The sequence below is a fragment of the Thalassovita aquimarina genome (assembly GCF_018219815.1).
GTDB lineage: Bacteria > Pseudomonadota > Alphaproteobacteria > Rhodobacterales > Rhodobacteraceae > Thalassobius > Thalassobius aquimarinus.
The window spans coordinates 220,854-275,755 of the sequence record NZ_JADMKU010000005.1 but is presented as its reverse complement, the minus strand read 5'-3'; the positions used below and the strand labels follow the sequence as shown (position 1 = coordinate 275,755).

The window sequence follows — 54,902 nt, the reverse complement described above, 5'->3', positions numbered from 1 at the left end:
CAAGGCCAAACCGAAAATCGCGCCGAATTACCTGTCGACCGAGGGGGACCGCAAGGTTGCCGCCGCCTCGATCCGGTTGGCGCGGCGGGTGATGGAACAGTCGCCGATGGCGAAATACGCGCCCGAGGAAATGAAGCCGGGGGTGAGCGCCGTCAGCGACGAAGACCTGGCCCGGGCGGCCGGCGATATCGGCACCACGATCTTCCACCCCTCGGGCACCGTCCACATGGGGGCGGATGACGCCGCGCCACTGGATGCGCGGCTGCGCCTGCGCGGGGTGGCCGGCCTGCGCGTGGTCGATTGTTCGGTGATGCCGACGATCACCAGCGGCAACACCAATTCACCAACCATCATGATCGCGGAGAAAGCCAGCGACATGATCCTGCAAGATGCACGGGGATGATGCCATGACGTTGATCGCGATCGCCTATTTCACCGGCAACGGACACACCCGGCGCCTTGCCGAAGTGATCGCCGGGGCCGCCACCGAGGCCGGCTGCACGACAAGCCTGGTTGATGTGGAGAAGATGACGGCGGTGGAATGGCAGGAACTGGATGATGCCGATGCGATCCTGTTCGGCACGCCCACTTACATGGGCAGCGCTGCAACCGAGTTCAAACGCTTCATGGACGACACCAGCGATCGCTGGTCCGATCAGGTCTGGACCGACAAGATCGCCGCCGGTTTCACCGTGGCGACCTTTCTGGGCGGAGACAAGCTCAGCACGCTGATCCAGTTGTCGGTCTTTGCCGCCCAGCACGGCATGGTCTGGATCGGCCAGGATCAGATCGGCGCGCCGGTCCACAAGGACAAGCCCGGGATCAACGAAGGCGGTGCCTGGCTTGGCCTTGCGGCCACGAGTTCGCGCGACAAGTCGATGATGGTGCAGCCGGGTGATCTGGAAACCGCCCGGCTTTTCGGCCGGCGCATCGCACGAGCGGTGCGGCGGTGGAGCGCTTGATCAGCGGGAGTAGCGCCCGCGCCAATCGGGTGGATTTGAAATTGGCTGGCCCCTAGAAATGACAAACCCCCGAGGCGGGGCCGCGGGGGTCGTCTGAACTTGTATGTTCGAGCTTTCGAGAAGGGCCTTACAGCAGACCTTCACGCTGTGCTTTCTTGCGTGCCAGCTTGCGGGCACGGCGGATCGCTTCAGCTTTCTCGCGCGCTTTCTTGACGGACGGCTTTTCGAAATGTTGTTTGAGCTTCATTTCGCGGAAGACGCCTTCACGCTGCAGCTTTTTCTTCAGGGCACGAAGCGCCTGATCGACGTTGTTGTCGCGAACACTAACCTGCATGTGGTTTTCACCACCTTTCTAAGTTGAGTTGCATGGAGTTGCAGGAACTGGTCCTATAGCAAGGCTTGCACTAATTGTCTACACCGAAGCCATCGGGAAAGGAGTGCCCATGACCGCGCCTGATTTGAAGGATCGTTTGCTGGATGCCGCATTGATCCACGTGGCCTTTGACGGCTGGACAGAGGACACGTTTCGCGCCGCGGCCGAGGATGCCGGGGTGGATCTTGCGGTGGCGCGCGCCGTCTGCCCGCGCGGAGCGGTCGATCTTGCCGTGGCCTTCCACAAACGCGGCGACGCGCAGATGGTGGCGCGGCTGCAAGACACCGATCTGGGCGATATGCGCTTTCGCGACCGGATCGCGGCGGCGGTGCGGTTCCGGTTGGAAGCGGTCGAGGACAAGGAAGCGGTGCGCCGTGGCATGACGCTGTTTTCCATGCCGCAGCACGCCCCGGACGGAATGCGATTGATCTGGGAAACCGCGGGGCTGATCTGGGACAGCCTGGGGGACACTGCGGATGATGTGAATTGGTACACGAAGCGCGCCACGCTTGGCGCGGTATACGGGTCTACGGTGTTGTATTGGCTGGGCGACGAAACCCCGGATCATCAGGCGACGTGGGATTTTCTGGACCGGCGAATCGACGACGTGATGCAATTCGAGAAAGCCAAGGCCAGCGTGCGCGACAACAAGCTGCTGAGCGGACTGTTTGCCGGGCCGTTGGCCGTGCTCAATCAGATCAAGGCCCCGGGTTCGGCGCGGCAGGACATGCCGGGCCGGTGGCGGAACGAGCAGTAAGGAGAGAACAAGATGACCGAAATGATGCGCGCGGTGGAAATCACCGAACCGGGCGGGCCGGAGGTGCTGAAGCTTTGCGATCGCCCGGTGCCCCAAGCCCAGCCGGGGCAGGTGGTGATCAAGGTGGCCTATGCCGGGGTGAACCGGCCCGACGCCTTGCAGCGGGCCGGCAAATACGCGCCGCCGCCGACCGCCAGCGATCTGCCGGGGCTGGAAGCCTCGGGCGAAATCGTTGCCCTGGGCGAGGGGGTGAGCAACTGGAAGATCGGCGATCAGGTTTGCGCGCTGTTGCCCGGCGGCGGTTATGCCGAATACGTGGCGACACCCGCGGCGCATTGCCTGCCGGTGCCCAAGGGCATGGGAATGAAGGAAGCCGCCTGCCTTTGCGAAACCTACTACACCGTCTGGTCCAACGTGTTTCAGCGCGGCGGGCTGAAGGCGGGTGAACGGTTTCTGATCCATGGCGGGTCGTCCGGGATCGGCACCACGGCGATCCAGCTGGCACGCGAATTCGGTGCGCGTGTTTTCGTTACCGTAGGCAGCCAGGACAAGGCCGCGGCCTGCGCCCGGCTCGGCGCGGAGCGCACCATCATCTACAATGACGAGGATTTCGTCGATGTGATGCGCGGCGAAGGCGGTGCCGATTTGATCCTCGACATGGTGGGTGGGCTTTATATCCCGCGCAATATCCGTGCGCTGGCCGATGACGGGCGTTTGGTGCAGATCGCGTTTCTGCAGGGGCCGAAAGTGGAAGTGAATTTCGCCCAGGTCATGACCCGGCGCCTGACCATCACCGGGTCGACCCTGCGGCCGCAAAGCGACCTTGCCAAGGCGAAGATCGCCGAAAGCCTTTTGCAGAATGTCTGGCCGCTTCTCGATGCGGGCAAAATCGGCCCGGTCATGGATAGCGAATTCGATCTGGCCGAGGCCGCTGCGGCACATGCGCGAATGGAAAGCAGCGGGCACATCGGGAAAATCGTTCTCAAGGTCAGCTGATTCGAAGGGGGCGCACCGAATTGTGTGCGCCTCCGATGAGACGCCGAATTCCTATTGCGAACCGCCGCTGATTTAAGCGCCGGAATAAAATACTATTCTGAGGCGACTTTAATGTGCGAGTTAATAAAATATATCGGTTTTCCTATTCTCATCACTAGTGTGTTTGTGTGTTGTCAGTCTATTGAGGATAATATCCAATTTGATGGGAGTAGCTATGTCTGATCTGAAGAATATCAGCGTGGATGAACTATCTGCGTATTCGATTTCGGAATTGAAAACTCTGGAAAAGAAAGTGGCGAAAGCAATTGCCACTTACTATGAGCGCAAGAAAAAGGCGGCTCTGGCCGAGTTGGAAGCGAAAGCCAAGGAATTGGGTTTTTCTCTGGCCGAATTGACCGCCGCCAAGGGCAAGGGTGTACGGCCCGCCAGCGTCGCGAAATACCGCAATCCCGATGATCCCGATCAGACCTGGACCGGAAAGGGCCGTCGCCCGGCATGGTTCGTGACCGCCATCGAGGCGGGCAAGAAGCCTGAAGACCTGGAAATCTGACCCGTCAGCGGATCGGGTCCAGCAGCGCGTTTTTCAGGCTGCAATCCCGACTGACATCGCGGCCGCAGGGCACCGGGACAAGCGACTTGGACAGGCAAAGGCGGGCTTCCTGAATGCGGCCGTCTTTGCAGGTGATGGTCAGCATGTTCGCTTCCAGTCCCGGATTGGCCTTCAGGAATGCCTGTTCCACCACTGCCGCCGGCAATGTCACCGGCCGGTCGAGTTTTCGAAAAACCGGCGGCCGGACCACGCTGTCAAAGGCGCGCCGCGCCAGGTCGTAATAGGCCGAAGCCGACAGGCCCGAACAGCTGCCGTGCTTTTTCCACTGGTACCAGGCCAGACCGGAACTGCCCATGATATCGGCCATTTCATTGCTCATCCGCCGGGTCGGATGCGGTTCCACCGTGGGGCAAAAGGACGGCCATCCGCGATGGTATTGCGGCCAAAGCCCGTGCAGCACCCAACCGTAGTCTTCGCTTTCATCGCATTGCGGCGAGCGTCGCGCGTCGCCTTCCAGCGCGCACCAGCTCGGCGACCAGCTGAGCGAAAGCACATAGTAGTCGAAGTCACCGGACCGTTCGCCTTCGGACATGGCGGCGCCGGCGAACAGTGCGAAAACGAGGCTTACAAGGCGGATACGCATTCACTCTTCCCTTATCGGTCGTCAAGCACTATATAGGCGGCAAGTTCCCCAACAAGGTAACCCGTCCCAGACCAAGGGACAGCCTGTTTCAGGCGACGGGGAAGTTTTGAGTTAAGGAGACATGCTATGGCCAAACCGATCATGGCGAGGGCGACCGCCGTCTGGCTGATTGATAACACCACCATCAGTTTCAAGCAGATTGCCGATTTCGTCGGCATGCACGAATTGGAAATACAGGGCATCGCCGATGGCGACGTGGCCACGGGCGTCAAGGGCTTTGACCCGATCGCCAACAACCAGCTGACCCAGGACGAGATCGACAAGGCGGAAAAGGACCCGCTTTACAAGTTGAAGCTCAAGTTCAACGCGGCTGCCGTGGGCGAGGAAAAACGCCGCGGCCCGCGCTATACGCCGCTGTCCAAGCGGCAGGACCGCCCGGCGTCGATCCTGTGGCTGGTGAAGTTCCACCCGGAACTGTCCGACGGCCAGATTTCGAAACTGGTAGGCACCACCAAGCCGACGATCCAGGCGATCCGCGAACGGACCCACTGGAACATCGCCAACATCCAGCCGGTTGATCCGGTCGCCCTGGGCCTGTGCAAGCAGTCCGAACTGGATGCCGCCGTGCAGAAGGCCGTGGCCAAGCGCGAAGCCGAAGGCGGAGTGATGAGCGACGACGAACGCCGCAAGCTGGTCAGCACCGAACAGTCGCTGGCGATGGAAGACGAAGCGCCGAAGATCCCCTCGGCCATCGAGGGTCTGGAAACCTTCAGCCTCAAGGACGACGAGGACGAGAAGGAAGAAGAAATCATCGACGCCGACAGCTTCTTCAACCTGCCCGGCAGCAAGGATGACGAAGACGAACAGCCCTGAACGCTGTCAAAGTCGTGAAATAGGAAAGCCCGGGCCGTTGTGCCCGGGCTTTTTGCGTTTCATGGGCTGAACCGCTTCGCCATTCGAGTATTTTGGCGCGCAAGAAACGGCGGGGGTTCCCATTTCCCCTCCGCTTGCGCAGTCTCGGGCGCGGTGAAACGGGAAAGGGACGGGCATGACCATCGCAGTTGTCGGGCGGGGATTGATCGGAAACGCGGCGGCGCGCCACTTGGCGAAACAGGGGCAGGACGTGATCCTGATCGGCCCGTCCGAACCGGTGGACTGGCAAAGCCACCAGGGCGTATTCGCCAGCCACTACGACGAAGGCCGCATCACCCGTTCGCTCGACCCGTCGCCGTTCTGGAGCCGTGCCAGCCGCGAAAGCATCGCCCGCTACGCCGAGATCGAAGCGGAAAGCGGCGGGCGGCTGTTTCATGAAACCGGGCTGATCATGGCCGGGCCCGAAGGCTCCGGCCCGATTTCGGACGTGGCGACAGGCGCCGCGCGGGACGGGATCGCCTGTGAGCCCTATCGCGGGCAGGACCTGGCGGGGCGGTTCCCCTATTTCGCCTTCCCCGATGGCACACTGGCGCTGTTCGAGCAGCGCGGGGCGGGGCATATCAATCCGCGCGCGCTGGCGCGGGCGCAGGGGATCGCCGCTGAAAAAGCCGGGGCGCGGATCGTCGAGGCGGTGGTGACCGGGCTGGACGAGACGCCCTCGGGCGTTGTCCTGCGGACATCGCAGGGCGAGGTCGCGTCGGATCAGGTTCTGGTCGCCGCCGGGGGCTTCAGCAACATGGTGTTGCCCGAGCCGCTGGACCTGCGGGTCTATGCCCGCACCGTGCTGCTGCTGGAAGTGGATGCGGAGGAACAGGCGCGGCTGACCGGGATGCCGCCACTGATCTGGCTGGGGCCTGATGGCGAAGATCCCTATCTGCTGCCGCCGATCCGCTATCCCGACGGCAAGGTCTACCTGAAAATCGGCGGTGATCCGCAGGACAGGCTGTTGGACGGAGATGCCGATATCCGGGCCTGGTTCCGGGCCGGGGGCGATGCGCAGGTCGGGGCGTTTCTGGAAGACAGCATAAGGGCGCGGATGCCAGGGCTGCGCAGCTTGTCGACCCGGATCGCGCCCTGCGTGACGAGCTACAGCCGGGACGGCCGGGCGCTGATCCGGCGGCAAAGCGCGAGAATCTCGGTGGCGACGGCGGGCTGTGGCAAGGGCGCCAAATGCTCCGATGAACTGGGCCGACTGGGGGCGGATGTTGCTTTGAGGCGTGATTTGCCGGACTGGGCGGTTCGGGGTTGATTTGATCGAAACCCGGTCCCGGCACAGGGATGGCGCGGTTCTTCGCCCTTATTTTTCTTTGAATACGGTATCTTGGCGGGGCCGGGGCAGCGGTGCCCTACCTGCGTATTCCGGCCCATTTTGATCATAAAAAGGCGATGGAAACCGGGTCGAAAATATTTTTCCGCCGCCCGAAAAATTATCTTGATCGGTGCCGGGCAAGGCCCTAAATGCCCGTTCCAAGACGCCAACGCACGCGCCTCTGGCCTGGCCGCGGTCCTAACCCGGGCCTGTGTTTACGTAGCGACGGTAACGTCTCCCTTGGAAGTGAGCGGTCATATATGGCCGGGTCTATTGGAGATGACCATGAACGCCTACGTAGCACCTTTCGCGTGCGGCGATGCCGTACGTTCCGACACCCGTATCGAAACCTTCATCCGTTCGGCCGCGTTCGACCGGCCGACGCTGGTTCTGGACCGCGAAGCCGTGGCGCAGCAATATCGCGCGCTGAAGTCCGGCCTGGGCCGGGCCGATATCCATTACGCGGTCAAGGCAAACCCGGCGCGTGAGGTTCTGGAGGTTCTGCTGAGCGAGGGATCGCATTTCGACGCTGCTTCGCGTGGTGAAATCGAACTGTGCCTGAGCCTTGGTGCGCATCCCGAAACCATTTCCTTCGGCAATACCGTGAAACGCGCCTCGGATATCGCTTTCGCGCATCAGGCCGGCATCACCCTGTTCGCCGCCGATGCCGAAGAAGAGCTGGAAAAGATCGCCGAAAACGCGCCCGGCGCGCAGGTCTATATCCGCCTGCTGGTGGGTGCGACCGGCGCCGATTGGCCGCTGAGCCGCAAATTCGGCTGCGCGCCGGAAATGGCCGAGGCGCTGATGGCTCGGGCGATGGAACTGGGGCTGACCCCGGTCGGCCTGTCCTTCCACGTCGGCAGCCAGACCCGCGAGGCGGGGATGTGGCGCGACACGCTGGATCAGGTTGCCGCCGTCTGGGTACAGGCGCGGGCGAACGGTTTCCCACTGACGCTGATCAATATCGGCGGCGGTTTCCCGGCCTTTTACGGCGACGCGATCGAGCCGGTGTCGGTTTACACGGCGAAGGTGATGGACATGGTCGAAGCGCGGTTCGAAGGCGCCGAGCGCGTGATGGCCGAACCGGGCCGGGGCATGGTGGCCGAGGCGGGTATGATCGCGGCCGAGGTTCTGCTGGTGTCGAAGAAATCCGACGATGACCTGCACCGCTGGGTCTATCTGGATATCGGCAAGTTTTCGGGTTTGGCCGAAACCATGGACGAAGCGATCCGTTACCAGTTCGTGACCGACCGCGATCACGAAGACCATGCGCCCTGCATTCTGGCCGGGCCGTCCTGCGACAGCGCCGACGTTCTGTATGAAAACCGCCCGGTGCAACTGCCCGTTGGGCTGCGTGCCGGCGATCGGGTGATGATCCGCAGCTGCGGCGCCTATACGTCGAGCTATTCCTCGGTCGGGTTCAATGGCTTTCCGCCGCTCGACGTGGTGGTGATCTGATCCGGGGCCCTTGCCCGCGATGAAAATTCGTCAGGGCAAGGGCTGTCTTCTATTGCACTTTGTCGTTCGGTCTGCTCTCAATGAGGGCAATTATTTTCGTCTGACATTGCTTTAGTTGTATGATCGAACGCTTTGCCGCCATTGCGGATATTCATGGAAATGCCGACGCACTAAGCGCCGTTCTGGCCGATATCGACATGCTGGGCGTGTCCGAAATAATCGGTCTTGGTGATTATTTCAGCGGCCCGCTTGATGCCGAAGGCACGGCGCGCATTCTGTCCGACCGCCCGATGCGCGCCATTCGCGGAAATCACGACAGGTACCTGATCTCGGAAGCGCCGGGAAATATGGGCGTGTCGGACCGGATCGCCTTTGATCAGCTTCCCGATTCGGCGATGCATTGGCTCGAAGGGATGTCGCCGTTCCTGTCGCTTGGCGAGGATCTGCTGGCCTGTCACGGTACGCCTTATGACGACAACGACTTTTGGGCGGAAACGATGGATCAGGATGGCCGCGTGACCCTGAAGGAACAGGATCAGATCGAAGATATTGCCGATAATCTGCCGCACAAACTGTTTCTGTGCGGTCACTCGCACCTGCCGCGGGTGACGCAGATGAGCTGCGGGCGCCTGCTGGTCAATCCAGGCAGCGTCGGCTGCCCGGACTACAAAGACGGCATTCCGCTGCCGGACAAGGTGAAAGCGGGGGGCGCGCACGCTTCCTATGCGGTGCTGGAACACGGCGGGGACGGCTGGCGGGTCGATCTGCGGCTGGTGCCTTATGACAGCACGCGCATGGCGTCGCTGGCGCGCGGGCACGGTCGCGAAGACCGGACCAGCGCTGTCGAACGGGGGCTGGCCTGACGGATCAGATCTGTTTGCGCGCGTTCAGTGCCGCGGTGATCGTACCCTCGTCGAGGTAGTCCAATTCTCCCCCAATCGGAACGCCCTGCGCCAGCGAGGTCAGCTGCACCCGGCCTTCGAGCTGGTCGGCGATGTAATGCGCGGTGGTCTGACCGTCGACGGTGGCGTTGAGCGCCAGGATCACTTCGCTGATCCCTTCCGAGGCGACCCGGTCGATCAGTTTCGGAATGCGCAATTGGTCCGGGCCGACGGAATCGAGCGCCGACAGGGTGCCGCCCAGCACGTGGTAACGCCCCTTGAACACGCCGGCGCGTTCCATCGCCCAGAGGTCGGCGACGTCCTCCACCACGCACAGGATGCCGATGGCGCGCTTTTCGCTGGCGCAGATGTCGCAGATATCCGAGGTGCCGATATTGCCGCAATTGAGGCATTCGCGCGCCGAGACGGCGACCGATTGCATCAGGTCGGCCAGCGGTGTCAGCAACAGCGCCCGCTTGCGGATCATGTGCAGCACCGCGCGTCGCGCCGAACGGGGCCCAAGCCCGGGCAGCTTGGCCATCATTTCGATCAGCGCGTCGATATCTTGGGAGGAGTGTTCGCTCATACCCGCAATCTAGTGTGGTTGAGCGGCTTTGGGTAGGGGGTGAAGTGCCGGAGGCCGCATCTGTGCGCGGCCTCCGGCGGGCGTCATCTTGAAACGGAACAAGCCGATCAGAACGGCAGTTTCATGTCCGCCGGCAGGCCCATGCCTTCGGTCAGCTTAGACATTTCTTCCTGCGCCTTGTCGCTGGCTTTCTGCTGGGCGTCCTTGATCGCGGCGAGGATCAGGTCCTCGACCACTTCCTTTTCGTCGGGGTTGAAGATCGACGGGTCGATGTCCAGCCCGGTCAGCACGCCCTTGGCGGTGGCGGTCGCCTTGACCAGGCCCGCGCCGGATTCGCCGGTCACGGTCATGGTTTCCAGCTGTTCTTGCATTTCGGCCATCTTGCCCTGCATTTCCTGGGCTTTCTTCATCATCTTGGCCATGTCGCCAAGACCGCCGAGACCTTTCAGCATGGGGATTCTCCTGTCTGTCGCTGTTGCGTTCTAGATATGTTTCGTGCCGCACTGCGGCAAGGGATCGGGCTAGTCTTCCTCGAACGGATCCCATTCGTCCTCGACTTCCTGCAGCGCGTCGGCCTGCGCCTTGGCGGCCAGTTCTTCCTGGGTGCGGATCTTGGTGATCTTCGCCTGGGGGAAGGCCGTCAGCACCGCCTGTACCATCGGGTGGGCTTCGGCCTCGGCGCGCAGGGCGTTTTCCTTGGCGTTGCGCTTCTCGTCGATGGTTTCGCCGCCGCCTTCGTTGACCACGGTGACGGCCCAGCGGTTGCCGGTCCAGCGCTGCAAGGCGCTGCCCAGCCGTTGCGCCAGGTCGCGCGGGGCGTCTGGCGTTGGGACGAATTCGATCCGGCCGGGTTGATAGGCGGCAAGCCGCAGCCCGGTTTCCACCTGCACAAGCAGTTGCATATCGCGATGAGTGCGGATCAGTTCGACCACGTGTTCGAAGGTGGGATAGCGCGCCAGCGCCTGTTCGGCATCCTGCGCCAGCGCCGCCTGAGGGCCGCCCTGTTGCGATGCGCCGCCGCCGCCCGTCGGGGCCGACGCGTAAGCCGAGGCTCCGCCACCACCCGCCGCTGGCGCGCCCTGCATGGCGATGCCGCCGCCGGGGCCTGGTGGGGGCGGCGGCGTGTCCTGCAGCTTGCGCACCAGTTCTTCCGGGCTCGGCAGGTCGGCCACATGGGTCAGCCGGATGATCGCCATTTCGGCGGCCATCATCGCGTTGGGGGCGCTGGCAACTTCGTCCAGCGCCTTCAGCAGCATCTGCCACATCCGGGTCATTACCCGCATCGGCAGCGCCTCGGCCATGGCCTGTCCGCGGGCGCGTTCATCGGGGCTGACGGTGGGATCGTCGACCGCTTCGGGGGTGATTTTCACCACCGATATCCAATGGGTGATTTCCGCCAGGTCGCGCAGCACCGCCATCGGGTCGGCGCCGTCGGCATATTGCGCACTGATTTCGGCCAGCGCGCCGCCCGCGTCGCCCTTCATGATCAGGGCGTAAAGGTCCAGCACCCGGCCGCGGTCGGCCAGCCCCAGCATGGCACGGACCTGATCGGCACTGGTTTCCCCGGCGCCGTGGCTGATCGCCTGGTCCAGCAGCGAAGTGGCGTCGCGCGCCGATCCTTCGGCGGCCCGCGTGATCAGCGCCAGCGCGTCGTCGCTGATCTGCGCCTGTTCCGCGTCGGCGATCCGGCGCAGCATGGCGATCATCACCTCGGGCTCGATCCGGCGCAGGTCGAAGCGCTGGCAGCGCGACAGAACCGTCACCGGGACCTTGCGGATTTCGGTGGTGGCGAAGATGAATTTCACATGGGCGGGGGGTTCTTCCAGCGTCTTCAGCAGCGCGTTGAACGCGCTGGTCGACAGCATATGAACCTCGTCGATGATGTAGATCTTGTAGCGCGCCGACGCCGCGCGGTAATGCACGCTTTCGATGATTTCGCGGATGTCGCCGACGCCGGTGCGCGATGCGGCGTCCATTTCCATCACGTCGACATGGCGGCCTTCCATGATCGCGCGGCAATGTTCGCATTCGCCGCAGGGTTCGATCGTCGGCCCGCCATTGCCGTCCGGCCCGATGCAGTTCATTCCCTTGGCGATGATCCGCGCGGTGGTGGTTTTGCCGGTGCCGCGGATGCCGGTCATGATGAAGGCCTGGGCGATGCGGTTGGCTTCGAACGCGTTGCGGAGCGTGCGCACCATCGCATCCTGCCCGACCAGGTCGGCAAAGGTTTCAGGGCGGTATTTGCGTGCCAGAACCTGGTAGCCTTGGGTCGGTGTGTCGCTCATGATCTGCCTTCGGATTCGGATACCCGGCCAAGGTAAGACCTGAGGCGCGGCCCGTCCACCGGATAGGTGCGGGTAGGCCCTCTGCGCGCGGGCCATGCGCATTCGTGCCGGGGTTTGGCTGTCAAAAGTAGCAATGTGCGATCTTTGTCCCGGGCGCGATACGGGTTTGATGGGATCGGTGCGATTTTCATGTGCAGCTGTGAAACCTGCGGTTAAGCTGCGGCGGCATAGGTTAATGAGATATATTACACGGGATTTCAATCATGAGGGTGATTGAAGGGCGCGGCGCGAGCTAGCGTTGCGGCTTCGGCGGGGCGAAAGGCCGCTGTCGGGCAGAGGGAAAGGCGGGAATATGTCCAATCTGGTTCTGAACGCGCTTACGGTGGGGAACGGGATATTGGCGATCTGTCCGATGCCGGGGCGCGGCGGCGGCTATGCGGAGGATCTGGAACTCCTGCGCGAATGGACGCCATCGCTTGTAATTACGCTGGCCACGCTGGCCGAGCTGGTGGCGGAAGGCGCGGACCGTTTAGGCACCGACATGATCGAATCCGGCTGTCGGTGGGCGCATCTGCCGGTGCCCGATTTCGGTGTCCCGGACGGCGATTTTGAACAGCATTGGCCCGATATCAGCCGTGCCGCGCTGGCGGCGCTGAACGGGGGCGGTCGCGTGGTGATCCACTGCATGGGCGGGTGCGGCCGGTCCGGCATGGTGGCGTTGCGCTTGATGATCGAGGCCGGCGAAGTGCCGCGGGCGGCGCTGCGCCGGTTACGCGCGGCGCGGCCCTGCGCGGTTGAAACTCAGGCGCAGCTGGACTGGGCGGTCACTCCCATTCCATCTGGCTGAACATTTCCTGCGCATTGCGCTTGGCCAGAGTTTCGAAATTGTCCAGGTAGGCAAAGGCCGACTGATCGACATCGACCGCAGTGATGATATCGCCGCCGTTTTCGATATGCGCGCCGATCATTTCGCGCAGGTTGGCGAGGTAGTCGCGGGTGTCACGGGTGGCGGTGGCAAGGTCGGTCACCGGCCCGTGACCAGGCACCACGTGGGCGGGTTGCAGCGCTGCCATCGCATCGAAGGCGTCGAGCCAGGTGGCACCGGTGGAAAATTCCATGACACCCAAAATCCGGCCGACATAGACGATATCGCCGGTGAACACGGTCTCAGTCGCCGGGTGCCAGACGAATGTGTCGCCCGGTGTGTGGGCCGCCACCGGGTGGGAGAGTTGCAGCGTCACGCCGCCGAGGGTCAGTTCGTAGCTGTCCTCGAACGTGATGTCGGCATAGGCCGGGGTGGTGCCTTGCAGCATATCCGCCCCGATCAGGGCCGTCAGGATGGTCTGCTGCATCGAGGCGCGGTTCTGCTGATCCGCGACCGCATCGGCGGAGGCGACGATGCTGGCGCCCTGTTCCTTCCAGTAGCTGTTGCCGATCCAGCGGTGGTCCTGCCCGCCGGTATTGATGACATATCGCACCGGCTGTTCGGTCAGCCCCTTGATTAGTTCGTGCAGCATCTGCGCGCCCTTGTAACTGCCGCCCGCATCGATCAGCACCGCGCCGTCGTCGGTGACGATCAGCCCGTGGGTGGAATTGTTGCCGAGGTTTTCTGGATTGCGCTGCACGGTGGGGCCGACCAGCGCATAGGTGCCCGGTGCGATGGGGGTGACCTGCATCACCTGTTCGGCCTGTGCGGCGTTGGCGACAAATGCGAACAGGCAGGCAAAAAGGGCAAAGAAACGGGACATCGGCGCGGTCCTCCTCATCCAGCGACAATCGCGGCAGAATAGGCCCCGTGCCGCACGACCGGCAATGATACTATTTGCCGCTCTTGTCGCGGGATTTGCCCTTGAACCGCTGATGGGCGGCCAATTGCGCTTTGTGCTGGCGGGTGATTTCACGCGCGCGGCGGCGGGTCTGGCCGATGGTTTCCGAATTCAGCTGATCCTCGGCGCGCAGCTTGCGCCAGCGGTCCACCCGGTCCTCGGAAAGATCGCCCGCTTCCATCGCGGCCAGAACCGCGCAGCCCGGTTCGCTGACATGGGCGCAGTCGCGGAACTTGCATTGCGTGGCCAGTTCCGTGATGTCGTCGAAAAGTTCGTCGATGCCGCCCGCGACGTCATGCAGCCCCAGTTCGCGCATCCCCGGCATATCGATCACCATGCCGCCGCCGCTTGCGAAATGAAGCGATCTCGCCGTGGTCGTATGGCGGCCCTTGGCGTCGTCTGCGCGGATGTCCGCGGTGGCCTGTTCCGAGCCTGTCAGCGCGTTGATCAGGGTTGATTTTCCCACCCCGGAGGAGCCGACGAACGCCACGGTCTTGCCCGGGCCGCACCAGCGACGCAGCCGGTCGGATTGTTCCTTGTCCTTGGCGTTGATCAGCAGGACCGCGTCGAACTTGTCGGAAATGTCCCGCGCCTGTTGCAGGTAGGACTGCGGGTCTTCGGCGGTGTCGGCCTTGGTCAGCACCAGAACCGGCGACACGCCCGCATCCAGCGCCAGCACCACGTAGCGTTCGATCCGCGCCGGATTGAAATCCTCGTTGCACGATGTGGTGATGAACAGCGTATCGATATTGGCCGCCAGAAGCTGTGTCCTGGCCTCGATCCCCGCGGCCCGGCGGGCGAGCTTGGAGGTGCGGTCGAGAATGGTTTCGATGACATCGGTATCGGGATTGACAGTGACCCAATCGCCCACCGCCACATCCCCTGCGCTGAGCGTCGGCGGATAGGTCAGCCGCACCGCACCGCGCGGGCCAAGGCCGGTGGCCTTGCTGCGCTGTACGGCGGCGATCCGCATGACGCGGTCCGGCGTTACGCCCATCGTCTCCAGCTGGTCGGCGAAGAAGGGGGACCAACCCAGGTCGTTCAGCGAGATGTGTGTCACGCGCTCTCCGGTTTGCGAGGACAGAAGGTCTTGGCGCGCAAGCATGCAAGTTTTCGAACACCGGACAAGGGCCGATATCGCTTCGTGCGGTTTTTATCCGCGGCCTGTGGGGGATAGGTGAGAGGTTGGACAACGACCCAAGCGGGGCTCGTTACGGCTGCTTCCTTCCGGATCTGACCGGGTTGGCGAGGCGCCTGCCCGCGCCAACCTCTCAACGGCGTATATAGGTTTGTGGCGGCGGGAATGCAAGCGCGCGTCGTGCTTGTCAGAAGTCCAGCCGGACCAGGGCGAAACCATCGTCGCCGGTATGCTCGAAACTGACCTTGCGGCGCGGCACATCCGGCAGGCGGTCCACTGCACGCGGCGAGGTCTTGAAACGTGCACTGGTGTTTTCCAGCTCGCGGAACCGCCAGACGGGTTTGGGCGTGATATCAATGCTGTCCCTGCGGCGGATGTAGTCGGCCAGGATATCGCGCACCGGCACGTCGGGCGTCAGGACCATTTCCTCGGTCGGCACCTGCACGAAACCGCCACCGCCACTGGCGCGGAAACCGTTGGTGGCGACGATGAATTCCTGATCTGGTTCAATGGGGGCGCCGCGCCAGGTGGCGGAAGTGATGCGATGGCTTTCGGTGCAAAGCAATGTCCCTTCAGACGAGTATCGCGCCGGTTGTGACGGATCGATTTCGTAATCCAGCCCGACCATGTGGTCGAAATCGTAACAGGGGAATTGCGGATCGTGCAGCGCCTGCCCGTGCAGCCCGGGCGTGATGCGGTGAAACAGCGAAACCGAGCGTTCCAGCCATTCCATGACCTCGCGCCCGGTCAGCCGCACCGCGCAGGCCACGTTGGGAAAAAGGTAAAGGTCGGACAGGCTGCGCAGCGTCAGCGGCCCGGCCGGAATGTCGGTGTAGTGATTCGGCCCGGCGCGGCCGCCGGCCTTGAACGACGCTGTCGCAGCCAGGACCGGAAGTCCGGCATGGGCGGTCCCGTCGAGCGCCCGCGACACGTAATCGGCCTGTGCCCGGGCGACCAACTGTACCGTGGCATCATCCGCCACCAGTGCGAAAAAGGAATGCAGCGGGCTTTGCGTCCTGCCCACCGGGGTTTGCATGTAGTCGAGCGTCGCCCTGTGATGGTGACGCACCGCATGCAGGATTTCCGGGGCTTCGCTGATCGGGGCTTGGGCGCCGTTTCGATGCGCCTTCCCGGCAACCGGGCGCAATTCGGTCTTGTGCCGGCTGGTGAACCACCTGCCGCCGTCATCCTGGGCGAGAACAAGGTCCAGAACGCCCAGGTGGCTGCCCCAGAAACCGGGCATCATCACCGGTTTGCCGTTGATCGTGCCCTTGTTCACGTCGATACCCGGAGTGCCGTAGAAGCTGCTGTCGGGGAATAGCCGGTGCTGATGGCCGCACAGGATCACGTCTATCCCGTCGATGCGCGACAGCGGGACGACCGCATTTTCCTTCAGTTGTCGTTCGTCGCCAAGCGCGATGCCCGAATGCGCCAGCGCGATGATCAGATCGGCGCCTTCCGCCTGCATCTTCGGGATGTAATCCTGGGCGGTTTCCACGATGTCGCGGAAATGGACCTTGCCTTCGACAAGATGTCGGTCCCAGACTGCTGTTTGCGGCGGCAGGAAGCCGATCAACCCAAGTCGGATCGTCCTTTCCGCCCCGGCCGCGCCGCGCAGTCTCTTTTCCACGATCCGGTAGGGATGCAGGATCGTCCGGTCGGCGCTGGGCCGGTTTCCCAATTCCCGGGCGGCATTCGCCAGTACCAGCGGAAAACGGGCGCTGATGATGGTGTCGAGCAGAAAATCCATGCCATAGCTGAATTCGTGATTGCCGAGCGTGGCGCCGTCATATTGCAGCGCATTCATCGCGGCGATGGCTGGGTGCAGCCGGGTTTCTCCTGCGTCCTGGTAGGCAATCTGGTCCCCCAGCAGGTTGCCCTGCAGGAAATCCCCGGTGTCGAACAACAGTGAATTCGCGGTCTCGGCCCGTGCCGTTTTGATCAAGGTCGCGGTGCGCGACAGGCCGGATTTGTGGGTCGGGCTTTCCGAAAAGTAGTCATAAGCCAGCAGATGCATGTGCACATCGGTGGTCTGCAGTATCCTGAGCTGCGTTTCGTCAGCCTGAAGCAGCAGGCTGCCGGATGGGCGATATCGATGCACCTTGACCCTCGGTACTAAGAAAAGACGCTGTCGGAGGCATGAACGAATTTCGCTTTAAGCTAAATTTGGAGACTAGTTGAGTCAATCTAGGGTTAATGGTGTTTTCCCTTGATGTTGCTGTTTCCAAAAGGGTCGTTGGCAAGATAAGAAAGTTGCGTCAGATATGGGCGCCTCAACCGCCTCGGGGAGGGGCGTGGCAAAAGGAAGGCTGGAATGAAGAACGCCGAAACGGTGACTTTCGGGGGATCGGCCCTGGATCGCGCCGCGGAAATCCGCGGCGACGCGGCCGTGCTGGCCGCGGCCATGGCGGCGCCGGAAGCCGTGTCGATCGTGCTGTGGCGCGGCAAGCCGCTGATCTCGCGCGATGCCGCGCGGCGCCCGGCGCTGACCCGGGTGCCGATGGATCATCCGGTCCTGCAAGAAACCCGCGTCGGGCCGATTTTTCTGGGGCGCGAAGATAGCGGCCCGGTCTTTGCCCATGATATTTCGGCTTGGACCCCGGAAGTGTTCGACGACACTGCGCTGAATAGCTTCCTCGATCGTAGCGAACAGCATCATCCCAGCCTCAACGCCTCCGATACCTTCGCGGAACTGCGCGCCGTCATGGCACAGCTTTCGCCGCGGGATGCCGAATTGGCGGCGACGGCGCGGGCGCTGTTCGGCTGGCATCGCAGCCACCGGTTCTGTTCGCAATGCGGTCAGGAAAGCGGGATGGCGATGGCCGGCTGGCAACGCGATTGCCCGGCTTGCGGCGGCCATCATTTCCCGCGCACCGATCCGGTGGTGATCATGCTGATCACCCGCGGCAATTCGGTGCTGATGGGGCGGTCGCACGGCTGGCCCGAGGGCATGTATTCGCTGTTGGCCGGCTTTGTCGAACCGGGCGAAACGATCGAAGCGGCGGTGCGGCGCGAAACCTGGGAAGAGGCCGGCATCCGCGTCGGGGCGGTGGATTACCTGGCCAGCCAGCCATGGCCGTTCCCGGCCTCACTGATGATCGGCTGCAAGGGAGTGGCGTTGTCCGAGGCCGTGACCATCGACCCCAAGGAAATCGATGATGCCCGCTGGTTCACACGAGAAGAGATCATGTTGTCCTTCTCCGGCGGGCATCCCGAGTTGAAACCGGCCAGGCAGGGGGCAATCGCGCACTTTCTGTTGCGAAACTGGCTTGCAGATCGAGTGGATTGAGACAAAATGCCGGCTAACGTGAAAACCGAAGATAGGTGGACAGGCAAGACATGGAATTGGTGAGCAAGGAAGATATCGACGCTCCGATCAAGCAGGTTTTCAAGATGCTGACGGATTTCGGATTCTTCGAACGCGCCGCTTTGCGGCGCGGGGCGGAAGTTCAGCGCGTTGATGGCCGTCAGGATGTCGGGCGGGGCATGGCCTGGATTATCAGTGTCGTGCTGCGCGGCAAGCTGCGCAATATCCGCCTGACGCTGACCGAATACGACGCGCCCAACAGCATGACCTTTACCGGCGGTGAAAAGGGCATGGACGGGATGTTGAAGGTGGATTTGGTCGCCCTGTCGCGGAAGCGTACGCGGATGACGGTCAAGATCGAGCTTTCGGCGACGACCCTGCCCGCGCGCTTGCTTCTGCAATCCTTGAAACTTGGCCGGAACAAGATGCAGTCGCGTTTCAACGTGCGGCTTGCCGAATTCGCGGCCGAGCTGGAAGAGCGTTTCAGCGGAACGGCGGCCTAGCGCGCCCGTTCGTGTTCGAACCTTTGTAGCGCGATCTGTTCATTGCGTTCGCTTCTCTGCTGATCGAACAGCTTGGAGCGGACGTAATCCAGATGCGCTTCGACAGCGGCGCGGGCGCCTTCCGGATCGCGGGCCTGCAGCGCGCTGTTGATGGCGCGGTGCTGATCCAGCAAGGTGTCGCGCGTGGTGCGCTGCTTGAACATCATCTGCCGGTTGTAGAACACCCCTTCGCGCAGCAGCTGATACATCGATCGCATCATGTGCAGCATGATGACGTTGTGGCTGGCTTCGATGATCGACAGGTGGAAATCGGCATCGAGATGCGCCTCGTCCTCGGGGTTGCGCTTCTTGTGGGCGGCTTCCATCTTGTCGAAAACGGCCTGGATCACCCGCAGGTCGGTATCCGAACCCAGCCTTGCGGCCCGTTCGGCGGCCAGCCCTTCCATGTCGCGGCGGAACGAAATGTAATCGAAAACCGCTTCGTCGTGGCTGGCGAACAGCTTCACCAGGGCCTCCGAAAACGCGGATCCCAGCACTTCGGCGACATAGATGCCGGATCCCGCGCGCGAGGTCAGCAGCCCACGGTCCTGCAGATCGGAAATCGCTTCGCGCAGCGAAGGCCGCGACACGCCAAGCCGTTCGGACAATTCGCGTTCCGAAGGCAACCGTTCGCCGGGCCGCAATATGCCCTGAAGGATCAGAAGCTCAATCTGCTTGGTCACCGCATCGGACAGTTTTTCAGGTTGGACTTTTTTAAACGGCATGGTGTTCCAATTGGTTGATTGGTCAAATCATATGACCGCATTCTGCATGAGGCAAGCGTGGCCGTGACCTGTCGCTTGCCCGTTGCGCACCTGTGTGGCGATCAGAATTCGACGCCGATCTGCGCCTTGATCCCGGACCGGAAAGGATGCTTGACCAATTCCATCTCGGTGACCAGGTCGGCGATTTCGATAAGTTCTTCCTTGGCGTTGCGCCCGGTCAGAACCACATGGGTCATCGGCGGCTTTTCCTCGCTCAGGAAACGCACCACCTCGTTTATGTCGATATAGTCATAGCGCAGCGCGATGTTGATTTCGTCGAGCAATACCATCTTGTTCGACGGATCGCGGATCAGGTCCTTGGCCTTCTCCCAGGCCGCCTGCGCCATTTCCACGTCGCGGTCGCGGTCCTGGGTTTCCCAGGTGAAACCTTCGCCCATCGTGTAGAATTCGCAGATATCGCCGAACCTGGACAGAATCAGGTCACGTTCGCCGGTGCTCATGCCGCCCTTGATGAACTGCACCACGGCGCATTTCATGTCGTGGGCGATACAGCGGAAGATCATCCCGAAGGCGGCCGAACTTTTGCCCTTGCCCTTGCCGGTATGGACAATGATCAGACCCTTCTCATCGGTCTTGGTGGCCATGATCTTGTCGCGGGCGACTTTTTTCTTGGCCATTTTCATCGCGTGGCGGTCGCTGTCGGTGCTCATTTCCGGTTTGTCCTGTCCTGTGGGTCCGACAACAGATAATTGTCCTTGGCGGAATAGGAAAGGGCGGCCTGCGACGGGCCGCCCTTTCTTTGTCTGCCGAACTGGGGAGGATTATTCGGCAGGTACAACCGCGGTTGCGTCTGTCTTGCCGAAATGCTGCCGGTTCAGGCGCAGCTCAAGGGCGATCATCAGGCCCTGTGCGATCAGGGCGATGGCGGTCACGGCCCAGTAGGCGACCGAGTACTTGTCGACGATGCCGGAGGCCACCAGCCCCTTGTTGGCGAAGAACTGCAGCATGACCGACAGCGCGACACCGGGGCAGACCAGAGCATAGGACCCGGACGAGGTTTTCGACCCGAAAACGAAGTCGGTGAAATACCCCTGACGGCGCAGCACCAGCAAGCCCAGCAGAAGGAACACCACCTAGGCGGTCAGCAGGCGCGCCAGGAACAGCATGGTTTCGCCCGCTGTGACAGGGGTTTCAAAACCGACATGCAGGCCGTGCCGCGTCACAAACCGGAGGGGGCTTTTACCCTGCGTTCGGGGCGACCGTCTTGGTAAAGGTCAGGCTGGTCGGGCGGTCATATCCGGCATGCGCGGTGGCGCCGGTCTGCATGAACCCAAGTTTCCCGAAGGTGACATGGTTTTCGGTCAGCTCCACCCGGGTTTGCAGGGTGATGCTTGGCAGGGCCAGCCGCCGCGCCCGGGTTTCGGCCTGTTCGATCAGCCTGCGCGCCAATCCCTGCCCACGGCGGTCCGCGTCCACCGCCAGCTTGCCCAGGTAAAGCGTGTCCGGTTTCGGGATCAGGATCATGCAGGCGACGGGGCGGCCCGCGTCCTCGATCACCCAAAGCTCCTTGTCTCGGGCTTCCTGTTCCAGCGTCGCGGCCGTCATTCGGTCAAGCGAACTGGGCGGATCGATCCGTCCCTCCATATAGGCGAAGCTATTCACCAGCAGCGCGTGGATGGCGCTGAAATCGTAGGGCGGGCGGACACGTTTCAACGGTTTCAGCCCCCCAGCAGGCTTTCGATTCCCGCGCGGGCGGAATTGGATTTTGGCACCCACAGCCCCCGGTCGATCGCTTCCTGCAGCCGTTCGGCAATCTCGCGCAGCGCCGGTGCGTTGTGGTCCGCGATGAAATCCCTGGTGCCATCGTCTTCCAGGAAAGCCGCATGGACCAGGTCGAAATGGTGGTTCTTCACCGCCCCGGTGGTGGCGGCGAAGGCGAACAGGTAATCGACCGTCGCGGCGATCTCGAAAGCGCCCTTGTAGCCGTGCCGTTTCACCCCCTCGATCCATTTCGGGTTCACCACGCGCGACCGCAAGACCCGGCCGATTTCTTCGTCCAGCGTACGGATGACGGGCCGTTCGGGGCGGGAATGGTCGTTGTGATAGATAGGGCGATCCTGCCCCTGAAGGGTGCTGACCGCCGCCGCGGCACCACCTTCGAACTGGTAGTAATCGTCGCTGTCCAGCAGGTCGTGTTCGCGGTTGTCCTGATTCTGCACGATGGCCTCGGCCTGTTTGAGCCGCTGTTCGAAACCATCGCGGTCGCGCGCGCCCTCGGTTCCCGCGCCATAGGCATAGCCGCCCCATTCCAGGTAGGCTTCGGCCAGGTCGGCCTTGTCGTTCCAGATACGTTCGTCGATCAGCGCCTGCAGACCCGCCCCGTAAGCGCCGGGTTTCGACCCGAAGACACGGGCCTGCCCCTCGCCCGCGCGGGCACGAGCGGCGGCGGGATTCTGATCCGCGGACTCATTCAGCGCCATCACCGCGCGCGCGGCGCTGTCCACCAGCGCGATCAGTTGCGGAAAGGCGTCGCGGAAGAAGCCCGAAATGCGCAGGGTCACGTCGACGCGGGGGCGCCCCAGCACACCGGCGGGCAGGATATCGAACCCGGTGACGCGACGGTTGGCGCTGTCCCATTTCGGTTTCACCCCCATCAGCGCCAAGGCCTGGGCGATATCGTCGCCCCCGGTGCGCATGTTGGCGGTGCCCCAGGCGGTCAGCAGCATCGCGCGCGGCCAGTCGCCGTGGGTTTGCAGGTGTTTTTCGATGAGCAGGTTCGCCGATTTCCACCCCAGGGCCCAGGCGGTGGGCGTCGGCACGGCGCGGCTGTCGACGCTGTAGAAATTGCGCCCCGTCGGCAGGGTGTCGAGCCGCCCGCGGGTCGGCGCGCCGGAGGGGCCGGGGGCAACGAAACGACCGTCGAGGGCGGTCAGGAAACCGTTCCCTTCATTCGGGCCGCAGGCCGCGACGGTCGGGCGGATGGCGGTGGCGATATGATTCAGAACGGTGGTGCTTGCCGGACCGGTCCGGGCCGTTTCGCCCTCAACCGCTTGGATCGCCAGCAACTCCAGCCGTTCCACCGTGTCGCCGGCGCTGCGCCAGGGATCGCCGCTCAGATCTTGCAGGATCTGCGGTTTGGGGCCGGCCCATGGCGCGGCCATGTCGCAATCGAGCGGATCGAAACCGAGCGCCAGATCCTGCGCCAGCGCCCGGATCAGCGAGGCGTTTTCACCCGCTCCGTCCCCGCGCGGCACGCGGGCTAAAGCGATCGCCAGGTCGCGTTCCTGAACACCGGCCGGGGACTGGCCGAAGATATGCAGGCCATCCCTGATCTGCGCCTCTTTCAATTCGCACAGGTAGGCGTCGAGCTTGGCGAGATCGGTTTCCTCGTCTTCGCCCTTCATCCCGACATCCTGATCCAGACCCGTGGCGGCGCTGAGCGACAGGATTTCTCGGCGCAGGTGATCGATCCGGCGCGGGTCGACCCCGGCGGCTTCGTAATATTCGTCCACAAGCGCCTCGAGGTCCTTCAGGTCGCCGTAGGTCTCGGCGCGGGTCAGCGGTGGCGTCAGGTGATCGACGATCACCGCCTGCGCCCGGCGCTTGGCCTGGGTGCCCTCGCCGGGATCGTTGACGATGAAGGGATAGACGTGGGGCGTGGGGCCGAACACGGCCTCGGGCCAGCAGGTCTGCGACAGGGCCAGCGCCTTGCCGGGCAGCCATTCCAGATTGCCGTGCTTGCCCATGTGGACGATGGCATCGGCCCTGAACTGGTGCCGCAGCCAGAAATAGAAGGCCAGGTAGTGATGGGGCGGGACCAGGTCGGGCGAATGGTAGGTATCGGTCGGGTCGATGTTGTAGCCGCGCGCCGGCTGGATACCGACGACGACATTGCCGAATTGCAGCACCGACAGGCTGAAGCGGCCGCAATCGAACTCGCCGGGGGTGAAGAACGGATCGGCCTCGGGCGCGCCCCAGCGGGTTTCGATCGCCTCGCGCAATTCCCAAGGCAACTGGCCATAATCGATCTGGTAATCGGCCAAGCTCATCTCAACCCCGCCGCGCCGTTCGGCCCGGTTGGTCAGCCAGTTGGTGGGGCCTGCCATGATCGCCTGCATAAGCGCGTCGCTGTCGGCGGGCGCGCGTTCGACCCGGTAACCGCTTTCAGCCAGCAGATTCAGCACATGCACCGTGGCGGCGGGCGTGTCGAGGCCAACCCCATTAGCCAGCCGGCCGTCCTTGTTGGGATAGTTCGCCAGCACCAGCGCGACCTTGCGGCCCGACGCGGGCGTCTGGCGCAGCTTCGCCCAGTTGGCGGCGAGCCTTGCGGTGAAATCGATCCGGTCGCCCTGCGCGCGGTAGGTCGCGATCGGGCATTCGGTGGCCTCGTCGAAATAGGCTTCGTCCTTGAAGCTGATCGCACGGGCCAGAACGCGGCCGTCCACTTCGGGCAGCGCCACGTTCATCGCGATATCGCGGGCGGACAGGCCGGTCAGGCCGCTGGCCCAGGTTTCTTCGGTCGATCCGGCCAGCACGATCTGGAATACGGGGGCGGCGTTGGCGGCGGACATCACCAGCGGGTTGGCAGGCCCCTGATCGCCGTCATGGGGGCTGCCCACGGCGAAGGCGGTGGCGTTCAGGATGACCGAGGGCGGCGCGGCGGTGAACAGGCTTTCCAGCGTGGCGACCGACACCGGATCTTTCAGCGAGGCGACGAAGATCGGCAGCGGGTTCAGGCCCTGCCGCAGCAGCGATTTCACCAGCCGGTTGATCGGGTTCAGCCCCGCCCCCTGCACCAGCGCGCGGTAAAAAATCGCCGGCACCACGGGCGCGCCGTCGGTCCACGCGGCCCGTGCCGCAGTCAGGTCGGCGACTCCAGCGCCGGGCCAGTAGACCCCGGCTCGCAGCAGCGGCTTGGCGGCCTCGGGGGCGTCGCCTGCGGGGCGCCCTGCCAGCATCCATTGGCAATAAGACAAGAAGTTCAGGCTGTTTTCCGGCCCGCCCTCGACCAGATAGGACCACAGCGCGTCGTAATCTTCTGCCGCGACGGTGGACAGGCCGCGCAGGTCGGCATCGGGTTTGTCGTCACCGGGCAGGGCGACGAAGGGCATGCCCACCTCGGCCAACCGGGCGGCATATTGTTCGAAGCCGTATTTCCAATATCCCGCGCCGCCCAGGATGCGCGCTACCACCAGCCGCGATTTCGTGGCGCAATTGTCCAGATGCAGGTCGACTGACATCGGGTGTTGCAGATGGGTCAGGTTGGCCAGCCGCAGCGAAGGAGCGTTTGCCATATCCGAGCGGGCCTGCGACAGCGCCGCCAGTTCCGTGTCGGCAGCTGAAATGAACACCAGATCGGCGGGCGTCTGGCCCAGATCGACGGGTTCCTTCCCGTCGTCTATCGAGCCGGGGGTCGCGGCGAGAAGATGCATCGGAAGACCTTTGCTTGTATCTTGGGGCGCGTTACGGCAAGAGCCACGCAGCCAGCGGAAGGGAATGAGCCATGGATTATAGCAGAATGGGCGGGGTGAAACCCACGTACGGTAAGAACAAGCCGCGCCATGAAGACGTCAAGCGGACCGGCGGGGTCGACCGCAACGACAAGGCCACCCTGCTGGAGCGGATGAAGAAGGCGGCGGCCGACAAGGCCGACAAGGCCAGCGACAAGGGCTGAGCTCACAGCTTCTTTTCCATGAAGATGCTGCTGGCGGCTTCGGGGTAGCCGCCGAACGGGCCGCAGCGGGTGAAGCCATGCCGTTCGTAAAGCCGGTGCGCCGCATGCAGAACGTTGCCGGTTTCCAGCTTCAGCCAGGGCAGGTTGCGGGCGCGCGCCTCGTCTTCGATCTGGCGCATCAAGGCATCGGCCACGCCTTTGCCGCGCGCCTCTTCCGCGACGAACATCGATTTGACCTCGCCATAGCCGTCCTGCGCGGCAAGCGCCCCGGTGCCCAGCACCGTGTCGCCCTTCCGCGCGGTGAAGAAGGCGATGTTCGGGGCGCACAGACCGTCGATCGAAAGGAAGAAATTGTCCTCGGGCGGAAACAGCGACCGCATCAGCGCATGGGACTGCTGCAGCAGCGCGGTCGCCTGCGGAGCATGCGGGTCGCCCTGTTCCACGATGATCATGCCTGCAGTGCCTTTTCGATGGCGGCGCGGTCAAGGCCGGATTGGCCGATCACAACCAGCCGGGTTTCGCGCGGGCTGGTGCCGAACGGCTGGTCGAAATAGCTGTCGACCCGCGGCCCCACCGCCTGCAGCGTCAGGCGCATCGGCTTGCCCTGAACGGCGGCGAAGCCTTTCAGTCGCAGGATGTCGTGATCGCGGATGATCCCGGCGACCTGATCGGCGAAACCTTTGGGATCGGCGATTTCGTCGCGGGTGACCACGAAGCTTTCGAAATCGTCGTGATCGTGGTCGTGGTGATGGTCGTGATCGTCGTCATGATCGTCGTGATCATGATGGTGGTGATGGTGGTTTTCGTGGCGGGCGGACATGTCGTCTTCGGCCCCCACGCCCTGACCCAGCAGAACGTCCACCGGCAAAGCGCCCATGGTCGATTTCACCACCTGCACCCCGTCGCGGCTTTCGTCGCGCAACCGTCTGGTCAGCGCCTCGGCCTCTTCCTCGCTCAGCAGGTCGGATTTGTTCACCACGATCATGTCGGCGCAGGTGACCTGGTCGTGGAACAGTTCCGACAGCGGCGTTTCGTGATCGAGGTTTTCGTCCAGCTTGCGCTGTGCATCCACGGCGGCGATGTCATGGGCGAACTGGCCTTCGACGACGGCCTTGCCATCGACCACGGTCACCACGCCATCGACGGTCACGCGGGTGCTGATTTCGGGCCAGTTGAAAGCGCGGACCAGTGGTTGCGGCAGGGCCAGCCCCGAGGTTTCGATCACGATGTGATCGGGGGCCTGATCGCGGTCCAGCAGCTTTTGCAGCGTGGGGATGAAATCCTCGGCCACCGTGCAGCAGATGCAGCCATTGGACAGTTCCATGATATCGTCTTCGCTGCAGGTTTCGTCGCCGCAGCCTTTCAGGATATCGCCATCGACGCCAAGGTCGCCGAATTCGTTGATGATCAGGGCGATCCGCTTGCCTTCGGCATTGGCCAGCATGTGGCGGATCAGGGTGGTCTTGCCGGCGCCGAGGAAACCGGTCACCACGGTTGCGGGTATCTTGGCAAACATCTTAGTCTCCGTTATCTGACGGGAAATTTAACCCAAATGGGTGAAGAAGGAAGGCAATGGCCGATGTTCTGACGATCTGCGCGGGGTGCCGCGCTACCGACAAGCCGGCGCGGGGGGCTGAACTGGCAGAACGTCTGCGTGCCGTGATCGGGCCAGAAACCGAGGTTCGGGTGAGCGATTGCATGAATGTCTGCAGCCAGCCCATCACGGTTTCGATTCGCGCGACCGGCAAAGCGGCATACCTGTTCGCCGGGGTTGATCCGGATACGCAGGCCGACGAACTGATTGCCTTGGCGCAGCTATACGCCAAGGCTGAGGGCGGGATCATCGATGATGCCCGCCCCCTTGGACAGCTCAGGTTTTGCCTGTTGGGGCGCATCCCAGGCTAGTCGCGCTTGGTATAGAGCGTGGCCGCGATCAGCCCCAACAGCACCCAGGACGCTGCAGCCACGCCCAGCGAACGTGTCGCGAAATGCGCCGCAAGTTCGGGTGCCGCCACGCCGAAATAGGTGTCAAGCCGGGGCGCACCGATCAGATGCGGCAAAGCGATAAGAACAACGCCGATGGTAATCGCGACTGGCCCGCGCCCAAAGGCGAACAGGGCCAGCGCAATTATCGTGGCGCCGACGCAGCTGATCCACCATGCCTGACGCGCGGTGAGCTCGGCGGCGATGCTGCCCGGAAGTTCCGGGGGCAGTCCGAAGGATGGAGCAAGATTGATCGCGACAAAGCCCGCCAATCCCCAGATGAGACCGATACGAGGGGAAAGGCGATGGCCTGAACGTTCCGCCAGAGCAAATCCCGCGACCATGATAAAGGCGAAACCGGTATAGCTGACCAGGTTCATGCCCAAGGTCCCGAAATGGCGGCCGATTTCACCCCAGACGGGGGGATGTCCGGCGTCAGAAGACGGGCTTCCGTTTGCGCTGAAATGGATGCGCGCTCCGGTTTCGTACAATTCCCCTTCCAGCAGAAGGGGAACCGTGAAGGTAAATTGAAGCAGGGCCGCAAGAAACCCTGCGGCCACTCCAGCGATCAACGCGCTGGTCAAAAGATGCCGTGTCATGGAACTGAAGGCAGGATGCGATCAGTGACAGGGAAATGCGATGGCATGACGCGAATCGTGGGATACGTCGTGCATCACCTGCGCGTGGCTGAAGCCCGCCGCGAAAATCAGGCCCACTCCGATAAAACCGGCCAGAGCAATGCCCAGGATATCGCTGTCGGTGCGAATGTTCGCAAAGGTCTTAATCATGTCTAGTCTCCTCTTCCGTCATCCCCGACGGCTTGGGTTGATATCACGCATGGCAGGTCTCCTGGCTGACGGGTCTACACGTTCACCACCTTCCCGGGCTTGTACCCAGTGGCCTTTGGCAAACGCTCACCGCTGACAGTCGCGGGGGCGGCTGTGGCTGCAGGCCCCGGTTTGGGTCACCTGTTCCACATTCCCTTTTCATCCCGGTGCTTTGCACCTGTGAATAGGAACCATACCCGAACCTTCTCGCCCGTACCGCGCGCTCCGGTCAAGTTCGTTTTGCGTAGTCTGGGGGCGAAAAACGACGAAAGTACGCCCCCAATATCGCCAAGGGTTCGCAATATCTTGTGGATAACTGACCCGTTTGTGCCAGATAGAGGGTGTTTTTATTGACTCGATGACCTTCGGGGCCACAGGATCAAGGTCACCTCGGAATCAGTGGACAGGCACACATTGCTTTTTACCAAGCTCAGACTCACCGGCTTCAAAAGCTTCGTCGACCCGACGGACCTTCTGATCAAGGAAGGTCTGACTGGCGTCGTGGGCCCCAATGGGTGCGGCAAGTCCAACCTGCTGGAAGCGCTGCGTTGGGTGATGGGGGAAAACCGGCCCAAGGCGATGCGCGGCGGCGGCATGGAAGACGTGATCTTCGCCGGTGCCTCGACCCGTCCGGCGCGCAATTTCGCCGAGGTCAGCCTTGTCATCGACAATTCCGACCGGCTGGCGCCGGCAGGGTTCAACGACGAAGACCAGCTGGAAATCGTCCGGCGCATCACCCGCGACGTCGGCAGCGCCTACAAGGTGAATACCAAGGACGTGCGGGCGCGCGACGTTCAGATGCTGTTCGCCGATGCCTCGACCGGCGCCCATTCGCCGGCGCTGGTGCGGCAGGGGCAGATTTCCGAACTGATCAATGCCAAGCCGAAGAACCGCCGCCGCATCCTGGAGGAAGCGGCGGGGATTTCCGGTCTTTACCAGCGTCGCCACGAGGCCGAGCTGAAGCTGAAGGGCGCCGAACAGAACCTTGCAAGGGTCGATGACGTGGTCGATCAACTGGCTAGCCAACTGGCGCAGCTCGACCGGCAGGCGCGGCAGGCGGCGCGCTATCGCTCCATCGGCGAGGAGCTGCGCAAGGCCGAGGGCATGCTGCAGTACCGCCGCTGGCGCGAAGCCGACGAGGCACGCCTGCTGTCCGAGGAGGAATTGCGCGCCCGCGTCACGGCCGCCGCGCAGGCCGAGGCGCAGGCACGGCAAGCGGCGAAGGAACGGCAGGCCAAGGACGACGCGCTGCCGCCGCTGCGCGAGGAAGAAGCGATCGCTTCGGCGATCCTGCAACGGCTCGAGGTGCAGCGGGATTCGCTGAAGGATCAGGAAGCCCGCGCGCTGCAGACCATCGAGACGCTGAAGAACCGTATCCTGCAGCTGAGCAAGGATATCGATCGCGAGGCGGGGCTGAACCGCGACGCGGGCGAAACCATCGAACGGCTGGAATGGGAAGCGCGCGAGCTGAAGAAGGCCGGCGAAGGCCATGATGACCGGCTCGAGGCCGCCTCGGACGCGGCGCGCGAAGCGGCCAGCGTGTTGCAGGATCGCGAAGCCGACCTGTCGCAGCAGACCGAGGACGTGGCGCGTCTGGCCGCCCGGCACCAATCGGCGCAGCGCCTGCTGGATGACAACCGCAAGACGCTGGAGCGCTCCGAGGCCGAGGCGGTCAAGGCCCGCGACGCGGTGGCCGCAGCCCAATCGGCGCTGACCGAGGCCGAGGAACGGTTCGAGGAAGCGCAGGAAGAAGAGGCGGTGGCGCTGGAAACGGTGGAAAACGCCGAGGAAACCCTGATGGCCGCCGAAGCCGCCCGCGCCGAAACGCAAGGACGTGAAGCCGATGTGCGCGCCGAACGGTCCGAGGCCGAGGGCGAGCTGAACGCGCTGCGCGCCGAGGTTACGGCGCTGGCGAAGCTGTTGGAACGCGACACCGCCGAGGGTGGTCAGATCCTCGACCGGCTGCAGGTCGAAATGGGGTTCGAAAAGGCGCTTGGCGCGGCGCTGGCTGACGATCTGCGCGCGCCGCAAGTGGATGAGGACGGCCCTTCGGGCTGGACCGAACTGCCCGATTACGACGACACGCAGGCGCTGCCAGCCGGGGTTACCGCTTTGTCGAACCACGTGTCGGTGCCCGACGTTCTGGCCCGCCGGATGGCGCAGATCGGGCTGATCGATCCCGAGGATGCGGCGCGGTTGCAGCCACTGCTGAAACCCGGTCAGCGGCTGGTGTCGGTCGAGGGAGACCTGTGGCGGTGGGACGGTTACCGCGCCTGGGCCGAAGACGCGCCCTCGGCGGCGGCGCTGCGGCTGCAGCAGCTCAACCGCCTGGAAGAACTGAAACAGCAAAGCGAACGGGCCAATACCCGGGCCGATGCGGCGCGGCAGGCGCATGAGGCGCTGACCCAGCGTCTGGCTGATCTGACCCGCGCCGATCAGGCCGCCCGTCAGGCGCGCCGCGATGCCGACCGTTTGGTGAACGAGGCCAGCCGCAAGCTGTCGCGCGCCGAGGCCGACCGCAACCTGGCCGAATCCAAGCTGGAATCGCTGGGACTGGCGGTGACCCGGCACGAGGACGAGGCGACCGAATCCCGCGCCCGGGTGCTGGAAGCCGAACGCGCCATGGCCGATCTGGAGGACCTGGACGAGGCCCGCGCGGCGGTCGAGGACGTCAAGATGACGGTCGAGGCGGCACGTCTGACGATGATGACCAAGCGGTCCGCCCATGATGAAATCCGCCGCGAAGGCGAGGCCCGCCTGCGCCGGAGCCAGGAAGTGACCAAGGAAATCAGCGGCTGGAAACACCGTCTGGAAACCGCCGAGAAACGCAGCGCCGAATTGGCCGAGCGCAAGTTCGATTCCGAGGAAGAGCTGCGCATGGCGAGCGAAGCGCCCGAGGAAATCCGCATCAAGCGCGAGGAACTGGGTGAGGCGATCGAAGAGGCCGAGGAACGCCGCCGGCAGGCCAGCGACGTGCTGGCCGAGGCCGAAAGCCAGCTGCGCGCCTCCGAACAGGCCGAACGCGATGCCGAACGGGCGGCCAGCGAAGCGCGCGAAGCGCGGGCCCGGTCGGAAGCCCGCGCCGACGCGGCGCGCGAAACCGTCGCCTACGCGGTGGAGCGGATCGAGGAAGACCAGCAGACGGCGCCGGACAAGTTGCTGGAAACGCTCGACGTCGATCCCGACACCATGCCCGAGGCCGACGCGATCGAGGCCGATGTGAACCGGCTGAAGCGGCAGCGCGACGCGCTTGGCGCGGTCAACCTGCGGGCCGAGGAAGACGCCAAGGAAGTGCGCGAGGAACACGGCAGTCTGGTCGACGAAAAGGCCGATCTGGAAGAGGCGATCAAGGCGCTGCGGTCTGGTATCGCCAGCCTGAACAAGGAAGGCCGTGAGCGGTTGCTGACCGCCTTCGAGCAGGTGAACAGCAATTTCGGCCTGTTGTTCCGGCACCTGTTCGGCGGCGGCGAGGCCAACCTGGTGCTGGTGGAAAGCGACGATCCGCTGGACGCGGGCCTGGAAATCATGTGCCAGCCGCCGGGCAAGAAACTGTCGACCCTGTCGCTGCTGTCGGGCGGCGAACAGACGCTGACGGCGATGGCGCTGATCTTCGCCGTGTTCCTGGCCAACCCGGCGCCGATCTGTGTTCTCGACGAGGTCGACGCGCCGCTGGACGACGCCAACGTGACCCGGTTCTGCGATCTGCTGGACGAAATGTGCCGCCGCACCGAAACCCGGTTCCTGATCATCACCCACCACGCGGTGACGATGGCGCGGATGGACCGTCTGTTCGGGGTGACGATGCAGGAACAGGGCGTCAGCCAGCTGGTCAGCGTCGATCTGAAGAAGGCCGAGCAGCTGGTGGCGTGACGGGGGCGCCGCTCGTCGCCGTTGCACGGCGACATCGCCCCGCCCGCCGTCCCGTGCTCAGAGCTTCTTCAGCCGGTCCTCCAGCGTCACCACCCCGTCCTGCACGATCTTGCACAGCAGCCCGCGCAGCCGCAGGTGCACGTTTTCCCGCGCGGTGATCCAATCCTTTGCCGGTGCGCCATAGCGCGCTTTCCATTTCACGCAGGCATCGTTGAACACGTCCGACACTTCGAGAATCGCCGTGCCCGCCTGCAAGCGGCTGCCCACGGGCAGGTTGGCATAGGAACAATCCAGGTCGGCCACGATCGGATCGCCGGGATGGGGCTGATTGTCCCGGTCGGTCCAGACCGCCTCCAGTACCCGGCTGGGCAGGATCGACACCTGGATGCGCGGATCGGGGCTGCCATCGTCCAGTTTCATCCAGGGCGATGTCGTCCAGCGGTCGCCGGGAATGCCCGCCGCGACGGTCAGCGGCAGTTCGGACAGGAATTCGCGTTCCCCGAAACCGGGCCGGCGGCACAGCATTTCGATCGGTGCGTCGTCGCGTGGCGCGGCGCGGATGTGATCCATCGCGGCGGAAAGTTGGGTCGTGGTCGGTTGCATCAGAGTTTCCTCAGGAGGTCTGCGGTGGGCCAGGCATCGGCGGGAAGGCCCAGCCGTTTCTGTTCGGCGCGCACGGCGGCGCGGGTGCCGGAGCCGAGGATGCCGTCGATCTTGCCGACATCATGGCCGCGCGCGGCGAGTTTTTGTTGCAGTTGCTTCATCTGCCCGGTGGAGAGGGCGGGATCGGGATTGCCCGCGTCAAACACCGGCGCGCCCATCAGCCGGGTGCCGAAATAGGCGGCGGTCAGCACATAGGTGAAGCTCTGGTTCCATTCGAAGTAGGCGTCGAAATTGGGATAGGCGATGAAGGCCGGTCCCTTGCGCCCCTGCGGCAGGATCAGCTTGCCCTTCAGCCCCGGCGCCTGCCACTGGCCCGATCGCGGCTCGACCCCCATTGCCTGCCATTGCGACAGCGGCCGCGCGGTATCGAGCCCGGCCAGCGCCCAATCCATCTGTGCCGGAACCCGGACTTCCTGCAGCCAGGGTTCGTTCGGACGCCAGCCGAGGTGCTGCAGCATCTTGGCCCCCGACATCAGCGCATCGGGAGCGGAGGTTTTCAGCGATACATGCCCGTCGCCATCGCCGTCGACGCCGTTCTCGAGGATATCCTTGGGCAGCATCTGCACCATGCCGATTTCACCGGCCCAGGCGCCGGTGGTGCGGGCCGGGTCGAAATCGCCGCGCGCGTACAGGTCGATCGCGGCCATGACCTGCGGCCGGAACAGTTCGGGGCGGCGGCAATCATGCGACAGCGTCACCAGCGCGTTGGCGGTGTTGAAATCGCCTTGCACCGCTCCGTAATCGGTTTCGAACGCCCAGAACGCCAGAAGTACCCCGGGCGAGACGCCGAAATCGCGTTCGATCCGGTCGAAGGTGGCGGCGTATTTCCGTGCGTTGGCGCGGCCCCGGTCCATCCGGTTTTTCGAAATCAGCCGTCGGGCGAAGGTGGTGAAATCCAGCGTGAAGACGCCTTGCCGCCGGTCGGCGGCCAGCACTTTCTGATCCTTCCGAACGCTGGCGAAGAACCCGTCGACCGTGGATCGTGAATGGCCTTGGGCGATGGCTTCCTGTTTCAGCCCTTCGACGAAGCCGGAAAAGCTGCCGCCGCAGGGCACTTGAGCGTCCGCCGGGGCGGACAGGAATGACGCGAACAAAAGGGCGGGAAGGTGAAAACGCATGAAATCCTCGGAACCAATAGGGATCGCGGTTAACCTAGCAGGATCACCCCATGCTGCAACTGTCAGAGCAGCGAGGCCGCGAAGGCCAGCGCCAGCGCGATGCTCCACGCCGTCCACAACACGCGGGTCGCGGCGTCGATGTCATCGGGGCCGATATCGTCGCGCCCTTCGGGATGGACGAAGGGAAAATCACGCATCTCGCCACCGTAGGAACGCGGCCCGGCCAGCGCCACGTCGATCGCGCGGGCCATCGCCGCTTCGGGCCAGCCGGCATTGGGCGAGCGGTGCCGCCTTGCATCGCGCACGGTCGCGGGCCAGTCGCGCAGCACGCGATGGGGCAGGGCGATCAGCAGCGCGGTCAGCCGGGCGGGGATCAGGTTCAGCAGGTCGTCGAACCGGGCGGCGGCCCAGCCGAAGTCTTTATGCCGAGGGGTGCGATAGCCGATCATGCTGTCGGCGGTATTGGTGATCTTGTAGAGCAGCAGCCCGGGCAGGCCGAGCAGGGCGAACCAGAAGATGGGCGCGATCACCCCGTCGGAAAAATTCTCCGCCGCGCTTTCGATGGCGGCGCGACTGACGGCGGGGGCGTCCATTTCGCTGGTGTCGCGCCCGACGATCATCGCCACGCTCATCCGGCCGTCGCCCACCGACAGGCGCAGCGCATTTCCGACCGCCTTCACGTGTTCGACCAGCGAGCGTTGCGCAAACAGGATCGCGGCGATGACGATCTCCACCACCGGGCCGAACAGCGACAGCAGCCAGCCCAGAGCCAAGGCGCCGATGGCCAGCCCGGTCATGGTCAGGATGCCGTTGGCGCGGCGCTGGTCACCGCGATTGAAACGGTCGTCGGCCCAACCGATCACCCGTCCCATCAGGATGGCAGGGTGCGGAAAGCGCGACCACAGCCATTTCGGTTCGCCCATTGCGGCATCCAGCAGCATCGCCAGCACCAGGGTCACAGCGCCGCCTCCATCCTGTGCCACTGGTCCGGGGCGGGCAGGCCAAGCCGGATCAGCGTATCGGAATAAGGGAATGTCCGGGTCCAGATTTGCGCTTTCGCCAGTCGGTCCTGCCACTTTGCGGCGTTGTCGACATCGTATAGCCGGAACAGCGGGGTGCCCCCCGACAGTCGTGCCCCGGCGCGGGTCATCAGCGCGTCCATCCGGGCGGCGTCTTCGTTCAGTCTTGTGCGTGTCGCGATGGCCCAGGCGTCATCGGTCAGCGCCCGCGTGCCGATGGCCAGCGCCGGGCCCGACACCGGCCAGGGCCCGAGCATTTGCGCCAGGCGGTCGATCAGCTCGGGATCGCCGATGGCGAAGCCCAGCCGCAGCCCGGCCAAGCCCCAGAACTTGCCGAAGCTTTTCAGGACCAGTGTGCCGGGGCGGGTGGCATGAGCGATCAGAGACCGGTCCGGCGCCACATCGCAGAAGCTTTCGTCGATGACATGCAGGTCGAACCCGTCCGGTTCACCGGCGTACCAATGGCCGGTTGGATTGTTGGGATGCACGATGACACGTGCCGCCGGAGCGTCGTCCGACACTTGCCAGCCCGCCGCAGCGAAAGCGGCGGCATGTTCGTTGTAGGTGGGCGCGGGAATGTCGACGGTGGCGGCAGGCCGCAGAGCCGGAATGCGGGCGATCAGCGATGACGCCCCCGGCGCGGCCAGGATGGCGGCCCCGTCCGGAACCTGCCAGAACGACCGCGCCGCGTCGGTCAGCGCCTGCGCGGCGGCGCTGTCGGGCAGGGCTGTCCAGGCGTCGGCTGGAATGCCGGAAACCGGGTAGGGCGCCGGGTTGATGCCGGTCGACAGGTCGATCCAGTCTGCACGCGTGCCGCCGTAGCGGGCCGCTGCCGCGTCTATTCCCCCGCCGTGATCGCGCTGCGGCAAGGCCATCTCAGCCCTCCTTCGGCAGCGGCGGGTGGCGGGTCACGAAATGCCCTTTCACCCCTTGCGGCCATTGCCGGAACGGCACCTGGCCGCTGTCGCTTTGCGCGTGCAGCGCTGCATACTCGACGATGGCCTGCGCTGCGCCTTCCTCGTCGGGGTCGAACCGGCCCAGCGTATAGGCCAGCTTGCCCTCGCCCTGGATCGCGACGTTGCAGCCGTGGCTGCACCCCATCAAGCAGGACACGCGCCGGGTCTTGATGTCCGCGACGCTTTCGGCGGCGGCTTCAACCTTTTCCGCAAGCGACTCGCCATCGGTGCGGGACGCGGATGCCGCATCCCAGCCGTCGCGTTTGCAGGTGTCACAGATCGTAATCCAGCTTGTCATCGGCGCGTTTCCTTTCGCGCGAAGACAAAGCGGATTCGGATTGAAAGCACAAGATGCGACATTGGGACGGCGGGGGAAAAGCCGCGGTTTCCCCCGTAACGGTCCCCCGGTGCTAGGAGGCGGCAGCGTAGCTCAGCGCGTCACGCCGATGCGGTTCGCCATAATCCAGCACCGGGTTGATCGGGATGATCCGGTGCGGATTGATGGTGTCGTGGCTGTAGTGATAGTGCCGCACGATATGGTCGAAACTGACGGTCCCCGCCACGCCGGGCCACTGATACAGTTCGCGGGTATAGGCCCAGAGATTGGGGTAATCGATCAGCCGCTTGCGGTTGCACTTGAAATGCAGGTGATAGACCGAGTCGAACCGGATCAGGGTGGTGAACAGCCGCCAGTCGGCCTCGGTCACGCGCTCGCCCATCAGGTAACGACGGGTCGACAACCGCTCCTCCAGCCAGTCGAGGCTGTCGAACAGCGGCCCGACCGCTTCGTCGTAGGCCGATTGCGTCGTCGCGAAACCGGCCTTGTAGACGCCGTTGTTGACGCTGTCATAGATGCGGGCGTTGACCGGTTCGATCGCGGCGCGCAAATCCTCTGGCCAGTAATCGTCGTGATTGCCGGTGATGTGGTCGAAGGCCGAATTGAGCATCCGGATGATCTCGGAGCTTTCGTTCGATACGATGGTTTCGGTTTTCTTGTCCCACAGGACCGGCACCGTCACCCGCCCCGAGATGCCGGGATCCGCCTTGGTATAGATGTCGCGCATGAAGGACAGGCCATAGAGCCGATCGCCGGTGGCGCCGTCGAAGCCCTGATCTAAGCTCCAGCCATCGTCCAGCATATCGGGGTGCACGACCGAAATGCCGATATGATCCTCCAATCCCTTGAGGGCGCGGAAGATCAGGGTGCGATGGGCCCAGGGACAGGCATAGGAGACATAGAGGTGATAGCGCCCCGATTCTGCTTTGAATCCGCCTTCTCCCGTCGGTCCGGCGTTGCCATCGGGGGTGATCCAGTTGCGGAAACCGGCGGTCGAGCGGACGAATTTGCCGCCGGTTTTTCCCGTGTCGTACCAGGTGTCGTGCCATTTGCCGTCGATCAGTAGGCCCATCATGCGTCTCCTTTTCACATGAACCGATCTAGGCTGTCGGGCGTTGTGCGAAAATGGCGATACCCGCGCAGATTATTTGCGTTGCCGCACAAAAGAGGGGCGCGAGGGTCGCATTCGATGGTCGTCGCGACGTTTCTACAATTGCGTTTACGCGGCCGGGGCAATTATACCTGAACGCAGACGAAGCCCCGTCGGGGCCGGAGAGGTGAGCTTGCGCGATCGACCCAACCAGGGGATCAGGGCAGGCGTCGTCAGGTGCCTTTCGGGGCATCCTCTCTTCGATGTGACAGAAAAGGGGAGAGGCATGAAAGCTTTCTATGCAGTTTTGGGTCTGTTCTGGGCAGGGCAGGCCGCCGCGCATCCGGGCCATCTGGCCGAGGTGGCCGGACACGGCCATTGGCTGGCTGGCGTCGCCATCGGGGCTGCCATTGCGATTGGCCTGTGGGCCGGGCTGAAGGGCAAGGCGGAAGCCGAGGGGGATTCGGAACAGGCCGAAGACGCCGGCGAAGAAGACCTGCAGGAAGCCTGAGACATGGCGAAAATCGGAGTGATGATCTGCGGCCACGGGTCCCGCAGCCAGGCAGCCGTGGACGAATTCAGCGTGCTGGCCGAAAAGCTGCCCGCGTTGCTGCCGTCTGACTGGGAAACCGAATACGGCTATCTGGAATTCGCCAACCCGGTGATCCGCGACGGGCTGGACCGGTTGCGCGAAAAGGGCTGCGACCGGATCGTGGCGGTGCCCGGGATGCTGTTCGCCGCGATGCATTCGAAGAACGATATCCCGACGGTGCTGAACACCTATGCCGCCAAGCACGGGATCGAGGTGTCCTATGGCCGCGAACTGGGGGTCGATCCCAAGATGGTCGCCGCCGCCGGCGCGCGGGTGCGCGAGGCGGTCGAGCGCGCCAACGCGGAACTGGGCGACGTGCCGCTGCACGATACCTGCCTGGTGGTGATCGGGCGCGGCGCGTCGGACCCCGACGCCAATGCCAACGTGTCCAAGATCGCCCGGCTGTTGCAGGAAGGCATGGGATTCGGATGGTGCGAGGTGGGCTATTCCGGCGTCACCTTCCCGCTGGTCGAACCCTGCCTGAACCACGTGGTGAAGCTGGGCTACAAGCGCGTCATCGTGTTCCCCTATTTCCTGTTCACCGGCATCCTGATCGACCGCATCTACGGCTTCACCGACCAGGTCGCGGCCAGACATCCCGACATCCAGTTCGTCAAGGCGGGTTATCTGAACGACCATCCCAAGGTGCTGGAAACCTTTGCCGAGCGGGTGACCGAGCAGCTTTCCGATGTGCCGCCGCCCAACTGCGGCACCTGCCCCCATCGCACCCAGGTCCTGTCCGTCGAAGGCGGGGCGCCGGTGCAGATCAGCGCCGAGGAGCGCGCCGGGCATCCGGCCTTTGCCGACGTGCCGCCGCCCACCTGCGTGATGTGCAAGTACCGGGTCGAGGTTCTGGGCTTCGAGGCCGAGGTCGGCGCTGTGCAGGAAAGCCATCACCACCATGTCGAAGGCCAGGGCGCCAGCGCGCCCGGATCGAACGTGGCCGATTGCAAGCTGTGCGATACGTTCTGCACCGGGGAATGCCGGTTGGAGATGGGGCATCACCACCATCACAATGACCACGATCATCATCATGATCACGGGCATGATCATGCGCACGGCCACAGTCACGGCCATCACCATCATCACCACGACCACGATCACGTGCACCCCGAATACCCGCATGCGGATCACCCGCTGGGGCCGGAAAGCGCGCGCAGGCATCGTCATTGAGCCCGGGGCATTGACCCCATTGTGAAGCCCGATGGGCTTCGCATTCCGCATCGACCCCCATCCTGTCCTTCCCCCGGTCCGGGGGAAGGAACCCAACGGAGACCGAGCGCCATGCGCCCATACGAAAAGAATCCCTCGGCGATCTATGCGCAGTCCTTCGCGACGGTGCGGAACGAAGCGCGACTCGACCGGTTCGGGCCGGGGATGCAGGCGCTGGCGATCCGGCTGATCCACGCCTGCGGCATGGTGGAGGTGGCCGACCGGCTGGCCTTTTCGCCGGACGCCTATGAGGCCGGGCGCGACGCGCTGCTGGCCGGTGCGCCGGTGTTGTGCGATTGCGAAATGGTCGGCGCCGGGATCATCCGCCGTTACCTGCCCAAGGAAAACGAGGTGGTGGTGACGCTGAACGATTCGCGCGTGCCGGGGATCGCGGCGGGGATCGGCAATACCCGCTCGGCGGCGGCGGTGGAACTGTGGGCCGACCGGCTGGACGGCGCCGTGGTGGCGGTGGGCAACGCGCCGACGGCGCTGTTTCACCTGCTGGAACTGATCGATCAGGGGGCGCCGAAGCCGGCGCTGATCCTGGGCTTCCCGGTGGGTTTCGTCGGGGCGGCGGAAAGCAAGGCGGAACTGGCCGCCAATGCGCGCGGCTGTGATTTCGTGGCGTTGCGCGGACGGCGCGGCGGATCGGCGATCGCCTCGGCGGCGGTGAACGCGCTGGCGGCAGGATTGCCGGAGGAAAAGGAGGCTGAACATGGCTGAACCGTGGTTGCATATCGTGGGTATCGGTGAGGACGGGCTGGAGGGGCTCTTGCCCGCCACCCGTGCGGTGGTCGAGGCGGCGGAGGTGATCGTCGGCGGCGACCGGCATCATGACCTGTCGGGTACGGTGACCGCCGAGCGGGTCGCCTGGCCGTCGCCCTTCGACGCGCTGATCGACATGCTGCAGGCGATGAAGGGGCGGCGCGTGGTGGTGCTGGCCACCGGCGATCCCTTGTGGTTTTCCGTCGGTGCCCGGATCGGGCGGTCGATCGATCCGTCCGAGATTACCTATCACCCGCAGCTCTCGGCGTTCCAGCTGGCCGCCGCGCGGATGGGTTGGAGCCTGGCGGATGTCGAAACGCTCACCGTGCACGGGCGCCCGGTCGAACAGATGATCGCCTTCATCCAGCCCGATGCGCGGCTCCTGATCCTGACCACCGGGGCGCATACGCCGGGGCAGATCGCGGCCTTCCTGACCGAGCGCGGCTTCGGTCGTTCGAAGATGACGGTGCTGGCCAATATGGGCGGGGAGAGCGAGGCGCGGTTCGACGGGGTGGCGGAAAGCTGGGATCACGAGGTGCCGGATTTCAACACGCTGGCGGTCGATTGCGTCGCCGCGCCGGACGCGGCGCTGCTGCCCCGGGTGCCGGGGCTGGCCGACGATCTGTTTCAGCATGACGGCACCATGACCAAGCAGGAGGTGCGCGCGGCGACACTGGCCAAGCTGATGCCGATGCGCGGGGCGCTGCTGTGGGATATCGGAACGGGATGCGGATCAGTGGCGGTGGAATGGATGCGCGGCGCGCGCTACGCCCGCGCCATCGGGATCGAGCCGCGCGCCGACCGCCGCGCGATGGCGGCGGCCAATGCGCTGGCTTTGGGGACGCCGAAACTGCAGCTGATCGATGGGCGGGTGCCCGAGGCGCTGAAAGGGCTGGAGGCCCCTGATGCGGTATTCATCGGCGGTGGGCTGAGCCGTGAGGTGTTCGAGGCGGCCTGGGCGGCGCTGCGCCCGCTGGGGCGGCTGGTGGCCAACGCGGTTACGCTGGAAAGCGAGGCGGTGCTGGTCGCGCTGCAGGCCGAGTTCGGCGGCCAGTTGGTCAAGATACAGGTGCAACGGGCCGAACCGGTCGGGCCGCGCACCGGCTGGCGGCCGTTGATGCCGGTGACGCAGTGGAGCCTGATCAAGCGATGAATTGGCAAGGGCGGGACGCCTCCGGCGGGGGGATTTGGGCCAAGAAAAAGTGGCTGGGGGCGGAACATGGCCGGTAAGCTCTATGGCGTCGGGCTGGGGCCGGGGGACCCCGAGCTGATGACGCTGAAGGCCCATCGGCTGGTGTCGCAGGCCCGCGTGGTGGCCTATCCGGCGCTGTCCGGGTCGGACAGTTTCGCCCGCGCCATCGCCGCCGCCGCGATCCCGGAAGGGGCGCGCGAAATCGTCATGGACGTGCCGATGACGGTGGAACGCGGCCCGGCGCAGGCGGCCTATGACGCGGGCGCGGCGCAGATCGCCACGGCGCTGGAGGCGGGCGAGGACGTGATCTGCCTCTGCGAGGGCGATCCGTTCTTCTATGGTTCCTTCATGTATCTACATGCCCGGCTGTCCGGGCGGTTCGAGGTCGAAGTGGTGCCCGGCGTGACTAGCATCACCGCCTGCGCGGGCCGCGCCGGGGTGCCGCTGGCGGCGCGCAACGAGCGGCTGACGGTGTTGCCCGGACCCTTGCCCGAGGCCGAGTTGCGGAGCCGGATCGAGGGCGCCGAGAGCGTCGTCATCATGAAGGTCGGGCGGCACCTGGCCAAGATCCGTGGCGTAATCGCTGAACTGGGGCTGACCGAAAGTGCGGTTTACGTCGAACGGGCCAGCCTGCCCGAGGAGCGCATCTGCCCGCTGTCCGAGGCGCCGGAAAAAGCGCCGTATTTTTCGATGATCTTACTGACGAAGGGGGCCGATCCATGGCTGTGAAACCCGTTGTTCTGGCGCTGAACGCCTCCGGCGAAGCGACCGCGCGCAAGCTGGCCGACGCCTTGGGTGCTGATTTGCATGGGCGCGAGGGGCGCGTGGCGCAGGCAGATGCGTTTTTTCCCAATGCGCTGGACCACGTGCGCGACCTGTTCGCCGCCGGGGTGCCGGTGCTGGGGGTCTGCGCATCGGGCATCCTGATCCGGGCGGTGGCGCCGTTGCTGGGCGACAAGCGGGTCGAGCCGCCGGTGTTGTCGGTATCCGACGACGGGTCGGTGGTGGTGCCGCTGTTGGGCGGGCATCGCGGCGCGAACCGGCTGGCCCGGCAGGTGGCGCAGGCGTTGGATGCCGTCGCGGCGGTGACCACGGCGGGAGATGTGGCGATGGGGGTGGCATTGGACGAACCGCCCGTTGGCTACCGGCTCGCAAATCCACAGGATGCCAAGGGCGCGATGGCGGCGCTTCTGTCGGGCGCGGGCGTGTCGGTGGTGGGCGAGAATATCTTCGGGATCGAGGATGCTGGCGGCGCGGTCGAACTGGTGGTCAGCGAGGCGCCCGAGCGGGCAAGCGAAGATCGGCTGGTCTATCGTCCTCAGCGCCATGTGCTGGGGCTGGGTTGCGCCCGCAATGCCGATCCGGAGGAGATGTGGGAGCTGGTGTCCGGAACATTGGACCAGGCCGGGATCGCGCCGGAAGCGGTGGCCTGCGTTGCCTCGATCGACCTGAAGGCGGATGAGCCGGCGATGAACGAAGTGGCGCGGCGGCTGGGCGTGCCGTTGCGACTGTACACGGCAGCGGAACTGGAGGCGCAGGATGTGCCGAACCCGTCCGAGGTGGTCTTTGCCGAGGTCGGCTGCCATGGCGTCAGCGAAGGCGCGGCTTTGGCATGCGGAGGCAGTTTGGTGGTCGAGAAACAGAAAGCCGCCAATTGCACCTGCGCCCTGTCGCGGACCGAGGCGCCGCTCACCGAACTGCCGGGCCGGGCGCGTGGCCGGCTGAGCGTGGTGGGGATCGGGCCCGGGCAGGCATCCTGGCGCACGCCGGAAGTGTCGAAGCTGGTGGCCGAAGCCGAGGAACTGGTCGGCTACGGGCTTTATATCGATCTGTTGGGGCCGCTGGCCGCGGGCAAAACCCGGTCGGATTTTCCGCTGGGCGGGGAAGAGGCGCGCTGCCGCTATGCGCTGGAACGCGCCGCCGAGGGACGCAACGTGGCGCTGGTCTGTTCAGGGGATGCCGGGATCTACGCAATGGGGGCGCTGGTGTTCGAACTGCTGGATCGCGGGCCTGACGAGCACGGGGTGAGCGATGCCGCGCACCGGGTCGAGGTGATCTGTTCCCCCGGCGTTTCGGCGCTGCAGGGGGCGGCGGCACGGGCCGGGGCGCCCTTGGGCCACGATTTCTGCACCATTTCGCTGAGCGACCTGCTGACCCCGCGCGACGATATCCTGCGGCGGCTGAAGGCGGCGGCGGAGGGCGATTTCGTCATCGCCTTCTATAACCCGGTATCAAAGACGCGGCGCACCCTGCTGGCCGAGGCGCGCGATATCCTGTTGCAGCACCGTCCGGCCGATACGCCGGTGATGCTGGCGTCGTCACTGGGACGGCCGGAGGAACACGTGCGCTATCGCCGGCTGGACGAACTGGAAGTGGACGAGGTCGATATGCTGACGGTGGTGCTGGTCGGGTCGAGCAATTCGCGGCTGGCGCATCTGGGCGAAGGCCCGCGCATGTTCACGCCGCGCGGCTATGCCCGCAAGATCGACGGCGACCTGGCGGCGGATGCGGCGCAGTGAGCGTTTTGGGAACAGTGAAAAGGGAAGCTCTGGCATGACGGTTTATTTCATCGGCGCGGGGCCAGGCGACCCGGAATTGTTGACCAAGAAGGCCGAACGGGTGATCGGCGACTGTCCGGTCTGCCTGTATGCCGGATCGCTGGTGCCGCCCGAGGTGGTGGCCTGCGCACCCGAGGGGGCGAAGGTGATGGATACCGCGCCGATGACGCTGGACGACACCCATGCGGAGATCAAAGCGGCGCATGCGCGGGGGCAGGACGTGGCGCGGGTGCATTCGGGCGATCCGTCGCTTTACGGCGCGATCGCCGAACAGATCCGGCGGCTCAGGGCCGAGGGCATTCCCTATGAAATCATCCCCGGCGTGCCCGCTTATGCCGCCGCCGCCGCCGCATTGGGGCAGGAACTGACCGTGCCGGAACTTGCGCAGTCGATCGTTCTGACCCGGGTATCGATGAAATCCACCGCGATGCCGTCGGGCGAAACGCTGGAAAACTTCGCGCGCACCGGCGCGACGCTGGCGATTCACCTCGGCGTGCGGAACCTGCGCGAGATCGAGCGGCAGCTTTCGCCGCATTACGGGGCCGATTGTCCGGTGGTCGTGGCCTATCGCGTCGGCTGGCCGGACCAGATGTTCATTCGCGGCACGCTTTCGGACATCCACGGCAAGGTGCGGGCGGAAAAAATCACCCGGACGGCGCTGATTCTGGTCGGTCCGGTTCTGGGCGATGTCCGCGATTTCAAGGATTCGGCGCTGTACGACCCGGCGATGCCGCACGTGTTGCGTCCGAAAGCGTCGGCAAAATGACACAGTCGCAGGGAAAGATGGCGGCGTCCCGATAGCGATATTCCCCCCGGGCCGCGTTTTTCGCATGCTTGGGGGGAAGTTGGGAGGCACATCATGTCGACATTCCTGTCCGAAGAGGTTCTGGCCGGTCTGGAAGCGGCGCGCAAGCGCGACCGCAAGCGCAATGGCCGGATGCTGGTCGAAGCTGACGGCAAGACCTATCGCATACTCAGCTTCTGGGATGGCGGGTTCGAGCTCGATGCGGAAACCGCGCCGCATCTGCGGGGTTTCGTCGATCTGTATGATCGCGGCCAGCACATGTACCAATGCCTGATCGTCGCCTCGGGCGAGGAAAACGGGCGGATGTGCTATGAATTCAAGCGGCTGACGGCGATCCAGGAACGCCCGCCGCGGGATTTCGCGCCCGAGAGGGACGACAGGATCGCCCTGCCGCGCCCCTCGGCCTGATGCTTATTGCAGGTCGGCGAAGGCTGCCTGCATCCGGTCCACCGCCTGTTCCACGATGCTGCGCGGCGTGGCGAGGTTGAAGCGCAGGAAATCGTCGCCCCCCGACCCGAATGTCGGCCCGTGGTTGATGGCGATTTTCGCGTCGCGCTCGACCCGCTTGGTGAATTCATCCCGCGTCATGCCGGTGCCGGCGAAATCGACCCAGGCGAGGTAAGTCGCTTCCAGCTTCATCGAGGCGAGGCCCGGGATTGAATTGATGCCTTCATCGAAAACCTGCCGGTTTCCGTCGATATAGGCGATCAGGTCGTCGACCCAGGCTGCCCCCTCGGGGGAATAGGCCGCTTCGGCCATGTGCAGACCGAAGGAATTGGGCGACATGCCGAGTGCCGCCATCTTGGCGGCGAATTTCGCGCGCAGATCGGGATCATGGATGATCACGTTGCCCGAATGGCTGCCGGCGATGTTGAAGGTCTTGGTGGTCGCCGACATCATGATCAGCCGGTCCGAAATGCCTTCGATGGTTGCCATCGGGATATGCCGTGCGCCGCCGAAGACAAGATCGTGATGGATTTCGTCCGACACCAGGATCAGGTCGTGGCGCTTGGCGAACGCGGCGACGCCTTCCAGTTCGTCCTTGGTCCAGACCCGGCCGCCGGGATTGTGCGGCGAACACAGGATCAGCATCTTTTCCGACCCGTCCATCTGTTTGTCCCAGGTGTCGAAATCCATTTCGTAGCGGCCGTTTTCATAGGACAGGTCGCATTCCACGACGCGGCGGTTATTGGCGCGGATCACCTTGGCGAAAGCATGGTAGACTGGCGTCATCAGCACCACGCCATCGCCCGGAGCGGAGAATGTGTCGACGCACAGCGCGGTGCCGTTCACCAGCCCGTGGGTGGTGAAAATGGCGTCGGGGTCGACGGTCCAGCCATGCCGGTTCTGCATCCACCAGCAGATCGCGTTGCGATAGCTGCTGTCATCGCCATAATAGCCGTAAACCCCGTGTTCATGCATCTTCGCGATGGCATTCTGCACGCAGTCGGGCGCGCGGAAATCCATGTCGGCGACCCACATCGGGATGCCGTCCTTGGCCGGAACGCCATAGATGTCTTCCATCATGTCCCATTTGACCGAGTGGGTGCCAAAACGGTCGATGATCGTGTCGAAGCTCATTCGGGGTCTCCTTGGATGTGTCGCAGTGTTGCCTGCCGGGAATGCCGGCATTAAGTCATTGTCGGGTCAAAATTCCAATATATGCATAAAAATTGGAAGAGTGATCTCGATTTTTTCTAAATTTAGGGAAATCGTACTTGATGCAATTGAATATTCGGGCCATTTTTCTATATGGCTGTTTTGTGCCGATGCTTGCCGAAACAATGGCCCATTGCAGGTATGGGGACCATACCCTAAATCCACTGTCATGAAACGTCCTATCCTGATCCACCCCGATCCGCGTCTGAAAAAGGTCTGCGATCCGGTCGCCGATTTGTCGGACGACCTGCGTACGCTGGCCGACGATATGCTGGAAACCATGTACGAGGCGCCGGGCATCGGCCTGGCCGCGCCGCAGATCGGCGTTCTGGACCGGCTGATCGTGCTGGATTGCGCCAAGGAAAAGGACGAAACCCCGCGTCCGCTGATCATGTTCAATCCGCAGGTGATCGAGGCCTCGGACGAGCTGAGCACCTATGAGGAAGGCTGCCTGTCGATCCCCGAACAATATGCCGAGGTCGAACGCCCGGCCGAGGTGACGGTGCAATGGATCGACCGCAACGGCAACGAGCAGCGCGAAACCTTCGCCGATCTCTGGGCGACCTGCGTGCAGCATGAAATTGATCACCTGAACGGCAAGCTGTTCATCGATTACCTCAAGCCGCTGAAGCGCCAGATGATCACCCGCAAGATGCAGAAACTGAAACGGGAACGGGCCCGGGCGTGAGCGTTCTGCCGATCCTGAAATGGCCCGATCCGCGCCTGTCGCAGGTCTGTGACCCGGTGGCGCCGGGCGAGGATGTGTCGGATCTGGTCACCGACATGCTGGAAACCATGTATGACGCGCCGGGGCGGGGTTTGGCCGCACCGCAGGTGGGCGTGATGAAACGCCTCTTCGTCATGGATTGCGGATGGAAAGACGGCGACATGACGCCGGTGATCTGCATCAATCCCGAAATTGTTGCCTCCTCCGAAGGGGTCGTGGCGGGCGAAGAAGGCTGCCTGTCGATCCCCGCCGCGCCCGCCGAGGTGACGCGGCCCGAGCGGATCACGCTGCGCTGGACCGGGCTGGACGGCGCGGAGCAGGAACGCGAACTGACCGGGTTCGAGGCGAAATGCGCCCAGCACGAATACGACCATCTCGACGGTCTGGTGATCTTCGACCGCCTGTCCGACGAGGATCGTGCGCGGGTCGAAGGGGCTTATCTGGAGGCACTGAAATGACCGTGCGCAAATGCCTGCCCTGGCCCGACAAGCGGCTGAAAACGCCGGCCGAACCGGTGGCGGAAATCACCGACGAGGTGCGCGCCACCTGGGACGACATGATCGACACGATGGAGGCGATGCCCGGCGTCGGTCTGGCCGCGGTGCAGATCGGCGTGATGCAGCGCCTGGCGGTGGTCGATGCCAGCGAGGAGCGCGGCAAGCCCGTGCGCATGGCGAACCCCGAAATCCTGCACGCCAGCGTGCAGCTGCGCGACCATGACGAAGCCAGCCCCAACCTGCCCGGCGTCCACGCCACGATCAGCCGCCCGCGCGCGGTGACGGTGCGGTTCCTGAACGAGGCGGGCGAGGTCGAGGAACGCGATTTCGTCGGGCTCTGGGCGACCAGCGTACAACATCAGATCGACCATCTGAACGGCAAGATGTATTTCGACCATCTGAGCCGGGTGAAACGCGATATGCTGATCAAGAAGGCGCGCAAGCTGCGCTGATCGAAAGGGGCAGGGACATGCGTGTGATTTTCATGGGGACGCCGGACTTTTCCGTGCCGGTGCTGCAGGCGCTGGTCGATGCCGGCCACGATATCGCCGCCGTCTATTGCCAGCCGCCGCGCCCGGCGGGGCGGGGCAAGAAGGACCGGCCGACACCTGTTCATGCCCGCGCCCTGGAACTGGGGCTGGAGGTGCGCCACCCGGTGTCCTTGAAATCGCCCGAGGAACAGGCGGCCTTCGCCGATCTCAACGCCGATGTGGCGGTCGTGGTGGCCTATGGGCTGATCCTGCCGCAACCCGTTCTTGATGCCCCCAAACACGGCTGCCTGAACATCCACGCTTCGCTGCTGCCGCGCTGGCGCGGGGCGGCGCCGATCCATCGCGCGATCATGGCGGGGGATGCGGAAACCGGCATCTGCATCATGCAGATGGAGGCGGGGCTCGACACCGGCCCGGTGCTGCTGCGGCAGGTCACGCCGATTGGGGCGGAGGAAACCACCGCCGGTCTGCATGATCGTCTGTCCGAAATGGGCGCGAAGCTGATCGTCGAGGCGTTGGAGCAACTTGACAGCCTGACGCCCGAGGTGCAGCCCGAAGACGGCGTGACCTATGCCCACAAGATCGACAAGGCCGAGGCGGCGATCGACTGGACCGCGACGGCCGAAGAGGTCGACCGCAAGATCCGGGGCCTCTCGCCCTTCCCGGGCGCCTTCATCGAACATGACGGCCAGCGCATCAAGCTGCTGGCGTCGCGCCTGGCCGATGGGGCAGGGGAGCCGGGCGCGGTGCTGGACGATCAACTGAGGGTGGCCTGCGGCACCGGCGCGGTACAGCTTTTGCGCTTGCAACGGGCGGGCAAGGCGGCACAGGATGCCGATATATTCCTGCGCGGGATGCCTCTCGCCAAGGGAACGCGGCTCTAACCCGGGAGAAAAGGCAGATGTTTCCAACGCTGATCGGAACCGTGGTGATTGCCGGGATCGTTGGTTACCTGTCGGAAAAGACCGGCTTCACCCGCAACGGTTATCTGCCCTCGATCATCATCTGCGTCGGCGGGGCCTTTCTGTTCTATTTCATCCGCATCATGTTCGGGCTGCGTTTTGGCGCGCCGGGCATCGATGCCATATTGTCTTCCATCGGGGCGCTGATCATCGTGCCCACCCATTACCGCAAGTAGGAGCATGCCATGTCTATCGTCTGGCTGATCATCATCGGGGCGGCCGCCGGGTTCCTGGCGACCCGGCTTATGAAGGTGGAAACCGATATCATCACCACCATCGGCATCGGCATCGCGGGGGCATTGATCGGCGGGCTGGTGCTGCGCGCGCTGCTGACGATGATGGGGATGGCGGCCGGGCTGGTCGGCGCGGTTCTGGGCGCGATGCTGCTGATCTGGGCCTGGCAGAGCTTCCAGAAGAAGTGAATTATAAGCGCGGCGGGCGGCTCTTGTAGCTCGGCAGGCTCCAGCCGAAGGCCAGCGACCCCGCGCGCAACGCCCATGTCACCAATCCCCCGGCCGCGGCAACGATCAGCGGATCTGCGGCCGCCGTGGCCGTCAATACCGTGGCGGCGGATCCGGCAAAGGCGGCGGTGACGTAAAGTTCGCCCTTCTTCAGAACCAGTGGTACCTCGTTGCAGACGACGTCGCGCATCATGCCGCCGAAGGTGCCGGTTAGCGTGCCCATGATCACCGTGACGGGCCAGGGATGGCCCAGGCTGATCGCCACGCCTGCGCCGGCGGGCACGGCGACGGCCAGTGCGAGGCTGTCGAACCACAGCAGCGCGCGATAGCGGCTTTCCAGCAGATGCGCGGTGAAGAACACCACCGCAGCGGCCAGCGATGCGACCGCCACGAAACCCGGCTGCGCGACCCACAGCGGGGTCCGATCCAGCAGCACGTCGCGCAGGGTGCCGCCGCCAAGCGCGGTCAGATTGGCGATGAACATGAAGCCCACAAGGTCCAGCTGCGCGCGCGACGCAGCCAGAGCACCGGTCAGGGCAAAGACCAGTACCGAGGCGTAATCCAGCAGGATCAGGTTTGTCATGCTCAGGGTTTATAGGGCGCCATGCCCGCGCGCGCCAGTTCGTCGGCCAGTTCGTTTTCCGGGTGGCCGGCATGCCCCTTGACCCATTCCCAGCTGACCCGGTGGCGGGACTGCGCCGCGTCCAGGCGCTGCCACAGCTCGACGTTTTTGACCGGCTTCTTGTTCGAGGTTTTCCAGCCGTTTTTCTTCCAGCCGAAAATCCACCCGGTGACGCCGTTTTTGACATAGGCGCTGTCGGTGACGATGGTGAGGCTGCTGGGCTTTTCCAGCGTTTCCAGCGCCATGATGGCGGCCATCAGTTCCATCTTGTTATTGGTGGTTTCTGCCGCGCCGCCCTTGAGTTGGCGTTCCTTCAGGATGGTGTCGCCATCCGTTGCGCGCAGCAGGACGCCCCACCCGCCGGGGCCGGGATTACCGGAGCACGCTCCGTCGGTATATGCATAGAGTTCAGGCATGGGAGGCAACGGATATCCAATCGGCCACGACCCCGTCCAGCCCTTTATCGCTGCCGTGCACAATTTTTGTCGCGGTGAAACCCGCATCCTGCAACAGGCGCATCAATTCGGGTTCCGTGTAGTAGCTGTAGTAGCGCCCGATCGAATCGCGCTTTTCGCCTTCGCCGGTCTTGACCGCCATGTGAAACCGTCCGCCCGGCTTCAGCGCGCGGTGGATCGCCGCCAGGTGGCGCGGCATGTCGTTGCGCGGGGCGTGCAGCAGGCTGAAATTGGCCCAGATGCCTTCATAGACCGCTTCGGCAACCAGTTCGTCAAACGTGGCCTGCCGCGCGGAAACTCCGGGGCGCTGGTCCGCAAGCGCCACCATTTCGGCCGAGGCATCCGCGGCGTCGACCCGCAGGTCCGCTTGCGCCATCAATCCCGCATCGATCCCCGGGCCGCAGCCCAGGTCCAGCACGCGACCGCCTGTCGGAACGGCGGTGATGAAATCGCGCAGCAACCGTCCCGGTGCATCCGCCGCTGTCACCTGCGCATAATCCTCCGCGCGGGCATCATAGATTCGGATGGTTTCTTCATCCATTCTCAGGCCGGTTCTCTCAGCACGCGGGGCACCTTGAATTCGACGTTTTCCTTGGCGGTTTCGACCTCCGCCACGGTCACGTCGAAGCGGTCGCACAGAGCGGCGATGACTTCATCGACCAGAACTTCGGGGGCCGAAGCCCCGGCGGTGATGCCGATGGATTTGATCCCTTCCAAAGCGCGCCAGTCGATATCGGTGGCACGCTGCACCAACTGGGCATATTTGCAGCCGTTGCGCGCGCCGACTTCGACCAGACGGCGGGAATTCGACGAATTGGGCGCGCCCACCACCAGCAAGGCGTCGATCTTCGGTGCCATTGCCTTCACGGCTTCCTGCCGGTTGGTCGTGGCGTAGCAGATGTCTTCCTTATGCGGGCCCTGGATCGCGAGGAAACGCGCCTGCAGCGCCGCGACGATATCCTTGGTGTCGTCGATCGAAAGCGTGGTCTGGGTCACGAAGGCCAGTTTTTCGGGATCGCGAACGTCCACAGTCGCCACGTCGGCGACGGTTTCGACCAGCAATACCTCGCCCTCGGGCAACTGCCCCATCGTGCCGATGGTTTCGGGGTGGCCTGCATGGCCGATCATGATGATCTGCAACCCGTTTTCGGAATGCCTTTCGGCTTCGATATGCACCTTCGACACCAGCGGGCAGGTGGCATCGACATAGATCATCTGCCGCGCCTCGGCCGCTTCGGGGACCGATTTCGCCACCCCGTGGGCGGAAAAGATCACCGGGCGGTCGTCAGGGCATTCGTCCAGTTCCTCGACGAACACCGCGCCCTGTTCCTTCAGGCTGTCGACCACGAATTTGTTATGCACGATTTCGTGGCGGACATAGACCGGCGCGCCCCATTTCTGGATCGCCATTTCGACGATCTTGATGGCGCGGTCGACGCCGGCGCAGAAGCCGCGCGGCGCGGCAAGGTAGAGGGTGAGCGGCGGTTTGGTCATGGTCTGCGTCTCCTGTTGCGGAACAGGTAAGCCGGAAAGCGGCTTGCGTAAAGACCGCAAGCCTGCATCCGGCGGCGCGGGCCGCCTTGCACTGGGGCTGAAAATGAAAACCGGGGCGCGTTGGCCCCGGATTTCTCAGTGGTCGTTATAGGCGACCTCGCGTTCCACGGGATTTTCCCGCGGCGGGCGCCCGATCGCTTCCTTCAGCTCGTCCAGTTCGATGAAATTATCGGCCTGGCGGCGCAGTTCGTCGGCAATCATTGGCGGTTGGCTGCGGATGGTCGAAACGACCGAAACACGCACGCCCTGACGCTGCAGGCTTTCCACCAGCGGACGGAAATCGCCGTCGCCGGAAAACAGCACGATATGATCAACCCGAGGGGCCAGTTCCATGGCATCGACGGTCAGTTCGATATCCATGTTGCCCTTGACCTTCCGGCGTCCCTGACTGTCGGTGTATTCCTTGGCCGGTTTGGTGACCATGGTGAAACCGTTGTAATGCAGCCAGTCGACCAGCGGGCGGATCGGAGAATATTCATCATTCTCCAGCAGGGCAGTGTAGTAAAAGGCGCGCAGCAATTTTCCGCGACGCATGAATTCCTGCCGCAGAAGCTTGTAGTCGATATCGAACCCAAGCGCTTTGGCGGCGGCGTACAGGTTAGACCCATCGATGAACAGCGCCAGCCGTTCGTCTTTGTAGAACATCAAATTTCCTTCCGATTATCAGCTTGGCGACTAGTCCGTGAGTGAATAGGTTAAAAAATTCGTCGCCTCGCTTGGGCGCCGAAAATAAGTGTTATTACTATGCCGTGCAAGTTGAGTGCGCGTATCAAAAGGATAGGTCGGAATATGGGTACTACCCAAGATGTGCTCATCGCTCTCGGCGCAAACTTGCCGCTGGACGGGGATTTGCCCGCCGACACGCTGCGCAAGGCGATCAGGATTCTGCGCGCGGGCGGGCTGGATGTGGTTGAGGAAAGTCGTTTTTTTAAAACACCTTGCTTCCCTGCCGGTGCCGGCCCGGACTACATAAACGCCGCCATACGCTGCCGCACGGATTGGAGGCCGGAAAAAATTCTGGAATTTCTCCATAAAGTTGAAATGGATTTCGGTCGTGTCAGATTGTCCCGGTGGGGCGGAAGGACGCTGGATCTCGATATAATTGCCATCGACAATCAAATTTCGCCGGATAGGGATACGGTCCGGCAATGGATGGAATTGCCGGTTGCGCAGCAGATGCAGGCCGCGCCGAAGCAACTGATTCTTCCGCATCCGCGGATACAGGACCGTGCTTTCGTTCTTGTGCCTCTTGCCGACGTGGCGCCGGGGTGGAAACATCCGCTTCTGGGCAAAACCGTCACCGAATTATGCGATGAATTGCCCGCAGAGGCGCGCGCGGCGGTCGTCGCGGTGTGATTTCGGCTTGTCAATCGTATGCTGCCGCCGTAAATACACCCTTTCTACAGCCCGTCCAATGATTGGAGTGTCCCATGGCCCGCGTTACCGTAGAAGACTGCGTCGACAAGGTACCGAACCGTTTCGAGCTCGTGATGCTTGCTGCGCACCGTGCGCGCGAGATCGCCTCCGGTTCGTCTCTGACCGTGGACCGTGATAACGACAAGAACCCGGTCGTCGCCTTGCGCGAAATCGCCGAGGAAACCCAGTCGGCCGACGATCTGCGCGAGCGCCTGATCGAAAGCAACCAGACCCAGATCGAAGTGGACGAACCGGAAGAAGATTCGATGGCGCTTCTCATGGGTGGCGGCGAGGCCGACAAACCGGCCGAGGACGACATGTCCGAAGAAATGCTGCTGCGGCAGCTGATGGAAGCACAGGGCCAGAACTGAGCCTGTTCCACATAAGGGGTTAAGGACAAGATGATCGCGGTTGACGACCTGATCGCCCTTGTCCGCAATTATAACCCGAAGACCAATGAAAACCTGCTGCGCGAGGCCTATGAATTCGGCCTCGCCATGCATGAGGGGCAGTTCCGCCATTCCGGCGAACCCTATTTTTCCCATCCCGTTGCCGTTGCCGCGATCCTGACCGAACAGCGTCTGGACGATGCCACCATCGTGACGGCCCTGCTGCATGACACGATCGAGGATACCAAGGCGTCCTATGCCGAGGTCGAACGGATGTTCGGCAAGGAGGTGGCGGATTTGGTCGATGGCGTCACCAAGCTGACCAATCTGCAACTGTCCAGTTCCGAGACGAAGCAGGCGGAAAACTTCCGCAAGCTGTTCATGGCGATGTCCAAGGACCTGCGGGTGATCCTGGTGAAGCTGGCCGACCGCCTGCACAACATGCGCACGATCAAGGCGATGCGCCCCGAAAAGCAGGCGCAGAAGGCACGCGAGACGATGGAAATCTTCGCGCCCTTGGCGGGGCGCATGGGGATGCAGTCGATGCGCGAGGAATTGGAAGACCTCGCCTTCAAGGTGCTCAATCCCGAGGCCCGCGCTTCGATCATGCGCCGCTTCGTGATGCTGCAGAAGGAAACCGGCGATGTGATCCACCGCATCACTGGCGACATGCGGCAGGAGTTCGAAGAGGCGGGCGTCGAGGCGCAGGTTTTCGGCCGCGCCAAGAAACCCTATTCGATCTGGCGCAAGATGTCTGAAAAGGATGTCGGATTCTCGCGCCTGTCCGATATCTACGGCTTCCGCGTCATCACCAACAGCGAAGACGACTGCTACCGTGCCCTGGGCGTGATCCACCAGCGCTGGCGCGCGGTGCCGGGCCGGTTCAAGGATTACATCAGCCAGCCGAAATCGAACGGTTACCGGTCGATTCACACCACCGTGTCGGGCCGCGACGGCAAGCGGGTCGAGGTGCAGATCCGCACCCGTCAGATGCATGACGTGGCCGAAACCGGGGTGGCGGCGCATTGGTCCTACCGCGATGGGGTGCGGGCCAAGAACCCCTTCGCCGTCGATCCGGCGAAATGGATTGCTTCGCTGACCGAACAGTTCGACGCCGAGGAAGACCACGCCGAATTCATGGAAGCCGTGAAGCTGGAAATGTATTCGGACAAGGTGTTCTGCTTCACCCCGAAGGGCGAGGTTGTGAAACTGCCCAAGGGCGCGACGCCGATCGATTTCGCCTATGCCATCCACACCCGGATCGGCAATGCCTGCGTCGGCGCCAAGGTCGACGGGATGCGGGTGCCGTTGTGGACCCGGGTGAAGAACGGCCAGTCGGTGGAAATCATCACCGCCGAGGGCCAGACGCCACAGGCCACCTGGCTCGATATCGCCATCACCGGCAAGGCGCGCACCGCGATCCGCCGGGCGCTGCGCGAAGTGGACCGCGAACGCTTCATCAAGCTGGGCCGCGAACTGGCCCGCTCGGCTTTCGAACATGTCGGCAAGAAGGCGACCGACAAGGCGCTGGAAACCGCCGCCCGCAACCTGCGTGTCGAAGATATCGACATGCTGCTGGCCAGGTTGGGCAGCGCCGAACTGACGACCCGCGAAGTGCTGCATGCGGTCTATCCGGACCTGAGCGAAGCGGAATCGGACGATATCGAACTGCGCGGCGCCGTGGTGGGCCTGTCGCATGATCAGCATTTCACCATCGCCAGGTGCTGCCAGCCGCTG

At 63.9% G+C, this 54,902-nt stretch carries 61 protein-coding genes, 1 other RNA gene and 1 riboswitch (2 of these 63 cut by a window edge); of the genes, 32 read left to right on the top strand and 30 right to left on the bottom strand.

Annotated features, from left to right (window positions below):
* Both IT775_RS08485 and IT775_RS08480 read left to right on the top strand, forming a co-directional pair.
* Positions 1–403: the 3' end of a GMC family oxidoreductase gene (locus IT775_RS08485; RefSeq protein ID WP_212700655.1), read on the top strand. Its footprint begins 1,187 nt before the window's first position; 403 of the gene's 1,590 nt are visible here — the last part of the coding sequence; its start codon lies off the left edge, out of view; the stop codon is at positions 401–403.
* A gap of 4 nt (positions 404–407) precedes the next feature.
* Entirely contained in the window at positions 408–962 is a 555-nt protein-coding gene (locus IT775_RS08480) for a flavodoxin family protein (RefSeq protein ID WP_212700654.1), read from the top strand.
* Positions 963–1,089: 127 nt separating this feature from the next.
* Here IT775_RS08480 and rpsU read toward each other — a convergent pair whose 3' ends face one another.
* On the bottom strand, positions 1,090–1,296 hold the full coding sequence (gene rpsU, locus IT775_RS08475; RefSeq protein WP_009806335.1) for a 30S ribosomal protein S21: 207 nt from the start codon (positions 1,294–1,296) through the stop codon (positions 1,090–1,092).
* Between the two features lie 109 nt (positions 1,297–1,405).
* Here rpsU and IT775_RS08470 point away from each other — a divergent pair, with 109 nt between their 5' ends.
* From IT775_RS08470 to IT775_RS08460, 3 genes are all read left to right on the top strand, one after another.
* Complete coding sequence (locus IT775_RS08470) at positions 1,406–2,092, top strand: COQ9 family protein (protein WP_212700653.1); 687 nt, start codon at positions 1,406–1,408, stop codon at positions 2,090–2,092.
* 12 nt (positions 2,093–2,104) lie between these two features.
* Positions 2,105–3,088: an NAD(P)H-quinone oxidoreductase gene (locus IT775_RS08465; protein ID WP_212700652.1), complete on the top strand. Its 984-nt coding sequence runs from the start codon at positions 2,105–2,107 to the stop codon at positions 3,086–3,088.
* 214 nt (positions 3,089–3,302) lie between these two features.
* A complete protein-coding gene (locus tag IT775_RS08460; RefSeq protein WP_218958564.1) occupies positions 3,303–3,638 on the top strand; it encodes an H-NS histone family protein in 336 nt (111 codons plus the stop codon).
* A gap of 4 nt (positions 3,639–3,642) precedes the next feature.
* Here the strand turns inward: IT775_RS08460 and IT775_RS08455 are convergent, their stop codons facing one another.
* Positions 3,643–4,281, bottom strand: coding sequence for a ribonuclease T2 family protein (locus IT775_RS08455; RefSeq protein ID WP_212700651.1), 639 nt, complete (start codon positions 4,279–4,281; stop codon positions 3,643–3,645).
* 126 nt (positions 4,282–4,407) lie between these two features.
* On the opposite strand from IT775_RS08455, the gene IT775_RS08450 reads away from it, so the two are divergent.
* The 4 genes from IT775_RS08450 (at position 4,408) to IT775_RS08435 (ending at position 8,844) form a co-directional block, all read left to right on the top strand.
* On the top strand, positions 4,408–5,154 hold the full coding sequence (locus IT775_RS08450; protein WP_212700650.1) for a DUF1013 domain-containing protein: 747 nt from the start codon (positions 4,408–4,410) through the stop codon (positions 5,152–5,154).
* 175 nt (positions 5,155–5,329) lie between these two features.
* The gene (locus IT775_RS08445; protein ID WP_212700649.1) at positions 5,330–6,463 is read left to right on the top strand and encodes an NAD(P)/FAD-dependent oxidoreductase; all 1,134 of its coding nucleotides are present in this window, start codon (positions 5,330–5,332) and stop codon (positions 6,461–6,463) included.
* Positions 6,464–6,808: 345 nt separating this feature from the next.
* A complete protein-coding gene (locus IT775_RS08440) occupies positions 6,809–7,981 on the top strand; it encodes a type III PLP-dependent enzyme (RefSeq protein ID WP_212700648.1) in 1,173 nt (390 codons plus the stop codon).
* 119 nt (positions 7,982–8,100) lie between these two features.
* Positions 8,101–8,844: a metallophosphoesterase family protein gene (locus IT775_RS08435; protein ID WP_212700647.1), complete on the top strand. Its 744-nt coding sequence runs from the start codon at positions 8,101–8,103 to the stop codon at positions 8,842–8,844.
* 4 nt (positions 8,845–8,848) lie between these two features.
* Here IT775_RS08435 and recR read toward each other — a convergent pair whose 3' ends face one another.
* The 3 genes from recR to IT775_RS08420 form a co-directional block, all read right to left on the bottom strand.
* Positions 8,849–9,448 carry a recombination mediator RecR gene (gene recR, locus IT775_RS08430; protein WP_212700646.1) on the bottom strand — a complete coding sequence of 200 codons (600 nt, stop codon included), beginning with the start codon at positions 9,446–9,448 and terminating at the stop codon, positions 8,849–8,851.
* A 107-nt stretch (positions 9,449–9,555) separates the two neighbouring features.
* Complete coding sequence (locus IT775_RS08425; RefSeq protein WP_212700645.1) at positions 9,556–9,900, bottom strand: YbaB/EbfC family nucleoid-associated protein; 345 nt, start codon at positions 9,898–9,900, stop codon at positions 9,556–9,558.
* Positions 9,901–9,969: 69 nt separating this feature from the next.
* Positions 9,970–11,733 (bottom strand): DNA polymerase III subunit gamma/tau, encoded by a 1,764-nt coding sequence (locus IT775_RS08420; protein ID WP_212700644.1) that lies wholly within the window; start codon positions 11,731–11,733, stop codon positions 9,970–9,972.
* 352 nt (positions 11,734–12,085) lie between these two features.
* Here IT775_RS08420 and IT775_RS08415 point away from each other — a divergent pair, with 352 nt between their 5' ends.
* Positions 12,086–12,580, top strand: a complete 495-nt coding sequence (locus tag IT775_RS08415; RefSeq protein WP_212700643.1) for a phosphatase domain-containing putative toxin — start codon at positions 12,086–12,088, stop codon at positions 12,578–12,580.
* On the opposite strand, the gene IT775_RS08410 is transcribed toward IT775_RS08415, so the two are convergent.
* From IT775_RS08410 to IT775_RS08395, 4 genes are all read right to left on the bottom strand, one after another.
* A complete protein-coding gene (locus IT775_RS08410; RefSeq protein WP_212700642.1) occupies positions 12,558–13,481 on the bottom strand; it encodes an MBL fold metallo-hydrolase in 924 nt (307 codons plus the stop codon). The genes IT775_RS08415 and IT775_RS08410 overlap by 23 nt on opposite strands.
* A 70-nt stretch (positions 13,482–13,551) precedes the next feature.
* Positions 13,552–14,619, bottom strand: coding sequence for a ribosome small subunit-dependent GTPase A (gene rsgA, locus IT775_RS08405; RefSeq protein WP_343231120.1), 1,068 nt, complete (start codon positions 14,617–14,619; stop codon positions 13,552–13,554).
* A gap of 115 nt (positions 14,620–14,734) precedes the next feature.
* Positions 14,735–14,833: signal recognition particle sRNA small type (ffs, locus tag IT775_RS08400), an RNA gene on the bottom strand.
* 51 nt (positions 14,834–14,884) lie between these two features.
* Positions 14,885–16,798, bottom strand: a complete 1,914-nt coding sequence (locus tag IT775_RS08395) for a bifunctional 2',3'-cyclic-nucleotide 2'-phosphodiesterase/3'-nucleotidase (RefSeq protein ID WP_212700640.1) — start codon at positions 16,796–16,798, stop codon at positions 14,885–14,887.
* A gap of 213 nt (positions 16,799–17,011) precedes the next feature.
* Here IT775_RS08395 and nudC point away from each other — a divergent pair, with 213 nt between their 5' ends.
* Together nudC and IT775_RS08385 are read left to right on the top strand one after the other, a co-directional pair.
* Positions 17,012–17,986, top strand: a complete 975-nt coding sequence (gene nudC, locus IT775_RS08390) for an NAD(+) diphosphatase (protein ID WP_212700639.1) — start codon at positions 17,012–17,014, stop codon at positions 17,984–17,986.
* 50 nt (positions 17,987–18,036) lie between these two features.
* Positions 18,037–18,507, top strand: coding sequence for an SRPBCC family protein (locus tag IT775_RS08385; protein ID WP_212700638.1), 471 nt, complete (start codon positions 18,037–18,039; stop codon positions 18,505–18,507).
* Here the strand turns inward: IT775_RS08385 and IT775_RS08380 are convergent.
* The 5 genes from IT775_RS08380 to cobN form a co-directional block, all read right to left on the bottom strand.
* A complete protein-coding gene (locus IT775_RS08380; RefSeq protein ID WP_212700637.1) occupies positions 18,504–19,271 on the bottom strand; it encodes a FadR/GntR family transcriptional regulator in 768 nt (255 codons plus the stop codon). The genes IT775_RS08385 and IT775_RS08380 overlap by 4 nt on opposite strands.
* A 101-nt stretch (positions 19,272–19,372) precedes the next feature.
* Positions 19,373–19,981, bottom strand: coding sequence for a cob(I)yrinic acid a,c-diamide adenosyltransferase (gene cobO / locus IT775_RS08375; RefSeq protein ID WP_212700636.1), 609 nt, complete (start codon positions 19,979–19,981; stop codon positions 19,373–19,375).
* Between the two features lie 111 nt (positions 19,982–20,092).
* Complete coding sequence (locus IT775_RS08370) at positions 20,093–20,404, bottom strand: hypothetical protein (protein WP_212700635.1); 312 nt, start codon at positions 20,402–20,404, stop codon at positions 20,093–20,095.
* A 106-nt stretch (positions 20,405–20,510) separates the two neighbouring features.
* The gene (locus tag IT775_RS08365; RefSeq protein WP_246525405.1) at positions 20,511–20,984 is read right to left on the bottom strand and encodes a GNAT family N-acetyltransferase; all 474 of its coding nucleotides are present in this window, start codon (positions 20,982–20,984) and stop codon (positions 20,511–20,513) included.
* Positions 20,985–20,989: 5 nt separating this feature from the next.
* Positions 20,990–24,703: a cobaltochelatase subunit CobN gene (gene cobN, locus IT775_RS08360; RefSeq protein ID WP_212700634.1), complete on the bottom strand. Its 3,714-nt coding sequence runs from the start codon at positions 24,701–24,703 to the stop codon at positions 20,990–20,992.
* Positions 24,704–24,774: 71 nt separating this feature from the next.
* Here cobN and IT775_RS08355 point away from each other — a divergent pair, with 71 nt between their 5' ends.
* On the top strand, positions 24,775–24,945 hold the full coding sequence (locus IT775_RS08355; protein WP_212700633.1) for a hypothetical protein: 171 nt from the start codon (positions 24,775–24,777) through the stop codon (positions 24,943–24,945).
* A gap of 2 nt (positions 24,946–24,947) precedes the next feature.
* On the opposite strand, the gene IT775_RS08350 is transcribed toward IT775_RS08355, so the two are convergent.
* Together IT775_RS08350 and cobW are read right to left on the bottom strand one after the other, a co-directional pair.
* Complete coding sequence (locus IT775_RS08350; RefSeq protein WP_212700632.1) at positions 24,948–25,397, bottom strand: GNAT family N-acetyltransferase; 450 nt, start codon at positions 25,395–25,397, stop codon at positions 24,948–24,950.
* Positions 25,394–26,461 carry a cobalamin biosynthesis protein CobW gene (gene cobW / locus IT775_RS08345; protein WP_212700631.1) on the bottom strand — a complete coding sequence of 356 codons (1,068 nt, stop codon included), beginning with the start codon at positions 26,459–26,461 and terminating at the stop codon, positions 25,394–25,396. Before cobW ends, IT775_RS08350 begins: the two co-directional genes overlap by 4 nt.
* 56 nt (positions 26,462–26,517) lie before the next feature.
* Between cobW and IT775_RS08340 the strand changes: the two genes are divergently transcribed.
* Positions 26,518–26,850: a DUF1636 family protein gene (locus tag IT775_RS08340; RefSeq protein WP_212700630.1), complete on the top strand. Its 333-nt coding sequence runs from the start codon at positions 26,518–26,520 to the stop codon at positions 26,848–26,850.
* Here the strand turns inward: IT775_RS08340 and IT775_RS08335 are convergent.
* Positions 26,847–27,527 carry a CbtA family protein gene (locus tag IT775_RS08335; protein WP_212700629.1) on the bottom strand — a complete coding sequence of 227 codons (681 nt, stop codon included), beginning with the start codon at positions 27,525–27,527 and terminating at the stop codon, positions 26,847–26,849. The genes IT775_RS08340 and IT775_RS08335 overlap by 4 nt on opposite strands.
* A gap of 21 nt (positions 27,528–27,548) precedes the next feature.
* Positions 27,549–27,716, bottom strand: a complete 168-nt coding sequence (locus IT775_RS08330; protein WP_212700628.1) for a CbtB domain-containing protein — start codon at positions 27,714–27,716, stop codon at positions 27,549–27,551.
* 34 nt (positions 27,717–27,750) lie between these two features.
* Positions 27,751–27,966: riboswitch (cobalamin riboswitch) on the bottom strand.
* A gap of 203 nt (positions 27,967–28,169) precedes the next feature.
* On the opposite strand from IT775_RS08330, the gene smc reads away from it, so the two are divergent.
* Entirely contained in the window at positions 28,170–31,625 is a 3,456-nt protein-coding gene (gene smc / locus IT775_RS08325; protein WP_212700627.1) for a chromosome segregation protein SMC, read from the top strand.
* Between the two features lie 57 nt (positions 31,626–31,682).
* Here smc and IT775_RS08320 read toward each other — a convergent pair whose 3' ends face one another.
* The 6 genes from IT775_RS08320 to IT775_RS08295 form a co-directional block, all read right to left on the bottom strand.
* Entirely contained in the window at positions 31,683–32,228 is a 546-nt protein-coding gene (locus tag IT775_RS08320; protein ID WP_212700626.1) for an MOSC domain-containing protein, read from the bottom strand.
* Positions 32,228–33,406 carry a lytic murein transglycosylase gene (locus IT775_RS08315; protein ID WP_212700625.1) on the bottom strand — a complete coding sequence of 393 codons (1,179 nt, stop codon included), beginning with the start codon at positions 33,404–33,406 and terminating at the stop codon, positions 32,228–32,230. Before IT775_RS08315 ends, IT775_RS08320 begins: the two co-directional genes overlap by 1 nt.
* A 62-nt stretch (positions 33,407–33,468) precedes the next feature.
* A complete protein-coding gene (gene cbiB, locus IT775_RS08310) occupies positions 33,469–34,347 on the bottom strand; it encodes an adenosylcobinamide-phosphate synthase CbiB (RefSeq protein WP_218958574.1) in 879 nt (292 codons plus the stop codon).
* 14 nt (positions 34,348–34,361) lie between these two features.
* A complete protein-coding gene (locus IT775_RS08305; RefSeq protein ID WP_212700623.1) occupies positions 34,362–35,300 on the bottom strand; it encodes a threonine-phosphate decarboxylase in 939 nt (312 codons plus the stop codon).
* Between the two features lies 1 nt (position 35,301).
* Entirely contained in the window at positions 35,302–35,679 is a 378-nt protein-coding gene (locus tag IT775_RS08300) for a DUF1636 family protein (RefSeq protein ID WP_212700622.1), read from the bottom strand.
* 112 nt (positions 35,680–35,791) lie between these two features.
* Complete coding sequence (locus IT775_RS08295) at positions 35,792–36,790, bottom strand: glutathione S-transferase family protein (RefSeq protein WP_212700621.1); 999 nt, start codon at positions 36,788–36,790, stop codon at positions 35,792–35,794.
* A gap of 304 nt (positions 36,791–37,094) precedes the next feature.
* On the opposite strand from IT775_RS08295, the gene IT775_RS08290 reads away from it, so the two are divergent.
* From IT775_RS08290 to IT775_RS08255, 8 genes are all read left to right on the top strand, one after another.
* A complete protein-coding gene (locus IT775_RS08290) occupies positions 37,095–37,319 on the top strand; it encodes a DUF6732 family protein (protein WP_212700620.1) in 225 nt (74 codons plus the stop codon).
* A 3-nt stretch (positions 37,320–37,322) separates the two neighbouring features.
* Entirely contained in the window at positions 37,323–38,573 is a 1,251-nt protein-coding gene (locus tag IT775_RS08285) for a sirohydrochlorin chelatase (RefSeq protein ID WP_212700619.1), read from the top strand.
* 111 nt (positions 38,574–38,684) lie between these two features.
* Positions 38,685–39,335 (top strand): precorrin-8X methylmutase, encoded by a 651-nt coding sequence (locus tag IT775_RS08280; protein WP_212700618.1) that lies wholly within the window; start codon positions 38,685–38,687, stop codon positions 39,333–39,335.
* A complete protein-coding gene (gene cbiE, locus IT775_RS08275) occupies positions 39,328–40,530 on the top strand; it encodes a precorrin-6y C5,15-methyltransferase (decarboxylating) subunit CbiE (RefSeq protein WP_212700617.1) in 1,203 nt (400 codons plus the stop codon). The genes IT775_RS08280 and cbiE overlap by 8 nt, the downstream gene beginning before the upstream one ends.
* Before the next feature lie 66 nt (positions 40,531–40,596).
* Complete coding sequence (gene cobI / locus IT775_RS08270; RefSeq protein ID WP_212700616.1) at positions 40,597–41,298, top strand: precorrin-2 C(20)-methyltransferase; 702 nt, start codon at positions 40,597–40,599, stop codon at positions 41,296–41,298.
* A complete protein-coding gene (gene cobJ, locus IT775_RS08265) occupies positions 41,289–43,088 on the top strand; it encodes a precorrin-3B C(17)-methyltransferase (RefSeq protein WP_212700615.1) in 1,800 nt (599 codons plus the stop codon). The genes cobI and cobJ overlap by 10 nt, the downstream gene beginning before the upstream one ends.
* Before the next feature lie 34 nt (positions 43,089–43,122).
* Complete coding sequence (gene cobM / locus IT775_RS08260; RefSeq protein ID WP_212700614.1) at positions 43,123–43,893, top strand: precorrin-4 C(11)-methyltransferase; 771 nt, start codon at positions 43,123–43,125, stop codon at positions 43,891–43,893.
* A gap of 93 nt (positions 43,894–43,986) precedes the next feature.
* The gene (locus IT775_RS08255; protein ID WP_212700613.1) at positions 43,987–44,340 is read left to right on the top strand and encodes a hypothetical protein; all 354 of its coding nucleotides are present in this window, start codon (positions 43,987–43,989) and stop codon (positions 44,338–44,340) included.
* A 3-nt stretch (positions 44,341–44,343) separates the two neighbouring features.
* Here IT775_RS08255 and IT775_RS08250 read toward each other — a convergent pair whose 3' ends face one another.
* Entirely contained in the window at positions 44,344–45,513 is a 1,170-nt protein-coding gene (locus tag IT775_RS08250; protein WP_212700612.1) for a MalY/PatB family protein, read from the bottom strand.
* A 247-nt stretch (positions 45,514–45,760) separates the two neighbouring features.
* Here IT775_RS08250 and def (IT775_RS08245) point away from each other — a divergent pair, with 247 nt between their 5' ends.
* The 6 genes from def (IT775_RS08245) to IT775_RS08220 are packed head-to-tail and all read left to right on the top strand — an operon-like array spanning position 45,761 to position 48,690.
* Positions 45,761–46,279 (top strand): peptide deformylase, encoded by a 519-nt coding sequence (def, locus tag IT775_RS08245; protein ID WP_212700611.1) that lies wholly within the window; start codon positions 45,761–45,763, stop codon positions 46,277–46,279.
* The gene (gene def / locus IT775_RS08240; RefSeq protein WP_212700610.1) at positions 46,276–46,776 is read left to right on the top strand and encodes a peptide deformylase; all 501 of its coding nucleotides are present in this window, start codon (positions 46,276–46,278) and stop codon (positions 46,774–46,776) included. The genes def (IT775_RS08245) and def (IT775_RS08240) overlap by 4 nt, the downstream gene beginning before the upstream one ends.
* Positions 46,773–47,267 carry a peptide deformylase gene (def, locus tag IT775_RS08235; RefSeq protein ID WP_212700609.1) on the top strand — a complete coding sequence of 165 codons (495 nt, stop codon included), beginning with the start codon at positions 46,773–46,775 and terminating at the stop codon, positions 47,265–47,267. Before def (IT775_RS08240) ends, def (IT775_RS08235) begins: the two co-directional genes overlap by 4 nt.
* A gap of 17 nt (positions 47,268–47,284) precedes the next feature.
* A complete protein-coding gene (gene fmt / locus IT775_RS08230; RefSeq protein ID WP_212700608.1) occupies positions 47,285–48,190 on the top strand; it encodes a methionyl-tRNA formyltransferase in 906 nt (301 codons plus the stop codon).
* Between the two features lie 17 nt (positions 48,191–48,207).
* Positions 48,208–48,444, top strand: a complete 237-nt coding sequence (locus IT775_RS08225; protein WP_212700607.1) for a hypothetical protein — start codon at positions 48,208–48,210, stop codon at positions 48,442–48,444.
* A 9-nt stretch (positions 48,445–48,453) separates the two neighbouring features.
* Positions 48,454–48,690: a GlsB/YeaQ/YmgE family stress response membrane protein gene (locus IT775_RS08220; protein WP_212700606.1), complete on the top strand. Its 237-nt coding sequence runs from the start codon at positions 48,454–48,456 to the stop codon at positions 48,688–48,690.
* Position 48,691: 1 nt separating this feature from the next.
* Here the strand turns inward: IT775_RS08220 and IT775_RS08215 are convergent, their stop codons facing one another.
* The 5 genes from IT775_RS08215 to IT775_RS08195 all read right to left on the bottom strand — a co-directional run bounded on the left by IT775_RS08215 (position 48,692) and on the right by IT775_RS08195 (position 52,005).
* Positions 48,692–49,312 carry a trimeric intracellular cation channel family protein gene (locus IT775_RS08215; protein ID WP_212700605.1) on the bottom strand — a complete coding sequence of 207 codons (621 nt, stop codon included), beginning with the start codon at positions 49,310–49,312 and terminating at the stop codon, positions 48,692–48,694.
* Between the two features lie 2 nt (positions 49,313–49,314).
* Positions 49,315–49,767, bottom strand: coding sequence for a ribonuclease HI (rnhA, locus tag IT775_RS08210; RefSeq protein ID WP_212700604.1), 453 nt, complete (start codon positions 49,765–49,767; stop codon positions 49,315–49,317).
* Positions 49,760–50,347: a class I SAM-dependent DNA methyltransferase gene (locus IT775_RS08205; RefSeq protein WP_212700603.1), complete on the bottom strand. Its 588-nt coding sequence runs from the start codon at positions 50,345–50,347 to the stop codon at positions 49,760–49,762. Before IT775_RS08205 ends, rnhA begins: the two co-directional genes overlap by 8 nt.
* Before the next feature lie 2 nt (positions 50,348–50,349).
* Positions 50,350–51,300: a 4-hydroxy-3-methylbut-2-enyl diphosphate reductase gene (ispH, locus tag IT775_RS08200; RefSeq protein ID WP_212700602.1), complete on the bottom strand. Its 951-nt coding sequence runs from the start codon at positions 51,298–51,300 to the stop codon at positions 50,350–50,352.
* A 135-nt stretch (positions 51,301–51,435) separates the two neighbouring features.
* Entirely contained in the window at positions 51,436–52,005 is a 570-nt protein-coding gene (locus IT775_RS08195) for a LabA-like NYN domain-containing protein (protein ID WP_212700601.1), read from the bottom strand.
* A 144-nt stretch (positions 52,006–52,149) separates the two neighbouring features.
* On the opposite strand from IT775_RS08195, the gene folK reads away from it, so the two are divergent.
* From folK to IT775_RS08180, 3 genes are all read left to right on the top strand, one after another.
* Positions 52,150–52,716, top strand: a complete 567-nt coding sequence (gene folK, locus IT775_RS08190) for a 2-amino-4-hydroxy-6-hydroxymethyldihydropteridine diphosphokinase (protein WP_212700600.1) — start codon at positions 52,150–52,152, stop codon at positions 52,714–52,716.
* Between the two features lie 74 nt (positions 52,717–52,790).
* Positions 52,791–53,147: a DNA-directed RNA polymerase subunit omega gene (rpoZ, locus tag IT775_RS08185; protein ID WP_212700599.1), complete on the top strand. Its 357-nt coding sequence runs from the start codon at positions 52,791–52,793 to the stop codon at positions 53,145–53,147.
* Between the two features lie 30 nt (positions 53,148–53,177).
* Positions 53,178–54,902 carry the 5' portion of a RelA/SpoT family protein gene (locus tag IT775_RS08180; RefSeq protein ID WP_212700598.1) on the top strand. It continues 408 nt past the right edge of the window, so only the first 1,725 of its 2,133 coding nucleotides appear in the window; it begins with the start codon at positions 53,178–53,180; the stop codon falls past the right edge of the window.

Coding starts and splice junctions, on each gene's coding strand:
- IT775_RS08480 (WP_212700654.1), top strand. CDS start 408: ATGACGTTGATCGCGATCGCCTATTTCACCGGCAACGGACACACCCGG.
- rpsU (WP_009806335.1), bottom strand. CDS start 1,296: ATGCAGGTTAGTGTTCGCGACAACAACGTCGATCAGGCGCTTCGTGCC.
- IT775_RS08470 (WP_212700653.1), top strand. CDS start 1,406: ATGACCGCGCCTGATTTGAAGGATCGTTTGCTGGATGCCGCATTGATC.
- IT775_RS08465 (WP_212700652.1), top strand. CDS start 2,105: ATGACCGAAATGATGCGCGCGGTGGAAATCACCGAACCGGGCGGGCCG.
- IT775_RS08460 (WP_218958564.1), top strand. CDS start 3,303: ATGTCTGATCTGAAGAATATCAGCGTGGATGAACTATCTGCGTATTCG.
- IT775_RS08455 (WP_212700651.1), bottom strand. CDS start 4,281: ATGCGTATCCGCCTTGTAAGCCTCGTTTTCGCACTGTTCGCCGGCGCC.
- IT775_RS08450 (WP_212700650.1), top strand. CDS start 4,408: ATGGCCAAACCGATCATGGCGAGGGCGACCGCCGTCTGGCTGATTGAT.
- IT775_RS08445 (WP_212700649.1), top strand. CDS start 5,330: ATGACCATCGCAGTTGTCGGGCGGGGATTGATCGGAAACGCGGCGGCG.
- IT775_RS08440 (WP_212700648.1), top strand. CDS start 6,809: ATGAACGCCTACGTAGCACCTTTCGCGTGCGGCGATGCCGTACGTTCC.
- IT775_RS08435 (WP_212700647.1), top strand. CDS start 8,101: ATGATCGAACGCTTTGCCGCCATTGCGGATATTCATGGAAATGCCGAC.
- recR (WP_212700646.1), bottom strand. CDS start 9,448: ATGAGCGAACACTCCTCCCAAGATATCGACGCGCTGATCGAAATGATG.
- IT775_RS08425 (WP_212700645.1), bottom strand. CDS start 9,900: ATGCTGAAAGGTCTCGGCGGTCTTGGCGACATGGCCAAGATGATGAAG.
- IT775_RS08420 (WP_212700644.1), bottom strand. CDS start 11,733: ATGAGCGACACACCGACCCAAGGCTACCAGGTTCTGGCACGCAAATAC.
- IT775_RS08415 (WP_212700643.1), top strand. CDS start 12,086: ATGTCCAATCTGGTTCTGAACGCGCTTACGGTGGGGAACGGGATATTG.
- IT775_RS08410 (WP_212700642.1), bottom strand. CDS start 13,481: ATGTCCCGTTTCTTTGCCCTTTTTGCCTGCCTGTTCGCATTTGTCGCC.
- nudC (WP_212700639.1), top strand. CDS start 17,012: ATGAAGAACGCCGAAACGGTGACTTTCGGGGGATCGGCCCTGGATCGC.
- IT775_RS08385 (WP_212700638.1), top strand. CDS start 18,037: ATGGAATTGGTGAGCAAGGAAGATATCGACGCTCCGATCAAGCAGGTT.
- IT775_RS08380 (WP_212700637.1), bottom strand. CDS start 19,271: ATGCCGTTTAAAAAAGTCCAACCTGAAAAACTGTCCGATGCGGTGACC.
- cobO (WP_212700636.1), bottom strand. CDS start 19,981: ATGAGCACCGACAGCGACCGCCACGCGATGAAAATGGCCAAGAAAAAA.
- cobN (WP_212700634.1), bottom strand. CDS start 24,703: ATGCATCTTCTCGCCGCGACCCCCGGCTCGATAGACGACGGGAAGGAA.
- IT775_RS08355 (WP_212700633.1), top strand. CDS start 24,775: ATGGATTATAGCAGAATGGGCGGGGTGAAACCCACGTACGGTAAGAAC.
- IT775_RS08350 (WP_212700632.1), bottom strand. CDS start 25,397: ATGATCATCGTGGAACAGGGCGACCCGCATGCTCCGCAGGCGACCGCG.
- cobW (WP_212700631.1), bottom strand. CDS start 26,461: ATGTTTGCCAAGATACCCGCAACCGTGGTGACCGGTTTCCTCGGCGCC.
- IT775_RS08340 (WP_212700630.1), top strand. CDS start 26,518: ATGGCCGATGTTCTGACGATCTGCGCGGGGTGCCGCGCTACCGACAAG.
- IT775_RS08335 (WP_212700629.1), bottom strand. CDS start 27,527: ATGACACGGCATCTTTTGACCAGCGCGTTGATCGCTGGAGTGGCCGCA.
- IT775_RS08330 (WP_212700628.1), bottom strand. CDS start 27,716: ATGATTAAGACCTTTGCGAACATTCGCACCGACAGCGATATCCTGGGC.
- IT775_RS08320 (WP_212700626.1), bottom strand. CDS start 32,228: ATGCAACCGACCACGACCCAACTTTCCGCCGCGATGGATCACATCCGC.
- IT775_RS08315 (WP_212700625.1), bottom strand. CDS start 33,406: ATGCGTTTTCACCTTCCCGCCCTTTTGTTCGCGTCATTCCTGTCCGCC.
- cbiB (WP_218958574.1), bottom strand. CDS start 34,347: ATGCTGCTGGATGCCGCAATGGGCGAACCGAAATGGCTGTGGTCGCGC.
- IT775_RS08305 (WP_212700623.1), bottom strand. CDS start 35,300: ATGGCCTTGCCGCAGCGCGATCACGGCGGGGGAATAGACGCGGCAGCG.
- IT775_RS08300 (WP_212700622.1), bottom strand. CDS start 35,679: ATGACAAGCTGGATTACGATCTGTGACACCTGCAAACGCGACGGCTGG.
- IT775_RS08295 (WP_212700621.1), bottom strand. CDS start 36,790: ATGGGCCTACTGATCGACGGCAAATGGCACGACACCTGGTACGACACG.
- IT775_RS08290 (WP_212700620.1), top strand. CDS start 37,095: ATGAAAGCTTTCTATGCAGTTTTGGGTCTGTTCTGGGCAGGGCAGGCC.
- IT775_RS08285 (WP_212700619.1), top strand. CDS start 37,323: ATGGCGAAAATCGGAGTGATGATCTGCGGCCACGGGTCCCGCAGCCAG.
- IT775_RS08280 (WP_212700618.1), top strand. CDS start 38,685: ATGCGCCCATACGAAAAGAATCCCTCGGCGATCTATGCGCAGTCCTTC.
- cbiE (WP_212700617.1), top strand. CDS start 39,328: ATGGCTGAACCGTGGTTGCATATCGTGGGTATCGGTGAGGACGGGCTG.
- cobI (WP_212700616.1), top strand. CDS start 40,597: ATGGCCGGTAAGCTCTATGGCGTCGGGCTGGGGCCGGGGGACCCCGAG.
- cobJ (WP_212700615.1), top strand. CDS start 41,289: ATGGCTGTGAAACCCGTTGTTCTGGCGCTGAACGCCTCCGGCGAAGCG.
- cobM (WP_212700614.1), top strand. CDS start 43,123: ATGACGGTTTATTTCATCGGCGCGGGGCCAGGCGACCCGGAATTGTTG.
- IT775_RS08255 (WP_212700613.1), top strand. CDS start 43,987: ATGTCGACATTCCTGTCCGAAGAGGTTCTGGCCGGTCTGGAAGCGGCG.
- IT775_RS08250 (WP_212700612.1), bottom strand. CDS start 45,513: ATGAGCTTCGACACGATCATCGACCGTTTTGGCACCCACTCGGTCAAA.
- def (WP_212700611.1), top strand. CDS start 45,761: ATGAAACGTCCTATCCTGATCCACCCCGATCCGCGTCTGAAAAAGGTC.
- def (WP_212700609.1), top strand. CDS start 46,773: ATGACCGTGCGCAAATGCCTGCCCTGGCCCGACAAGCGGCTGAAAACG.
- fmt (WP_212700608.1), top strand. CDS start 47,285: ATGCGTGTGATTTTCATGGGGACGCCGGACTTTTCCGTGCCGGTGCTG.
- IT775_RS08225 (WP_212700607.1), top strand. CDS start 48,208: ATGTTTCCAACGCTGATCGGAACCGTGGTGATTGCCGGGATCGTTGGT.
- IT775_RS08220 (WP_212700606.1), top strand. CDS start 48,454: ATGTCTATCGTCTGGCTGATCATCATCGGGGCGGCCGCCGGGTTCCTG.
- IT775_RS08215 (WP_212700605.1), bottom strand. CDS start 49,312: ATGACAAACCTGATCCTGCTGGATTACGCCTCGGTACTGGTCTTTGCC.
- rnhA (WP_212700604.1), bottom strand. CDS start 49,767: ATGCCTGAACTCTATGCATATACCGACGGAGCGTGCTCCGGTAATCCC.
- IT775_RS08205 (WP_212700603.1), bottom strand. CDS start 50,347: ATGGATGAAGAAACCATCCGAATCTATGATGCCCGCGCGGAGGATTAT.
- ispH (WP_212700602.1), bottom strand. CDS start 51,300: ATGACCAAACCGCCGCTCACCCTCTACCTTGCCGCGCCGCGCGGCTTC.
- IT775_RS08195 (WP_212700601.1), bottom strand. CDS start 52,005: ATGTTCTACAAAGACGAACGGCTGGCGCTGTTCATCGATGGGTCTAAC.
- folK (WP_212700600.1), top strand. CDS start 52,150: ATGGGTACTACCCAAGATGTGCTCATCGCTCTCGGCGCAAACTTGCCG.
- rpoZ (WP_212700599.1), top strand. CDS start 52,791: ATGGCCCGCGTTACCGTAGAAGACTGCGTCGACAAGGTACCGAACCGT.